This window comes from Mesobacillus thioparans (genome assembly GCF_965138835.1).
Taxonomy (GTDB): domain Bacteria; phylum Bacillota; class Bacilli; order Bacillales; family Cytobacillaceae; genus Mesobacillus; species Mesobacillus thioparans.
On the sequence record NZ_CBCSFH010000021.1, the window covers coordinates 1 to 57,671 of the forward strand.

Here is a 57,671-nt window from a genome sequence, read left to right on the forward strand (position 1 = left end):
AATGAAGATCCGCTCGACTTGCATGTATTAGGCACGCCGCCAGCGTTCGTCCTGAGCCAGGATCAAACTCTCCAAAAAAGAGTTATGAGTTAGCTCATAAAGTTAAAACGTTGGCTCATGTTCTATATAATAGAAGCATGATAATATTGTTTGTTGACGCTTGTTTGTTTAGTTTTCAAAGAACAATTCATTAATCTGTCGCCCAGAAGCGACTTTATTAATATAACATTTCCTTGCTGTATAAGTCAATAACTTTTTTCAAAAACTATTGAATCGAAGTTGTTGTTTCGTTACTGACTTTGAAGATTATATCAGTCATATTATGATAAAGCAATACCTTTTGAGCAGTTTCTTACATATAACCAAATATTCGATTCATAATGAACTTCCACAGGCATTTCATACCTAACTTCATAGAGTGAAATATTATTGGTTAGAAAAAGAAAAGCTGGCACACAAGGCCAGCTTAATGGATGATTTCCTCGATATGCAAGTACCTGTTTTTCTCCAGGGCGAGAATCTGATCTGACTCCAGCAATTTCACCAGCGGCCTTGCTGGGTTCTTTTCCTCGACAAAAATGATTTCTGCAGACTGGCCATCCGACAGGCGGATTTTTGTGCCTACGGAATAATTCATTATTGCAGAGCTTAATGCTTTCAAAGCCGTTATATCAAACTCCCCGAATAATTCTTCATTGATCATTTCAAGCACTTTAAATGGTGAGTGCTTTGGTTTGTAGATCCTTTCAGAAGTCATCGCGTGGAAGGAATCGGCCACAGCGAGGATTTTTGCAAAAGGATGGATCCTGTTTGACTTTTCGCCGAATGGGTAGCCGCTTCCGTCCATTCTTTCATGATGATGAAGGATGGCAATCTTCGTGGCATCCTTCAGCAACGAGCTGTTCCTGACCATCTGATAGCTATATGTAGGATGTTTTTTGATTTCCTCGAATTCCTCAACCGTTAAAGTCGTGTTTTTATTGAGAATACCTGGACTGATTTTCGCCATGCCGCAATCTGAAAGACATCCGGCAAGCGCAATCTGGGTCACTTCTCCTTTGCTGTAATTTATTTTTTTAGCAATGAAGGCACTGATGATCGCTACAGCCAATGGATGATCATAGAGATATTCAGTCTTGGTAGAATAATGGTGCAGATTGAATATATCTGAAGAACTCAGGTCTGTTTGCTCAATTAGCGGGACAATGATTGACCTGAGTTTAGCAACATCGATCTGCATTCCTGATTGCCAGGAAATAAATTCTTTCTTGAACTCCTGCTTGGCCTGTAAAAACAAGTCGACAAATGTGCACTCGATAGTGTTGGAATTCAATGAAGGCGTCTTGTCTTTGCCAGTCACAGGTGCAGTGCAAGGGAGACCATTCACCATCGTTTTCTCTACTTCTACATCCTTGACCAGAAAAATTTTGAGTATATCAATCAGATGCTCTGATAAGACTGTTTTCTTGCTCATGATGGGTCTATTCGTTTTGCTTAGAACATCTTCAGTAAGGATACAGCCCTCTTTTAGGTTGTCTACTTGTACGCGCAAGGCTACCCACTCCGGAATTTAAATTTTCTTACAATTATTTTACTTTATTTTACCAAAAAAGAGGAGCACATTTTTGTGTTCCTCTTAAAAAGTTTATTCTTCTTCTGATTCATTTGGTGTTTCAACTGTATCGGCTGATTCTGCTTCTTCACTGCCAACCTCTTCTGGGTCGACGATTGCTTCCGCATTCTCATCCTCTTCCAGGTCTTCGGGCTTATCTTCTTCCTTGTCGACTTTCGCAACAGTCGCAACATACTCATTTTCAGCTTTGTTGAGACTGATGAGTTTAACACCTTGTGTATTACGACCAGTCATGGAGATCGAGCTTACCGGAATACGGATCAGGACACCACCGGTTGTGATCAGCATCAAATCTTCATCACCTGTCACGACCTTCATCGTGACAAGGTCACCATTTTTATCGGTGATATTGCATGTCTTGATTCCTTTACCGCCGCGACCTTGCCTTCTGTACTCTTCGGAAGGTGTCCTCTTGCCGTAACCGTTCTTGGTGACCACAAGGATTTCAGCGCTTTCCTCAAGAACTTCCATGCCGACAACTTCATCACCTTCGGAAAGGGTGATCCCTTTTACCCCGGTTGCTGTCCGGCCCATAGAACGCACATCTGTTTCAGGGAAGCGGATCAATAAACCATCTTTCGTGCCGATGATCATTTCTTTGCTGCCGTCTGTCAGGCGTACGGAAATCAATTCATCACCTTCGCGCAGGTTCAGGGCAATCAAACCGTTATTCCGGATATTCGCAAAGGAAGAAAGCGGTGAACGCTTCGAGATTCCTTCTTTTGTTGTGAAGAACAGGAACCAGTCATCCACGAATTCCGAAACAGGAATGATGGCGTTGACCCATTCACCCTTCTCGATTTCCAACAGGTTGATGATCGGGATTCCTTTCGCTGTCCGGCTGAACTCCGGTATTTCGTAACCCTTCGAACGATACACCTTACCTTTATTTGTAAAGAATAGGATTGTATCGTGGGTGGATGTCGTAATCAAGTGTTCAACGAAATCATCTTCATTCGTACCCATTCCCTGGATTCCGCGGCCTCCGCGTCGCTGTGCCCTATATGTCGATACAGGCAGGCGTTTGACGTAGCCGTTATGGGTAAGGGTGATGACAATATTTTCACGAGGGATCAAATCCTCGTCCTCGATCATTTCGAGACCGCCTGAGACAATCTCCGTGCGGCGCTCATCATTGAAGCGCTCTTTGATTTCAGTAAGCTCTTCACGAATGATTTCAAGTACCTTTTCATTGTCTGCGAGGATCGCCTTCAATTCTGCGATCAGCTGCATAAGGTTTTGGAACTCTTCTTCGATCTTTTCGCGTTCCAAGCCTGTAAGCCTCTGCAGACGCATATCAAGAATGGCCTGTGCCTGCTTTTCGGACAGATTGAACTGTGTCATCAATCCTTCTCTGGCAATATCCGTCGTGCGCGAGCTTCTGATCAGGCTGATGACCGCATCAAGGTTATCAAGCGCAATTCGCAACCCTTCGAGAATGTGGGCACGTGCTTCTGCCTTCCGGAGTTCAAACTCTGTGCGTCGTCGGATGACGACTACCTGGTGATCAAGATAGTATGTCAGACATTGCTTCAGGTTCAGAACCTTCGGCTGTCCATCGACTAAAGCAAGAAGGTTGATACCAAAGCTTGTTTGCAAGGCAGTTTGTTTATAAAGGTTATTCAAAAGGACATTGGCATTCGCATCCTTGCGAACCTCAATCACGATCCTCATACCCTTACGGTCAGATTCATCACGCAAGTCTGTGATGCCGTCAAGCCTCTTGTCGCGGACTAATTCAGCGATTTTTTCAATCAGCTTGGCTTTATTGACCTGGTATGGAAGTTCCCTGACGATAATGACTTCCTTGCCATTTGATTTCTGTTCAATTTCAACCTTCGCACGCAGGGTAATCGAACCGCGGCCAGTCTCATAAGCTTTGCGGATGCCACTGCGGCCCAAAATCAATCCCGCTGTTGGGAAGTCAGGTCCTGTGATGATTTCCATCAATTCCATGATGGTCATGTCAGGATCCTTACTGATGGCCAATACGCCGTCTATGACCTCACCCAGCTGATGCGGCGGGATGTTGGTCGCCATGCCGACCGCAATGCCGGAAGTACCGTTGACAAGCAGGTTCGGAAACCTTGAAGGCATGACAATCGGTTCTCTTTCAGAACCGTCATAGTTGTCCTGATAGTCAATTGTATCTTTATTGATGTCGCGCAAAAGTTCCATAGAAATTTTCGACATACGCGCTTCTGTGTAACGCATCGCCGCTGCAGCGTCGCCATCGACAGAACCGAAGTTTCCGTGTCCATCGACCAGCATATAGCGATAGTTGAAGTCCTGCGCCATACGGACCATTGTGTCGTATACAGCAGAGTCACCATGCGGGTGGTACTTACCGATTACTTCACCGACGATCCTCGCCGATTTTTTATAAGCTTTATCTGAATGCATGCCGAGATCATGCATCGCATATAGAATCCTTCTATGTACGGGCTTCAAGCCGTCACGGACATCCGGGAGCGCACGAGCAACAATTACACTCATGGCATAATCCAGGAAGGATGAACGCATTTCCTGGCTAATATTAATCTCTTTCACACGAGAGTTTGGTGTCTCAGACATTTAAGAGAAACCTCCTTTAGTTGAGGCTTTTTTCGTAAACTTTGTTGCTTTCTCGCCCAAGTGAAAACCGGCTACCCGGGTTTCTACGGTAATCTAGCATATCCGAATCAGAAGCAACTTTGGAGTGAGCTCCGAAAGCTTAAAAAATGCGGATAAGTGTATATGTACGAAAGGCAACAATCAATGCGAAAACAGCCAATTGGAAGAGCATAGGCGCCTGTGTCCGGGCGCGAATGCCAGTCACTAATCTAGTAATCAAATTACATATCATCAATCCATAAGACAGGGGGTCATCACCCCGGTTCATTGCAGCCTTTTCAAGAAAAATCAGGATAGAGGCCATAACTTCTATCCTGGAAAGAACAGTGCTTTGCAGAAAGAGTCCTTACTATATGTCCAGGTTCTTTACATAAAGCGCGTTTTGCTCGATGAAATTGCGTCGTGGCTCAACCTTGTCACCCATGAGGATTTCGAAGGTTTCATCCGACTCGATTGCGTCCTCGAGATTTACCTGGAGCAATGTTCTTGTCTCAGGGTCCATTGTCGTCTCCCAAAGTTGCTCTGGATTCATCTCACCAAGACCCTTGTAACGCTGGATGCCTGGTTTTGGCTGCTGCGGAAGCTCAGCAAGGATCTGTTCGAGCTGCTTATCGTTGTAAGCATATTCGATTTTTTTGCCCTGCTGGATTTTATATAATGGCGGCTGGGCAATATAAATATATCCAGCTTCAAGGATTTTTCTCATATATCTGTAGAAGAACGTCAATAATAAAGTTCGGATATGGGCGCCATCGACATCGGCATCAGTCATGATGACAATTTTTTGATAACGTGCCTTGGAAAGGTCAAAGTCCTCGCCGATCCCTGTGCCGATTGCTGTTATGATCGCTCTTACTTCGTTGTTCGATAAAATTTTATCCAGACGTGACTTTTCAACGTTCAGGATTTTACCTCTAAGCGGCAGGATCGCCTGGAAGTGGCGGTCACGGCCCTGCTTTGCGGAACCACCCGCAGAGTCACCCTCAACGACATAAATTTCACTGATTGCCGGATCCTTTGAAGAGCAGTCAGCAAGCTTCCCTGGCAGACTGGAGATTTCTAGAGCACTCTTCCTCCGTGTCAGCTCACGCGCTTTTTTAGCCGCGAGTCTGGCTCTGGCAGCCATTAGGCCTTTGTCGACAACTTTCCTTGCGACATTCGGGTTTTCAAGCATGAATTTTTCGAAGTGGTCGGAAAACAGTGTGTCTGTTACCGTACGGACCTCAGAATTCCCAAGCTTTGTTTTCGTCTGGCCTTCGAACTGCGGATCAGGGTGCTTGATCGACACAATTGCAGTCAAGCCTTCACGAACGTCATCTCCGGAAAGATTGGAGTCATTATCCTTGAAGATGCCATGCTTACGTGCATAGTCATTGATGACACGAGTCAAAGCTGTCTTAAAGCCTGATTCATGCGTTCCACCCTCATACGTGTGGATATTATTCGCAAAAGAATAGATGTTGCCAGTGTAGCTGTCGTTATATTGGAGGGCGACCTCGACAGTGATTCCTTCTTTTTCACCCTCAATATAGATTGGCTCATCATGGAGTACTTCCCGCGTGCGGTTTAAATGCTCAACATACGATTTAATTCCGCCTTCGTAGTAATACTCATTCTTTTTGCCTTCGACGCGCTTATCCTCAATCGTGATCTTGATTGCCCTGTTCAGGAAGGCAAGCTCACGGAGGCGGTTCGCGAGTGTATCGTAATCATATTCCAATGTCTCTGTGAAAATTTCCGGGTCAGGCTTGAAGTGGACCGTCGTTCCCGTGGAGTCAGATTCATCAATGACCTTCAGAGGGTCACCGACTGCGCCTCGTTCGAATTTCTGGTAATGGACTTTGCCATCACGATGGACAAATACTTCCAGATAAGTGGACAATGCATTGACAACCGATGCACCAACACCGTGGAGTCCTCCGGAAACCTTATAGCCTCCGCCGCCGAACTTTCCGCCGGCGTGAAGAACCGTCATGATAACCTCAACCGCAGGCCGCCCCATTTTTTCGTGGATACCGACTGGGATTCCCCGGCCATTATCCTTGACAGTAATACTGTTATCTTCTTCGATAATGACGTTTATTTCATCACAGAAGCCAGCAAGAGCTTCGTCTATACTATTATCAACGATTTCCCATACAAGATGGTGCAAGCCTTTTCCACTCGTTGATCCGATATACATCCCTGGACGTTTGCGTACCGCTTCCAGGCCTTCAAGCACTTGTATCTGGTTTTCATCATACGCTTGTCCCTGCATGGATTGTTGTTCCTCCATTGCCATATCGATCACCTACACTTTCAATTTCACTCATCTTTTTCAAAAACAGTTCTATAACATAAAACAGCAGATTTACTGGATGTTTCCAAGCAGGCATTTCCGCAAACATCGTTGTATTTCGACATTTTTTGCGGACAAGCCAATCTATTAAAACTCCTGAACGGATAATTTTTGTGAGCGTTTCTTCAATGTCCCTGATGCCAGGGGGGAATAATATATATGATTGCCTGTTACGACGATAGATTTGACCGATCCTTTGGCCAAATGGATAATCTCCCTGTCCTGACGCGCAATGAATTCTTCCATGAAAGGAGAAGAACTGGCGCTTTCAATGTCCAGGATTGCTATGATATCTCTCGTCCTGACAAGGACCTCTTCACCAACATGCAAATACATAGAGTCCACCTCATTGGATTCTTGACATTTCGCCGGTCTTCACGCTATATGTGGCTGCTTCTCTTAATGTCTGATGGTCGATTCCATCCACACTGGTGGTAGTGACGAAGGTTTGAACTTTTCCCTGGATGGTATTCAATAAATGGGATTGACGATAATCATCCAGCTCAGACAGAACATCATCAAGCAGCAGGATGGGATACTCGCCAATCTCTGCATTGATCAGTTCGATTTCGGCCAGCTTCACTGATAGTGCGGTCGTCCGCTGCTGCCCCTGTGATCCGAATGTCTGGACATCACGGCCATTCACGAAAAATTGCAGATCATCCCGGTGCGGACCGAACATCGTCGTTCCCCGGTCAATCTCTCTTGTCTTTATTTTAGCAAATTTTTCTTCATACACTGCTATCATTTTCGACAAATCATCACCTTCTGATACCTCTGCAGAGGGTTTGTAGATGATTTTCAGGTCTTCAAGACCTCTTGATATTCCCTGATGGATAGGCAATGCCCATTTTTCAAGCAATCTCAGGAATTCGAACCGCTTCAGGATGATCCTTGCGGCTGCCTGGATGAATTGTTCCGTCAGGATATCGAGCATCGTATGGTCTGTCGATTTTTTGATTTGCAGCTGCTTGAGGTAATGATTCCGCTGCTGGAGGATTTTATTGTACTGGCTGATATCATGCAAATAGACTGCCGATACCTGTCCTATTTCCATATCGACAAATCGTCTTCTTACCTGAGGGCTCCCTTTTACAAGGTTCAGGTCCTCTGGTGCAAACATGACGACATTCATGTTGCCAACATACTGGCTTAGCTTGCGCTGTTCCAGATGGTTGACTTTTGCCTTTTTGCCTTTTTTGGAAATGACAAGCTGCATCGGCAGTGATCCGTTGTTTTTTTTAATCCGTCCCTCTATTTTAGCATATTCCTCGTCCCAGCGAATTAAATCTTTATCATTCGAGGTACGGTGGGATTTTGCCATCGCAAGCACGTAGATGGATTCCATGACATTTGTTTTCCCCTGGGCATTTTCCCCAAGGATGACATTCACCTTATTTTCAAATGTCGCCTCGAGCCCCTGGTAGTTCCGGTAATTCCTTAATTGCAGTTCCTCAATATACATGAACAGTTCATCCTCTGGATTATTGCATTATGACGAACTCACCAAATCCAGGTATTGAAACCTGGTCTCCGGAACGAAGCTTTCTTCCTCTTCGCTGATCTTGTTCACCATTGATAAAAACATCGTGTTCACTTAAAAACCACTTTGCCATTCCGCCGGATTGAATCACATCGGCTAATTTAAGGAACTGGCCAAGCGTGATATATTCCGTATCGATTTTAATTTCTTCATTCACGATTCCTCACCCTTTTCTTCCAAAAGGACTTAATACTTTATTTTACTAAATATTTTCCATAGAAACAAATTTTCTTATTAGAAAAGCGAAGCGCCTCGGTCAGACCCGACAAGCGTTGGAGGTCCGACCAGTGAAGTCGCTCTTTGACTTGATTGGTCGGATCCCAATTAAAAAGTATAGCCGACTGTTCAGAAACGCAGAAACTGGAGACTCCGACAAAGAAGCGCTTTTTGCTTCTGCCGGCGGAGTTGAAGTTTCGGAGTTTCTAGGAGGCGACACTAGACATGCGTCTCGAGGGTCTAGGCGCTGGAGCTAGACAACTCTGAAATCGCTTTTCCCTTGTCCTATTATAAAAAAAGCCACCAGCAATAAAACTGGTGGCGTTATGGAATTAGTAAGTTCTCACCGGCAGGATCAGCTGCAGGATGGAATCATCATGCAGTGGACGGATGACGAATGGTCTCATCGCGCCAGTGAAGCTGATCTGGATTTCTGTTCCCTCTAGTGCTTTTAGCGCGTCCATCATGTATTTTGCGCTGAAAGAGATTTTCAGTTCTTCACCATCGATAGACTGGCTCTGGATTTCTTCGACAACAGTACCGATTTCTGGTGTGTTGGAAGAAACTTCGATCGCGCCGCCTTCGATTGTGGAAAACTTAACGACGTTATTTCGTCCCTCTCTTGCAAGCAATGAAGCACGGTCGATGGCATGAAGGAATTCTTTTGTATTCACGACAACATCCGTTTTGCTTTCAGTCGGAATCAGTCTTCCTGTGTCAGGATAGTTTCCTTCAAGCAATCTTGAGAAGAATAACAAATGCTTGGCTTTGAATAGCACCTGGTTTTCGGTAATGACGATATCCACTGAATCCGAGCTGTCATCGAGGATTTTGCTCAACTCTGTCAAACTTTTGCCCGGAATGACTACGTTGTAGTTCTCGGTACTGTCAGCTTCGAGCTTTGCTTTTCGCAATGCTAGTCTGTGGCTGTCTGTTGCAATACAGATCAGTTCATTGTTTTCGACCTTCCAGTTGACACCTGTCAAGATCGGGCGTGTTTCTGAGGTGGACACTGAAAAGACAGTCTGGCGGATCAGGCCTTTTAATAAGTCTGTTGGGATCTTGAATACATGCTCCTCAGAAATTTGCGGAAGATGCGGATATTCTTCTGCATCAAGGCCGTTAAGGTTGAATTCCGATTTACCTGAACGGATGATCGTCTGCAAATTTTGCTGGACTTCGATTTCTACTGTGTCTGTAGGAAGCTTTTTAACGATTTCACTAAAGAAACGCGCCTGAAGAACAATGGATCCTGACTGCTTGATTTCAACGATTTCATCCCCTGCTTCTTCTTTAGGAATGAAAGATTCAATGGAAATGTCGGAATCGCTGCCTGTAAGAGTTACTCCCTCTTCATTCGCGACAATCTTGATTCCAGTCAAAATAGGGATTGTTGTTCTGCTTGTTACTGCCTTCATCACGTCTTGGACGCTCTGCAGCAAGTGATCGCGCTGGATAATAAATCTCATTTTTTAAGCCTCCGTTTTGGAATATTTTTTACCCTAATGCATATCTTAATATGTTTTAAAAAAGTAATAGAAGTACTAGTAGGGCCTGTGGATTTGTGGATAAGTGGTTTGATCAAAGGAAACACAGCCTATCCACATGTGGACAGACTGTGCGCAACCAATGGAGAGTTATTCACATTATCCTAAACCCTTAATTGTTCATTTATGTCTTTTAACTGCTTTTGCAGACTTGTATCGGTTGAGATCATCTTGGAAATTTTCTCGTGGGCATGGATGACTGTTGTATGGTCACGTCCTCCAAATTCTTCCCCGATCTTCGGAAGCGAGAAATCTGTCAGCTCCCTTGATAAGTACATGGCGATTTGCCTCGGGAAAGCAACGGATTTTGTCCGTTTCTTCGCTTTGAAATCCTCGAGTTTTATATTGAAATGCTGTCCTACAACCCTTTGGATATCAAGGATCGTGATGACCTTAGGCTTCGAGCTCGGAATGATGTCCTTCAAGGCCTCGGCTGCCAGGTCCGCATTGATATCCTTATTGATGAGGGAGGAATAGGCGACAACGCGGATCAAGGCTCCCTCAAGTTCACGGATGTTGGAGTCAATCTGGTTCGCGATATAAAGCATGACTTCATTCGGGATATCCAGTCCCTCCGCTTTCGCCTTTTTGCGCAGGATCGCAATCCTTGTTTCCAGGTCAGGCGGCGTGATATCAGTGATCAAGCCCCATTCGAAACGGGATCTCAGCCTGTCTTCAAGAGTCGGTATTTCCTTTGGCGGACGGTCACTGGAGATGACAATCTGCTTGCTTTCTTCATGCAAAGTATTGAATGTATGGAAAAATTCCTCTTGCGTTTGTTCTTTCCCCGCCAGGAATTGAATATCATCAATAAGCAGGACATCGACATTTCGATATTTATTGCGGAAGTCGCCTGCTTTGTTATCCCTGATGGAATTGATGAATTCGTTCGTGAATTTTTCGGAAGACAAATAAACCACTTTCGCATTTGGATTATGATCCTGGACATAGTGCCCGATTGCATGCATCAAGTGGGTTTTTCCAAGTCCTACGCCCCCATAGATGAATAAAGGGTTATAGGCTTTCGCCGGCGCTTCAGCTACAGCAAGTGACGCTGCATGGGCGAAACGGTTGCCTGAACCAATGACGAACGTGTCGAATGTGTACTTCGGGTTCAGCATGCTGACAGGCAAATCCGGTATGTCTTCTTCCTTCTTGACCCTTCTTGGCGGCAAGGGAATATCAAGATCTTCTTGATTCTGGTTCTGGGGAATGATGAATTTAACAGCAAGCTCCTCACCAGTAATTTCATACAAAATGCCGCTGATCAGCTGTGAATACCGTTCTTCCAGCCAATCCCGGGCAAACTCGTTCGGCGCTGTGATTGTAAGGACATCACCCTGGAGCGTATGTGCTTTCGTAGATTTAAGCCATGTATCGAAACTTGGCTTGCTGATCTTTTTCTCGATTTTAGCGAGAGCATTATTCCAGAGATCTGCAATATTCTCCAACAATTTTCCCTCCTTTTCTTTTCAGTTTTATCTCTATATCTGGCTGCATGTGTACACTCATTTTCACATTCAGCCGTTTGGCCAACAGTATCAGGTCTGTCAGAAAAGCATAAATCAAAGGTTATACACGCTGTACAACCCCTCAACTAATAAATATACGAAACTATTAATGTGGAAAAATATATAATAAGGAAGAAAAGAAGCTTTTCGACAATATCCACTTTCTGTGGACAAACTTTTACAACAGCCCTGAATAACCTATCCACAGCTTATCCACAATTTGTGGATAAGTATATTTCCGTCATCGAATTATTAAGAGTGAAAACACAAATATAATATCAGATAATCTAGCATGGTGCAACGCTTTTTCATACATTATCCACAATCCACTGTCTCTGTGGAGAATAATTGTCCACAGGCACCTGACTTGTGTAAAAGCTGTCAAAAGGGGGTGTGGATAATAAAAATGGTGTCGATTTTTGTCCACAGGTCCCTGGAAACAGGATAAATAATTAAAATAAAAGATATTAAATAACATTTCTTTTTGAGCTTAAAAGTATTCTTTTGCCGGCAAAAATTTAAACTGAGTAATAAAGATCAGGCTGTTCAAAAAATAATTCTTCTTTTACATGAAGTGTGCCAGGTGGAAAATTAATCGGGGATTTCATAGGAGCTTGGCCGAGGAATTCGTTTTTGTACTATATGGTAATAAGCTTCTTTTCCGAATAGGCACTTGACAATTTATGCTGCCCCTCTTTATAATTACAAAGACTGTCTGTAACAGCTATTCCTCAGGGAGGTGTAACATATATGAAACGCACTTATCAACCAAATAAACGTAAACACAGCAAAGTTCACGGATTCCGTGCCCGCATGAGCAGTGCAAATGGCCGTAAGGTTCTTGCTCGCCGTCGTCGCAAAGGAAGAAAAGTATTATCAGCTTAGGCCACTGAAATGTCAGTGGTCTTTTTTCTCTTTGGGCAATACTATTTTTGGGTTGGGCTTACTGAGATATTGGCTTTAGGGATTTAAATTTGGATATACTTTTTTAATAGGCTGTGTAAATGTATCATTTTTTCTGAAATCCTGTTGATTGTAGTGAAAGGCGCGAAGACTCCTGCGGAAATGCTAACGCATTTTCATCGTGCGTGGACGGATTCGAGGAAGCTTCTCAATGTCCTGCGGGCTCAACGCCAGCCCCGCGGAAAGCGAAGCGCCTGGAACGAAAATCAACAGTCTGATTTACACAGCCTCTAAATCCTTTTAGCCTTTCCATCAAAGTTCGCATAACAGGATCCATAGAGAATTGAAGGTGTTATTAATGAAAAAAGACTACAGAGTGAAAAAAAATAAAGAATTCCAAGAAGCTTTTAAAAAAGGAAGATCTGTCGCCAACCGGCAGTTTGTCGTCTATATCCTGAAAAAGCCGGAGCAGGAAAATTTCCGCATCGGCCTTTCGGTCAGCAAAAAAATCGGCAATGCCGTCATGCGCAACCAGATCAAACGCTATGTCCGGCAATCCTTCCATGAATTCCAGGACCGCGTCCAAAATGGCAACGATTATATCATCATTGCCAGAAAACCGACTGCCGAAATGGACATGCATGAGATCAAGAAAAGCCTTGAGCATGTTTTGAAGGTCGGAAAGGTTTTGAAGAAGCCGAAACATGGAGATAATGATTGAGGCAAAAATATTTGCCGAATTGCATTTTTTAAAAGCGCTTCCCTATAAAAGATGTTAAAATATTTTTGATTGCATTATGCTGACAAGGCGGAATGTACATAAACTTTGGGACAACCTTTTGAAAATATATGAACGTATCGGGAAGTTAGGAGGAAATGAAGCTTGAAAAAAAGAATATTATTGATAGTAGGCTTGCTGCTAGTTGTGTCATTGCTGACAGGCTGTACGGAGTATAACCAGCCGATTACTCCAGATAGTAAGGGTTTCTGGAACGAATACATTGTCTATCCGTTGTCGCTGCTGATCATTAAGGTGGCTGAATTGCTGGGGGGCAGCTTCGGTTTTTCGATTATCGTGGTTACTTTGATAATCCGTTTTGCGATTTTACCGCTAATGATCAAGCAAACGAAAAGCTCGAAAGCGATGCAGGCATTGCAGCCAGAGATGCAGAAGCTTAAGGAAAAATACAGCTCAAAAGATCAAAAGACCCAGCAGAAGCTGCAGCAGGAAACGATGGCACTTTTCCAGCAGCATGGTGTCAATCCGCTTGCAGGATGTTTCCCACTGATCGTCCAGATGCCGATCCTTATCGGTTTCTACCATGCGATTTCAAGAACAAGGGAAATTGCCGAGCACAACTTCATGTGGTTCGACCTTGGGTCACCGGATCCGTTTTATATTCTGCCGGTTGTTGCAGGTATAACTACTTTCATTCAGCAAAAAATGATGATGGCTGGCCAGGAAGGCAATCCGCAAATGGCGATGATGCTTTGGCTGATGCCGATCATGATCGTTGTATTCGCGATCAACTTCCCAGCAGCACTTTCATTGTACTGGGTAGTAGGTAACTTATTCATGATTGGTCAAACGTACTTTATTAAAGGGCCGGATCTTAAAAAAGCTAAGGCTGCCGGCAATGCGGGAGGAGCAAAAAAGTGAAACAGGTAACTGCTACAGGACAAAATGTCGACGAAGCAGTAGAATCCGCTTTAGCTCAATTAAAGACAACCAAAGACCGCACAGAGATTGATGTAATTGATGAAGGCAAAAAGGGGATTTTCGGACTTTTCGGCACACGCCCGGCTGTCGTCAAAGTGACAGTCAAAATCGATGCTGTTGAAGAAGCCGTAAATTATTTGAAATCGGTTGGCGAGAAGATGGGTGCATCCATTGACGTCGATGTGAAAAGGGCAGGAAAAACGGTCCTTTTTACGATGTCAGGTGAAAAAATCGCTTTGCTGATCGGAAAAAGAGGCCAAACACTCAATTCGCTGCAATTTTTAACGCAGCTCGTGGTGAACCGATATTCTGACCAGTACGCCACTGTTGTACTTGATGCGGAGGATTACCGCCAGCGCCGGAACGATACACTCGTCCAGCTGGCAGAACGCCTGGCACAAAAAGCAGTGAGGACCGGACAAACCGTCGCGCTTGAACCGATGCCTTCGTATGAACGTAAAGTGATTCATACTGCATTGATGTCAAACAAAAAAATCAAAACTTTTTCAGATGGCACCGAGCCGCACAGGCATATTGTCATCGCACCGTCTAAGTAATGAATTGCAACCCGAACCTGATCAGGTTCGGGTTTTTTTGTGTTTTTTTTGGAAAAATGAACCTGATCAGCGGAATTTTAGCAAGATCAGCGAGTTTAGAGCAACTTTTTGATCTGCCAAATAGGTTTATTGGCGATTTTGACCCTTTTTTTGGCGAAAATTTAATCTTTTTGGCGAAAATCAGTTTTTATTGGCGACTTGGAAATTATCGAAGCTTTTTACCAGTTTTTGAATGGAGGAAAACCGAAAAGAAATCTTTTAAGAAGTTTTTCCACAGTGCGAAATTTCCTCTGCTGGTTTTATTGTTATTCACATGTGGATAAGTTAAAATTAAAAGAGTTTATTTTTTCTGTTGTGGATAATTTAGCGACCGGGAAGATTCCTTTCTTTTTTTCGCTAAACTGATGTGGTATTCTAGTAATTTGTAGAAAACAAAATTCAATCATTTTATATACATTAATTTTTTTTCAAAAAGTGGGGTGAAGCATGTGGAATTTGATACGATTGCGGCGATTTCTACGCCGATGGGTGAGGGTGCGATCGCGATTGTCCGTCTGAGCGGGGATCAGGCTTTCGAAATAGCAGACCGATTGTTCAGAGGGGTTGGCAGCAAGAAGCTAAATGAGGTGGCTTCGCATACGATTCATTATGGCCATCTGATCGAGCCGAAAACTGGACAAGTCGCTGAAGAAGTGATGGTCTCTGTGATGAGGGGGCCGAAAACGTTCACGAAAGAGGATGTAGTCGAAATCAACTGCCATGGGGGTCTTGTTTCTGTAAACCGTGTGCTCCAGCTTGTACTGAATCAGGGTGCGAGACTGGCGGAGCCGGGGGAATTTACAAAACGGGCTTTTTTAAATGGACGGATCGACCTTTCCCAGGCAGAGGCAGTCATCGACTTGATCAGGGCGAAGACGGATCGGGCGATGAATATGGCACTTGGCCAGATGGAAGGACGCCTTTCAAGACTGATTCAGAAACTGCGGCAGGAAATTCTTGAAATTCTCGCTCATGTTGAAGTGAATATTGATTATCCGGAGTATGATGATGTCGAGGAAATGACGCATCATATGCTTTTGGAAAAAGCGAACTATGTTAAGGCAGAGCTGGAAAAGCTTTTGCAAACCTCCCAGCAGGGAAAAATCCTCCGGGAAGGGCTTTCCACTGTCATTGTCGGACGGCCGAATGTAGGGAAATCCTCATTATTGAATAGCCTTGTCCATGAGAATAAAGCGATCGTGACGGATATTCCAGGGACGACACGTGATGTCATCGAAGAGTATGTCAATGTCCGCGGCGTGCCATTACGGCTTCTTGATACTGCAGGGATCCGCGAGACGGAGGATATCGTCGAACGGATCGGTGTCGAGCGTTCCCGTCAGGTCCTGAAGGAAGCGGATTTGATCTTGCTCGTTCTGAACTATTCGGATGAGCTTTCGGAAGAGGATCGGAACATTTTCAAGGCGGTCGAAGGCATGGACGTCATCGTCATCGTCAACAAAACCGATCTTCCGCAGAAGATTGATTTGGATGAAGTGAAGCAGCTTGCGAAGGAATATTCGCTCGTGACGACCTCGTTGCTGGAAGACCAGGGGGTGGACCAGCTTGAAGAAGCGATTTCAAGTCTGTTCTTCTCAGGAGCGATTGAGTCAGGTGACCTCACTTATGTATCCAACAGCCGCCATATTGCATTGCTCAACCAGGCTGCCAATTCAATAGAAGAAGCGGTCAGCGGTGTTGAAATGGGGACACCTATCGATATCGTCCAGATTGATTTGACCCGGGCATGGGAACTGCTTGGCGAAATCATCGGTGAAAGTGTCCATGAAAGCCTGATTGACCAGTTGTTCTCTCAGTTCTGTCTAGGCAAGTAAACTAATAAAGAAATTATTTTACGAAAATATTCTTTACTGTACATTACTGTGAACCAAAAAAATGGATCATAGAACTATTGGACTATAAATTTTTTCAGTGGATCGTTATTAAAGCAGTATAAAAAGGAGGCAGCAGGATGGGTTATGAAGCCGGGAATTTTGATGTGGTTGTAGTGGGTGCCGGCCATGCGGGTGTTGAGGCAGCTCTTGCTCCGGCGCGGATGGGTGCAAAAACAGCAATGATTACCATCAACCTTGATATGATTGCGTTCATGCCGTGCAATCCGTCAATCGGCGGACCTGCAAAGGGAATTGTTGTGCGCGAAATTGACGCTCTTGGCGGCGAAATGGGACGCAATATTGATAAAACCTACATCCAGATGAGGATGCTCAATACCGGCAAGGGACCTGCAGTACGTGCATTACGGGCCCAGGCCGATAAATTTGATTATCAGAATGAAATGAAGAAGACGCTTGAAAACCAGAAAAACCTCACATTGATACAGGGCATGGTGGAGCGCCTGATTGTTGAAGATGGTGAATGTAAAGGTGTCATTACACAGACTGGAGCCGTTTACCGTGCGAAAACAGTGGTCATCACGACGGGGACGTATATGCGCGGGGAAATCATCCTTGGTGAATTGAAATATTCAAGTGGCCCGAACAACCAGCAGCCATCGATCAAGCTTTCGGAGCATCTTGAAGAGCTTGGCTTTGACCTTGTCCGTTTCAAGACAGGCACGCCGCCGCGGGTTCACAGTGATACAATTGATTATTCTAAAACAGAAATCCAGCCTGGTGATGATGTCCACCGTGCCTTTTCCTATGAAACGACGAAGTACATCACCGACCAGCTTCCTTGCTGGCTGACATATACGAATGAGCGCACACACCAGCTGATTGATGACAATTTGCACCGCTCACCAATGTATTCTGGAATGATTAAGGGGACTGGGCCGCGCTATTGCCCATCCATCGAGGATAAGGTCGTCCGTTTCAATGATAAGCCGCGCCACCAGATTTTCCTTGAGCCGGAAGGACGGAACACTCAGGAAGTGTATGTGCAGGGACTATCAACCAGCTTGCCGGAAGAAGTCCAGCACAAGATCCTTCAGACGATCCCAGGCCTTGAAAAAGTCCAGATGATGCGTGCAGGCTATGCGATTGAGTATGATGCAGTCGTGCCTACGCAGCTGTGGCCAACATTGGAAACGAAATTGGTCAAAAATCTTTATACTGCTGGCCAGATCAATGGCACATCAGGTTATGAAGAGGCTGCCGGACAGGGAATCATGGCCGGTATCAATGCGGGAAGAAGGGCTTTGGAGAAGGAAGAAGTCATCCTCAGCCGTGCCGACGCCTATATTGGCGTGTTGATTGATGACCTTGTGACAAAGGGAACGAATGAACCTTACCGCCTGCTGACATCGAGAGCGGAATACCGTCTGCTTCTGCGCCACGACAATGCAGATCTGCGCTTGACCGAAAAAGGAAACGAAATCGGTCTGATCAAAGAAGAACGCTACCAGAAGTTCCTGGCGAAAAAAGAGGCAATCGAAGCGGAGAAGAAACGACTTCAGTCGATCATCATCAAACCATCAGCCGAGGTCCAGGAATTGATCCGTTCGCTCGGCGGCAGTGAGCTGAAGGATGGAATCCGTGCTTCAGACCTTCTGAAGCGTCCGGAAGTTTCATATGAGCACATCAAGCAGCTCGTGCCTGCCGATGGAGAGCTCGAGTTCGAAATAGAAGAACAAACAGAAATCCAAATTAAATATGAGGGATATATCGAAAAATCGCTTCAGCAGGTTGACAGGCTGAAAAAGATGGAAGATAAGAAAATCCCGGAAAATATTGATTATGAGGCGATCTCAGGACTGGCGACAGAAGCACGTCAAAAACTGAAAGAGGTCCAGCCATTGACATTGGCGCAGGCATCGAGAATCTCAGGGGTGAACCCTGCGGATATTTCCATCCTGCTCGTCTATCTGGAGCAAGGACGCATTGCCAAGATCAAGTAGTAACCATCAGAAAGGGTTGGCTTATGAATACAGATCAATTTAAAGCGTTGCTCGCTGAAAAGGGGATTGAGCTTTCCCAGAGGCAAATGGAGCAATATGAAACCTATTACGAAATGCTCGTCGAGTGGAATGAAAAAATGAATTTAACTGCGATTACGGAAAAGCCGGATGTGTACTTGAAGCATTTTTATGATTCCGTTTCAGCCGCTTTCTATTTTGATTTCAATAAGCCGCTCGATTTATGCGATGTTGGTGCAGGTGCCGGCTTCCCGAGCATTCCGATTAAAATTGCTTTTCCGGAAATCAGGGTCACGATCGTGGACTCCCTGAACAAGCGTATCACGTTTCTTGAACAGCTTTCCAAGCAACTAGGTCTCGAGGGGACAACCTTCATCCATGACCGTGCCGAAACTTTCGGTCAAAACCCTGCATATCGTGAAAAATATGAAGTGGTGATGGCGAGGGCTGTTGCAAGAATGTCTGTACTTAGCGAACTATGTCTTCCTCTTGCGAAAGTAGGCGGGACATTCGTCGCCATGAAGGGCAATCAGGCTGGAGAAGAACTCCAGGCTGGCGAAAAAGCGATCTCCGTTCTTGGAGGGAAACTTGAATCTTCGCATTCTTTCACTTTACCGGTGGAAGAGAGTGAGCGAAATATTTTAATCATAAAAAAACAAAAGCCAACACCTAAGAAGTACCCGAGAAAACCAGGGACTCCGAATAAAACGCCAATAGAATAACAATGCTGTTCCTGATCGTGCATCTCGGACGCCGGTCAGGAGCGCAGAGTTTATCGAAATACAGATATCAAACGTGCTTGCTTGCGTTTTTTGTCCTATTTTGAAAAATAGTTTTAGTTTATAATAGAGTCTATAGGCAGGAACTTGTCATTTTTATAGAGAATATGTAATAGGGAGTTCATAAAGGTGGTGTAGGGTGATGAAGCCTTCTTTTTCGCGCTTTTTTGGCCTTGGGGAAAAGGAAAAAGAGCGGAACCAAGTGGAAGAACCGAACCAAATGGAAGAACAGACGGTTGAGGATATTGATAACATAGAAAACGAAGAAATAAAAAAAATTCCAATTGACCATATTATTCCAAACAGATACCAGCCAAGAACTGTTTTTGATGATGAAAAGATTGAGGAATTGGCCCGTACCATTCACATACATGGAGTAATCCAGCCTATCGTCGTACGGGAATATGACCAGGATCGATTCGAAATCATTGCCGGGGAACGCCGCTGGCGGGCAATGAAAAAGCTTGAGTGGGAAGAAGTTCCGGCAATCGTTAAAAACCTGTCTGATTCCGAAACGGCGTCTGTGGCTTTGATTGAGAACCTTCAAAGGGAAGAACTGTCTCCGATCGAAGAGGCAATGGCTTATGGAAAACTTCTGGAAATTCATAATCTTACACAGGAAGCACTGGCCCAAAGGCTTGGGAAAGGCCAATCGACAGTTGCAAACAAATTGAGATTGCTGAAGCTACCACAGGAAGTCCAGGAAGCACTTTTAAATAAATTGATCACCGAGCGTCATGCGCGTTCGCTGATTCCGCTGAAAAATCCTGAATTACAGGTACAGGTACTAGCTGAGGTCATCGAGAAATCCCTCAATGTCAAGCAGACGGAAGAACGTGTCGTCAGGCTCCTGAGCCAAGGGGAAGAAAAGCCAAAGCCGAAACGCAAAGCCTTCAGCAAGGATATGAGGATTGCCGTCAATACAATCCGCCAATCGCTGACAATGGTTTCTGACAGCGGCATCAATCTTGACTCGGAAGAAGAAGAATTTGAGGAATTCTACCAATTCACGATCCGAATTCCTAAAAAGAAATAAATTCTTGTGAAGTGGGGGACAAGCTGTCTCCTGCTTTTTTATTTTTCCGGATTGTTATAAATCACAAATTCAGCTCCAAAATTACTGTCATTGTACAGTCTCCCATTCATTCCCTGTTTTACTATTTTCACAGTGGTATTACTTTTTCATAAAAATTCTATCAACTGTCAGAATTCATGATAAAATAGAATACATGATTGCTTTTTTCGGCCTGGTGCTGGAAAAAGCCTTATTTTACGTATGTGCTTGGAAAAGCTGAATAGAATTTTTACGGGTTTGAAAGAAGGTGACAATGTGGGAAAAATCATCGCGATTGCGAATCAAAAAGGTGGAGTCGGCAAGACGACGACATCGGTGAATCTCGGTGCGTGCTTGGCATACATAGGGAAAAAAGTGCTGCTTGTCGATACAGATCCTCAGGGAAATGCGACCAGCGGGGTAGGCATAGAAAAAGCGGATGTTGAGCAGTGCATTTATGATGTGCTGGTTGACGATGTGGCAGCAGGTAAGGTGATCCATCCTACCGCGGTCGAGAATCTTTATGCGATTCCGGCGACCATCCAGCTGGCTGGAGCGGAAATTGAGCTTGTGCCTACGATTTCGAGGGAGGTTCGCCTGAAACGGGCTCTCGAGGAAGTGAAAGACCGATTTGATTATATTATCATAGACTGTCCGCCATCACTTGGACTATTGACCCTGAATGCATTGACCGCTTCCGATGCGGTCATTATCCCGGTTCAATGCGAGTATTATGCTCTTGAAGGATTGAGCCAGCTTCTGAATACGGTTCGCCTTGTGCAGAAGCATTTGAACCAGGATCTAAAGATTGAAGGTGTCTTGCTGACGATGCTCGATGCACGTACGAATCTCGGTCTTCAAGTAATTGAGGAAGTGAAGAAGTACTTCCAAGACAAGGTTTACAAGACGATCATTCCGAGGAACGTCCGTCTGAGTGAAGCTCCCAGCCATGGAGAGCCAATTATCATTTATGATCCGAAATCCCGCGGAGCAGAGGTTTATTTAGATCTTGCAAAGGAAGTGGTTGCAAATGGCTAAAGGCTTAGGTAAGGGATTGAATGCTTTCTTCAACATGGAAGCGGAAAAGGAAGAAAAGGTCCAGGAAATAAGCATCAAGGAAATGAGACCAAATCCTTATCAACCTCGAAAAGTTTTCGAACCAGATGCAATCGAGGAATTGAAGCTTTCGATTCAGGAGCATGGAATTCTGCAGCCGATCATTGTCCGGAAAACGATAAAAGGCTATGAAATTGTCGTAGGGGAAAGACGGTACCGTGCTGCGAAAGAAGCCGGACTGGAAACTGTCCCGGCAGTCGTCCGTGAACTGAATGAACAGCAAATGATGGAGCTTGCGGTGCTCGAAAACCTTCAACGTGAAGATTTGAATCCAATCGAAGAGGGAATTGCCTATCAAACTTTGATCGAAAAGCTGAAGCTCACCCAGGAAGAGTTGGCGAAAAGGCTGGGCAAAAGCCGGCCGCATCTGGCAAACCACATCCGTTTGCTGTCGCTGCCGCCAAAAATCCAGCAGCTTATTTCAGACGGGAAAATCTCAATGGGACACGGCCGGGCGCTTCTTGGCTTAAGGAAGAAGGACAAGCTTCCTGCCCTTGTCGATAAGATCCTTAAAGAGGGCATGAACGTGCGCCAGCTTGAGCAGCTGATCCAGGAGATGAACGAGGTCGTTCCACGTGAAACAAAAAAGGATAAGGTGACCAAGGACGTGTTCATCCGCGAGCGGGAAACTTCGCTGCGTGAACGCTTCGGCACTACGGTTAACATCAAACAAACCAAAAATAAAGGAAAAATCGAAATTGAATTTTTCTCGAAAGATGATCTGGAACGGATCCTTGAACTACTAGACAAACAAAATTCCTAAGCTATCATTGTGATGGCTTCTTTTTTTACACTGGCTTTCCGTATGTTCTGTTGCTTTCCCTCCTAAAATACGGAGCAGGATTGTAACAGGTTCTGTGAGATAAGCCTTACATAACTAAACTGAAAATGGGTGAACGATATGTTTTTACTTGGCACCTTGGTGAATGGTCTATTGATCATCATCGGGACCTTATTGGGCAGGCTGCTGACGAAAATACCTGAAAATATGAAGGCCACTGTCATGCATGGCATCGGGCTTGCCGTTATGGTGCTGGGCCTGCAGATGGGTTTTAAGAGCGCAAATTTCCTGATCGTCATCTTAAGTCTGGTGATCGGTGCAGTGCTTGGGGAAGCGTGGAAGCTCGAGGATAGGCTGAATGCGGTCGGGGACTGGCTTGAAAGAAGGATTGGATCAAAAGGAGAAGGCGGCATCTCCCAGGGGTTCGTGACGGCGACGTTGATTTTTGTCATCGGGGCGATGGCGATTATCGGGGCACTCGATAGCGGGATCCGCGGCGACCATGACGTCTTATATACAAAAGCGATCATTGACGGTTTCACAGCACTCATCCTGACCACTACACTTGGGATCGGGGTTCTTTTTTCCGCGATCCCCGTCATGCTCTATCAGGGAACCATTGCGCTATTTGCAACGCAAATCGATAAACTGATTCCGCAGGCATTGATGGACAGCTTCATCCTTGAGCTGACTGCAACAGGCGGGGTCATGATTTTTGCCATCGGCTTGAACATGATTGGCTTGACTAAAATCAGGGTAGCGAACCTTTTGCCTGGTATACTGGTGACTGCTGTACTCGTTACGATTTCGCATTATTTGGTCGGAGTTTAAGGCGCCGCCGCCAAACTCGATTGAATGTCATGCTCTTAAACGCGGACGATTGCCATTTTGGCATAAAAATTACGCCGGGAGGTCATTACCCGGCGTTTTGCACATCATATTCTCATTCAGCAACTGTAGGCTGTTCGGCTTCAAGATCCCAATTCAGCTTTGGCCAATCCTGTTTTTTGGATCGTTGCTGGCTGCTCTCGAAAATGCCGTTCGCAATCGTTTTGGCCATTTTTAACACGAGATTCAATCTGGTGTTCTGTAAAACGAAGAACTCCATGAACCCGCTCACATTGACAATCCCGGTAATATGCATATCCCCGACTTCCGGCAGTTCCTTGTTCACACCGGCGCCTGGCTTGACAGGCCCATTGGCTACCTGGATCGAGCCGACACTTTTCAGACGGCCAAGACATGCGTCTATGCCGATGATGAATGGATTAAAGTGTTTTTGCTTGATTTCCGTCAGTTTTGCATCCATATTGACAGCATGGATCGGATCATCGAGCGTCCCGTACACATGGTAAGGAGCGATATCCTTTTCTTCCAGCAGCGTCCCGATCAGCGGACCCAATGAATCACCGGTGGAGCGGTCAGTTCCAATGCAGACAAAAACAATTGGCCTGGCGCTGAAACTAGGAAGAAGGTCCAGGATTTCAGAAGCCAGCTTTTCGGCTGCCAGCTCATCCTCATGATTGATTTTTGCCACACTGTTTTTCCGCTCGAAAAAATGGTTTTTGAGATTCATTGGATCAACTCCTTAGATTTCGTACTATCAGTATACGGACTTTATTTGTAATCTATACATACCTGTAAACAGAAAGATTTAAACAAGGTCTTTTGGAGCAGTGAATCTTTTATAGGGGAATAAGGTCTGATTTATTTCAGCATAGTTTTTTGAGGTTATGGGCCCTTTTAAATAGCTTTGATGTTATATTAATATAATGAAAAGAGGAGCCGGCAACCTTTTTTAAATGGTTGTTATGCCATTGGAGAAACAGTGTTCTTTAACTACATTATAAAACTTGTTAAAATGAATGTGTTTGTATGAAATTTTCTACTTTGTTACATAACGTTTGATAGATGGATGAATTTTGGGGGCAGGTGAAAAAATGACGAAAACAGAAGAGAGTTTGACTAGAACACAAGCGTTCTTTAATACAATGGGCAGGAAGCTGATGGATGAGAATCTCTGGTTTGCGATCGGGGAAAGTGTTTTAAAGATTATTGCTATTCTGATCATTACCGGCCTGCTGATTAGGGTCGGGAAAATTGCCATTCGCAACTTCTTCAAGGTCAGGACGAGGGGACCGCTGCGAATAACAGAGCGACGGGAAGCCACTTTGATGAAGCTGCTTGAAAATGTGCTTACCTATGTCGTTTACTTTATTGCCATCATGATGATTCTTTCAGCCCTGACTATCAATGTCCAGGCGATGCTTGCCGGTGCCGGGATTGTCGGTTTGGCAGTCGGTTTCGGTGCGCAAAGTCTCGTGAAAGACATCATCACCGGTTTCTTCATTATTTTCGAAGACCAGTTCTCGGTGGGCGATTATGTAAGAATCGGCCAATTTGAAGGAACGGTGGAGGAAATTGGGCTGCGGACGACGAAGATTAAAAGCTTTACAGGGGAAATTAATATTTTGCCTAATGGAAGCATCGTAGAGGTCACCAACTTCTCGCTTTATAACAGTGTTTCGGTTCTCGATATCGGAATCGCTTATGAAGGGGATATTGTCTACGCTGAAAAAGTACTGCAGGAGTATTTGGAGACGACAACAGAAAAGTACCCTGAACTGGTGAAAACACCAGAGCTTCTAGGCGTCCAGCAATTTGGCGCCTCAGAGGTAGTGCTGCGGATCGTCGCAGAAACTTTGCCTATGAAGCACTGGTATATCGGAAGACAGCTGCGCAAGGACATCAAGTTACTTCTCGACCAGCACGGAATTGAAATTCCATTCCCGCGGATGGTCATGTACTCACGCCAGGAAGGCGGAGAGCAGAAAGAATTCGGTAACTAAACAAGGAGGTTTTGAAATTGGAGCACGAGTTTCAACTGAATGATGTTGTTGAAATGAAAAAACCACATCCTTGCGGCACCAACAAGTGGAGAATCATCCGTCTTGGCATGGATATCCGAATCAAATGTGAAGGCTGCGAGCACAGTGTCTTGATTCCACGAAAAGAGTTCACGCGAAAAGTGAAGAAGGTTTTATTGAAGCAGGGAGAATAATCCTGCTTCTTTTTTTATCGTTATTGTATTATCCTTATTATTAAAATTAATGAACGATATAGAGAAGCAGTGGGGAGATGAGGAAATGGCAACAGTACATCATTCAGCCTGTCCGTTGAATTGCTGGGACAGCTGCGGGTTCCTTGTTACCGTGGAGGATGGAAAAGTAACAAAGGTTGAAGGCAATCCCGAGCATCCTATCACCCAGGGGAAAATTTGCGGCCGCGGCAGGATGCTTGAGAATAGGGCGAACTCAGAAGATCGATTGCTGTATCCTCTGAAAAAAGTCGAAGGCAGATTCCAGCAGATTTCCTGGGAGCAGGCGTTAGATGAAATTGCTGAAAAACTGGCCTATTATAAGGGGAATTTCGGTACGACTTCCGTTTTGCACAGCCATGATTACGCCAACAGTGGCTTGCTTTCCAATCTCGACAGCCGCTTTTTCAATCTTTATGGCGGTGTGACTGAATTGACAGGTTCAATCTGCTGGGGATCCGGGATTGAAGCACAAAACTGGGATTTCGGTGATGCCTACAGTCATGCACCTGAGGATTTGAAAAACAGCAAACATGTCGTCATCTGGGGCAGGAATGTTGCCCGGACGAATATGCATCTTTTTCAGAACCTCCAGGCTGTGAAAAAGAATGGCACGAAAATCTATGTGATTGACCCAATTTATAATGCAACTGCCAAGCTGGCGAATGAATATATTTCCATCAAGCCTGGCTTTGATGGGCTATTAGCGGCGGGCATCATGAAAGAATTGCTTCGGATGGGGCTGCAGGACGATGAGTTTTTAACAAATCAGTCTGTAGGATTCGAGGACTTAAAGGCCTTGCTGGATAGTGTGACGTTAGACTATATCAGTGAAGTGACAGAAGTACCGATGGAAGTCATCACCCATCTTGCCGGGGTGTATGCTGACCGCCCAGTTTCCACAATCATGGGTCTGGGAATGCAGCGCTATGAAAATGGCGGCAACACTATCAGGCTGCTTGACGCACTTGTGGCTGTAAGTGGCAATATCGGGATTGCGGGCGGCGGAGCCAATTACGCCAACAAACAGGTAGGGCAGAGCTTTGACTATCAGAATATGATGATGCCTGAACGGAAAAAGTCATTGCGCACGTTCACGATGATGAGGCAGGCCGAGGAGATGCTCAGCGCAGTCGATCCAGAAATCAAAATGGGAATCGTCACCTGCGGCAACCCGCTGACACAGGTTCCTGATACAAATCGCGTTCGGGAGGCTTTCGAATCGCTCGAAACTCTCGTCGTCATTGACCAGTTCATGACGGATACAGCTGAACTTGCTGATTATGTTTTGCCAGCCGCCACTGTTTTTGAAGTGGAGGATGTATACTACTCGTCAATGTACCATCATTATGTGAACCATGGTCCAAAGCTGGTAGAACCGCCGGGCGAGGCCAAGCCAGACGCCTGGATCTGGGGAGAGCTGGCGAATCGGTTAGGCTTTGGCGACGATTTTGATTTTTCAAGAGAAGAATTCTTGGGAATGGGTCTGGCATCATTGACAGCAAAGGGCATTACCTTGGATAAAATACGTGTGGAAAAGTTTGCGGAACTACCAGTCGATAGGATTCCATGGGCAGACAGGAAATTCAAAACGCCAAGCGGCAAGTATGAATTCACAGCTTCAGCAGTTGCTGACGGCCGGGTCAAACTGTCGCTGCCAACAGAGACAAAATGGACGAATCCCGAACTGGCGGAAAAATATCCATATACCTTGCTGACGATCCACCCCCTGCGTTCCAACCATTCACAGCACTTCCACCTGTTCCAGCCAGAGCCATATGTGAAAGTGGAAATCGCCGAAAGCGTGGCAGCCGAAAAAGGCTTGAAGGACCAGGACTATGTGCGGGTATGGAATGACAGAGGAGAAGTGAAAGGGACCGTTTCGATCTTTAAAATGGCCCACCCGGGAACCGTGAATATAGATGAAGGCATCAGCGCCCGGTTCGGAGGCTCAGTAAACCAACTGACACCCAGCCGGGAATCGGACAACGGCCTCGGCAGCACCCTTTATGATTGCCTGGTGAACATAGAAAAAGTGGAAAAAGAATGAGGGATGTAGTGCCGCACTTGAATTGAGAGTGCGGTATTTCTTTTGGATGACTAGGGCGAAAAGATACCCTTATGCAAAGCATTCCACGTTCATAAGGGCATCATTGGAGCCGAGAGATACCCTTATGCAAGCAAATCCCTCTCCATAAGGTCACCATTTCGGCAGAAAGATACCCTTATGCAAGCAAATTCGCCTCTATAAGGGCATCATTAAAGCCGAGAGATACCCTTATGCAAGCAAATTCGCCTCTATAAGGTCATCATTGGAGCAGAAAGATACCCTTATGCAAGCAAATTCGCCTCTATAAGGNCATCATTAAAGCGGANAGATACCCTTATGCAAGCAAATTCGCCTCTATAAGGTCATCATTAAAGCGGAAAGATACCCTTATGTAAGCAAATCCTCCTNTATAAGGGCACCATTAAAGCGGAAAGATACCCTTATGTAAGCAAATCCTCCTCTATAAGGGCACCATTCGAGCGGAAAGATACCCTTATACAAGCAAACATCCCTTCATAAAGTAACTATTCCACCAGAAAGAGGCAATTTCCCCTCCACAAAGGCACTAAGAAGCTTACCTCCTTTTACAAGCTTGTCTTTTCCCCCTGTAATCTCTATAATTGTGAGAGGAAAAAATTGTTTAGGTGATTCTTGCTTGAATAGATACATTTTTAAAATAGAGGAGTGACATGGATGGCTTTAACAGCAGGTATTGTTGGACTTCCTAACGTCGGGAAGTCGACATTGTTTAATGCGATCACACAGGCTGGTGCTGAATCAGCCAACTATCCGTTCTGTACGATTGACCCGAATGTCGGAATCGTTGAGGTTCCTGACCATCGTTTAACTAAATTGACTGAGCTTGTCCAGCCGAAGAAGACGGTGCCGACTGCTTTTGAATTCACCGACATCGCCGGTATCGTTAAAGGTGCGAGCAAGGGTGAAGGGCTTGGAAACAAATTCCTTTCCCATATCCGCCAGGTAGATGCAATCTGTCAGGTTGTCCGCTGTTTTGCGGATGACAATATTACTCACGTGGCAGGTAAAGTAGACCCTATATCGGATATTGAGGTCATTAACCTGGAATTGATTCTCGCTGACATGGAATCTGTGGAGAAAAGAATCAGCCGTGTTGAGAAATTGGCTAAGCAAAAGGATAAGGAAGCTTCTATTGAATTTCCGATCTTGGCTCGTCTTCGTGATGCATTCGAAGCTGAACAGCCGGCTCGTGCAGTAGAATTCACTGAAGAAGAACTGAAAATCGTCAAGCAGCTTCACTTATTGACAATCAAGCCAATGCTTTACGTTGCCAACGTTGGCGAAGAGGATGTCGCAGACCCTAGCAGCAATGAGTATGTCCAGAAGGTTCGCGAGTTCGCAGAAAAGGACAATGCGGAAGTCATTGTCATCAGTGCGAAAATCGAGGAAGAAATCGCTGAGCTTGAAGGTGAAGAAAAGGAAATGTTCCTTGAGGAGCTGGGAATTGAAGAATCTGGTTTGGACCAGTTGATCCGTGCGGCATACAGCCTGCTTGGACTGGCTACCTACTTCACAGCCGGCGTCCAGGAAGTACGCGCGTGGACATTCCGCCACGGCATGAAAGCACCTCAATGTGCCGGTGTCATCCACTCCGACTTCGAGCGAGGGTTCATCCGGGCAGAAACAGTCCACTACGATGACCTTCTTGCAGCAGGATCAATGACAGCTGCCAAGGAAGCCGGAAAAGTCCGCCTTGAAGGTAAAGAATACGAAGTGAAAGACGGCGACATCATCCACTTCCGTTTTAATGTATAATCAAAAGTCAGCCTTGCCGAGATGCAGGGCTGATTTTTTATTCAGCTAGGCTCTTTTCTCAAACTTTGTCGCTATTGCCTACAAAATAGGATTGATAACTTAAGATTATTCACACAATTGACGCTTATTAGGAGAAAAGAGCTTGCAAACTTAGTACCCACATACATAATGGATATTATCACGTTAAATTCGGCTTTAGGATTTTAACAACAACCTTTACGAAAACAGAATTCAGTTAAAATAGCTTGGACAAAAATGCGAACATATGTTAGTGTTTTATTATAGAATTATATAACACAGAAACAGCAAAAGTAGTTTCAATTCATATTGCGTTGCTTTTGGGTGGGTTCTGTGATATAATTTCATCTTGTGAGTAATTAAACAATTACTCCTTGCCCTGTAATGGGGCCGTTTAGACCAAAAGGAGGTGACAGTGATGAGAAAGTACGAAATTATGTACATCATCCGCCCAAACATTGAAGAGGAAGCTAAAAAGGCTCTTACAGAGCGTTTCAGCACAATCCTTACAGACAACGGTGCGGAAGTTGCAGAAGCTAAGGAATGGGGCAAACGCCGCCTAGCTTATGAAATCAATGATTTCCGTGATGGCTACTACCAGCTTGTTAAGGTAAACGCTACTCCGGCAGCAGTTGAGGAATTCTCTCGTCTTGCTAAGATCAGCGAAGATATCATTCGCCACATCGTAATTAAAGAAGAAGAATAATAACTGATATAAATATAAACTTTCAGCGGAAGGTGTTTCACATGGAACATCCATGCTGGGGGGAAGGAGTTGATTCTGATGATGAATCGTGTCGTTCTTGTCGGCCGTTTGACCAAGGATCCTGAATTACGTTTCACACCAAATGGAGTTGCAGTTGCTACTTTCACGCTTGCGGTAAATCGTTCATTTACCAACCAGCAGGGGGAAAGAGAAGCGGACTTCATTAACTGTGTGGTATGGCGCCGTCCAGCTGAAAATGTTGCTAACTTCTTGAAGAAGGGAAGCCTTGCAGGTGTAGACGGACGTGTCCAGACTCGCAGCTACGAAGGACAAGATGGTAAGCGTGTATACGTTACAGAAGTTCTTGCTGAGAGTGTTCAGTTCCTTGAGCCAAAAGGGCAGTCTCCAGACAGAGGGGATAGCGGTTATTCCCGTCAAAATGATCAAGGTTCCCCATTCGGGAATCAAAATCAAAATCAGAATCAACGCCAGAACCAAGGTTATACAAAAGTAGATGAAGATCCATTTGCAGGTGGCGGCCAAATCGACATTTCAGATGATGATCTTCCATTCTAATATATAACTCGGACATGAACTTTAATAAACAAGGAGGGAAATGACCATGGCAATGGGTGGACGCAGAGGCGGACGTGCAAAACGCCGTAAGGTTTGCTACTTCACAGCAAACGGAATTACTAAAATTGATTATAAAGATGTTGATCTTCTTAAAAAATTCATCTCTGAGCGCGGTAAAATTTTACCACGTCGTGTAACTGGAACTAGCGCTAAATATCAGCGTAAATTGACAGTTGCAATCAAACGTTCTCGTCAAATGGCATTACTGCCATACGTTTCAGGCGAATAATGATCGGCTTTTAAAAGGCAGCGGGGTATCCCGCTGCCTTTTATATTAATTACGGCGGTTTGGTTGCTTGTCGGTAATTTACAGGATAAAATAGTTCTTATCGGTTAATTTAGATTTGGTCAGCCTGTGACCTGTGAAATGGAGATCTTTTATGGCTGACCCAAGGTGCTTACGCTTTTCGATGAGGTGAAATATGAAAAATACATACAAGCTGACAGAGGGTGCCATCCTGTTAGCGATTTTTGCTGTTATGTTGTTAATTACTTTGTATATTCCGGGATTGGGATTGATCGTGAATTTCTTTCTTTCTTTGCCATTCCTGATGTTTGGGGCTAAGCATGATTGGAAAAGCACGGCTGTTTTTACACTGGCAGCTGTTTTGCTGTCGATGATTCTTGGTTCGTTCCTGGCGATACCTCTGGCGTTGGCTTTTGGAACGACAGGAGCAGTCATGGGGTATATGGTGAGGGAAGGAAAGAGCAGGTTTGCTGTTTATATTGCAGGTTCTGTCGTGTTCCTTGTGAATTTAGTGGCACAATATGCTTTGTCGATCGTTCTCTTTAACATCAACTTCATTGATGAAATGGTGACGGTGTTCCGTTCCTCTGTTGATCAGGCGATTAACATGCTTGAGCAAATCGGCCAGACACCTGACGAGAAGCTGATCAAACAGTTTGAAACAATGGTCGATATGATTGAAGTGCTTGTGCCAAGTATGTTCGTCATGTCTTCCTTTTTCATTGTGTTCCTGCTGCAGCTTGCTTCATTTCCGTTCATGAAACGGTTCGGCATCAAGGTGCCAGTATGGCCTCCGTTCAGGGAATTGAATCTTCCAAAAAGTATTCTATGGTATTATCTAATCACGATGATCGTCGCACTGGTGATGCAGCCTGAGCAAGGAACATACTGGTTCTGGGTGATTTCCAACCTGACATTCATCCTGCAGATGCTGATGGTCCTCCAGGGGGTTTCGTTCGTTTTTTATTTCTCATATATAAAAGGGTACTCAAAAGCTGTCCCCATCATCGTACTAGTCCTGATGTTCCTCCTGCCATTTATTCTTTATATTGTGAGGATATTAGGTATAATTGATTTAGGATTTGATTTAAGAAAACGTCTAGGAGAGAAGAAGTAATCAGAAACTAACGCTTTAGGAGCTGAGCACATGCCTTCTTATTTAGAGAGGCGGCAAATACGTTATCCATTGTATGGATTGATGGCCGTAACACTGGTGCTAATTGGATTTCTGTCTTTCTATAACTGGCTTATAGGGGCTGCAGGGTTCATTCTCACTGGCCTGTTGATATACTTGATTTTTCAAGTGAACCATAAAATAAAGGAAGAAACAGAAGAATATATTTCCACGCTTTCTTACCGTGTAAAAAAGGTCGGGGAAGAAGCATTGATGGAAATGCCGATCGGGATCATGCTGATCAATGATGACTATTATATTGAGTGGACGAATCCCTTCATTGCGTCCTGTTTCAATGAGGACTCACTCGTTGGAAAATCATTATATGATGTAGCCGATGCTGTCATTCCATTGATCAAGCAAGAGGTAGAAACGGAAATCATCGCGCTTCATGATCGAAAATTCAGGGTCATCCACAAATCTGATGAACGGCTGCTGTACTTTTTCGATGTGACCGAGCAGGCAGAAATTGAAAAGATGTACCATAATGAGCGGACGGTCATTTCAATCATTTATCTTGATAATTATGAAGAACTAACCCAGGGAATGGATGACCAGAATAAAAGCAGCATGAATAGTCTTGTGACGTCGATTTTGAATAAATGGGCGACCAATAATGGTGTATTCCTCAAGAGGGTTTCCTCTGAACGCTTCATCGCGGTATTCAATGAGCATATTCTCCGGCTGCTGGAAAAAGGAAAATTCTCCATCCTGGATGAGGTAAGGGAAACGACATCCAAGCAAAATGTCCCTTTGACCTTGAGTATAGGTGTCGGCACCGGGTACTCCTCGCTTCCCGAACTTGGAACACAGGCACAGTCAAGTTTGGACCTTGCTTTAGGGCGTGGCGGTGACCAGGTGGCAATCAAACAGCCTAATGGGAAAGTGAAGTTTTATGGAGGCAAGACCAATCCTGTTGAAAAGCGCACAAGAGTAAGGGCGCGAGTCATTTCCCACGCACTGAAGGAACTCGTCATTGAAAGTGACAAGGTGCTGATCATGGGCCACAAGAACCCGGATATGGACGCAATTGGTTCTGCAATTGGAATCCTTAAAGTCGCACAACTGAACAAGCGCGAAGGCTTCATTATCTATAATAAAAATGAGATTGATACAGGTGTCCAGCGCCTGATGGAGGAGATTAAGCAAAACGAGGATCTCTACTCTCGTTTTATTACACCGGAACAGGCCTATGAAATCGCCTCCGATGACACTTTGCTAGTTGTTGTCGATACCCATAAGCCATCACTGGTGATTGATGAAAAGCTGCTGAACAAGATTGAGAATGTCATCGTCATCGATCACCATCGCAGGGGTGAGGAATTCATCAAAAATCCGCTGCTTGTCTATATGGAGCCTTATGCTTCCTCGACGGCAGAGCTCGTCACGGAATTGCTTGAATACCAGCCTAAGAATGGCAAAATCCAGATGCTTGAAGCGACAGCTTTATTGGCGGGGATAATCGTCGATACGAAAAGCTTCACCTTAAGGACAGGAGCGCGGACATTCGATGCTGCTTCCTACCTGCGCAGTCATGGAGCGGATACCGTATTGGTCCAGAAGTTTTTAAAAGAAGATATCAATACGTATATCAAAAGGGCAAGACTCATTGAAAATGTTTATTTTTACCGTGATGGCATTGTGATTGCCAAGGGCGCGGATGATATACATTGTGACCATGTCCTGATTGCCCAGGCAGCAGATACATTACTGACGATGGATGGCGTGTCGGCATCATTCGTCATTTCCCGGAGATCCGAGGATACGATCGGCATCAGCGCCAGATCGTTAGGTGAAGTGAATGTCCAGGTTATCATGGAACATCTCGATGGTGGCGGGCATTTGACCAATGCCGCGACACAAATGTATGATCTTTCTACAGATGAGGCAGAAACATCTTTACAAAATGCGATAGATGAATATTTAGAAGGGGGACAAAAAGAATGAAAGTAATCTTTTTGAAGGACGTTAAAGGAAAAGGCAAAAAAGGCGAAATCAAAAATGTGGCAGATGGCTATGCCCATAACTTCCTGATCAAGCAGGGACTTGCTGTAGAAGCCAATCAGGCCGCTATGAGTTCCCTTAGTGCACAACAGAAAAAAGAAGAGAAAATGGTCCAGCAAGAGCTGGAGGAAGCAGAAGCATTGAAGGAAAAGCTGGAAAAAGTTACAGTTGAACTATCCGCAAAGTCTGGTGAAGACGGCCGCCTTTTCGGTTCAATCACAAGCAAGCAGATTGCCGATGAACTGCAAAAAGCGCATAAAATCAAGCTTGACAAGCGCAAAATCGAGATGCAGGATGCCATCCGCACGCTGGGATACACTAAAGTTCCTGTAAAGCTTCATAAAGAAGTCCAGGCAACATTGAATGTCCATGTAAAAGAAGGAAAATAATTTACAGTTCCATATACTCATAAACATGATAAAATAATATAGTTACAAAAATAGGTGATCGGTGCTGCTGATCACTTTTTTCAATTACAGTAATTTTGTAAGGGGGCTGGCAGATGAGTGAATTATTCGCGGATCGACTTCCGCCGCAAAATATGGAAGCGGAACAAGCCGTAATTGGTGCAATATTTTTAGAGCCATCAGCTTTAACTCTTGCTTCAGAAATCCTTTTACCGGATGATTTTTACCGTGTTGCACACCAGAAAATATTCAGCGTCATGCTGGATTTGAATGATAAAGGGAAAGCGATCGACCTCGTGACCGTCACGGAAAACCTGGCATCTTCCAAGCTGATTGAGGATGTTGGAGGGGTCAGCTATCTAAGTGAATTGGCTGCGTCCGTTCCGACTGCAGCAAACATAGAGTATTATGCTAGAATCGTAGAAGAAAAATCGCTGCTTAGAAGGCTCATCCGTACAGCTTCAGGCATTGCCGAAGATGGCTATATGCGTGAAGACGAAGTAGAAGCCTTGCTGGCTGAAGCAGAAAAGAACATTATGGAGGTTGCCCAGCGCAAAGGCGGCGGGGCCTTTCACAACATAAAAGATGTCCTTGTCAGGACTTATGATAATATCGAGGAAATGCATAACCGTCAAGGGGATATCACCGGGCTCGAGACTGGTTTTACCGAGCTTGATCGTATAACTGCTGGCTTCCAGCGAAATGACTTGATCATCGTGGGTGCCCGTCCTTCCGTAGGTAAGACGGCTTTTGCCTTGAATATTGCTCAGAACGTCGCGAAGAAGACAGGAGAAAACGTTGCAATCTTCAGTTTGGAGATGGGGGCAGAACAACTCGTCATGCGTGTTCTTTGTGCTGAAGGAAACATTGATGCCCAGAGACTGCGTACCGGTTCTTTGACCGATGAGGACTGGGGAAAGCTTACGATGGCGATGGGCAGCCTGTCCAATACAGGTATTTTCATCGATGATACGCCAGGTGTGAAAATCACAGACATCCGCTCAAAATGCCGCCGTCTAAAGCAGGAACATGGCCTTGGCATGATCATGATTGACTATTTGCAGCTGATTCTTGGCAGCGGACGTGCCGGCGAAAACCGTCAGCAGGAAGTTTCCGAGATTTCACGTTCCCTGAAGCAGTTGGCGCGTGAACTGCAAGTGCCAGTCATCGCCCTGTCACAGCTGTCCCGTGGTGTAGAACAACGTCAGGACAAGCGTCCAATGATGTCTGATATTCGTGAATCCGGTTCGATCGAGCAGGATGCCGATATTGTCGCGTTCCTATACCGTGATGACTACTATGACAAGGAGTCCGAAGACAAGAACATCATCGAAATCATCATTGCCAAGCAGCGTAACGGCCCGGTAGGAACCGTAAAGCTCGCCTTTGTAAAAGAATACAATAAATTCGTCAACATCGAGAACCGATATGATGAATCGTACGCTCCACCGGGGGCATAATGAGAATTGACCAGTTTGGTTGATTCTCTTTTTTTTTGCAGTTGATCTACGATTGAAAGTCTTTTACGAACAAAACAATTGTTATATAAATTTAATGTTCGTGTTTTGTTGACTTATCTACGTGATTACTGGTAAACTTTATATGTTTCAAACGGAAAAATTACCGTATACCTTTGGAGGTGCTTTTTACATGTCATCCGTAGTAGTAGTTGGAACTCAATGGGGAGACGAAGGAAAAGGGAAGATCACAGACTTCCTTTCAGAAAATGCCGAAGTGATTGCCCGATACCAGGGGGGAAACAACGCAGGCCATACAATCAAGTTTAATGGTGAAACATATAAACTGCATTTGATTCCATCAGGGATTTTTTATAAAGAGAAAACCAGTGTCATCGGGAACGGAATGGTTGTCGATCCTAAAGCGCTTGTGAAGGAACTTGCCTATCTTCACGATAAAAACGTGACCACTGACAATCTGCGTATCAGCAACCGTGCCCATGTCATCCTGCCATATCATCTGAAGCTGGATGAAGTCGAAGAAGCAAGCAAGGGTGCCAATAAGATCGGTACCACAAAAAAGGGAATCGGCCCAGCCTACATGGACAAGGCTGCCCGTACAGGTATCCGGATTGCAGACCTACTGGATCGTGAAGTTTTCGAAGAAAAGCTTACCCGTAACCTTGAAGAAAAAAATCGCCTGCTTGAACGTATCTATGAAACTGAAGGATTCAAACTTGAGGATATTCTCGATGAGTATTATGAATATGGCCAGCAAATAAAGCATTATGTTGTCGACACATCCGTCGTGTTGAATGATGCATTGGACGAAGGCCGCCGAGTGCTGTTCGAAGGCGCACAGGGAGTCATGCTTGATATCGACCAGGGTACATATCCATTCGTTACATCTTCCAACCCAGTCGCTGGCGGTGTGACAATCGGGTCTGGAGTAGGGCCAACGAAAATCACTCATATTGTTGGTGTTTCAAAAGCATATACGACTCGCGTTGGTGACGGTCCGTTCCCGACTGAACTGGACAATGAAATTGGCAACCAGATTCGTGAAGTAGGACGTGAATACGGGACAACAACAGGCCGTCCGCGCCGCGTTGGCTGGTTCGACAGCGTCGTCGTCCGCCACGCTCGCCGAGTCAGTGGAATCACGGATCTATCCCTGAACTCCATCGATGTTCTGACTGGGATCGAAACGCTTAAAATTTGTGTGGCCTATCGCTATAAAGGCGAACTGATCGAAGAGTTCCCGGCAAGCCTGAAGGCACTCGCTGAATGCGAACCAGTCTACGAAGAACTGCCAGGCTGGACCGAAGACATCACAGGCGTGAAATCACTCGATGAACTGCCGGAAAATGCAAGACACTATCTAGAGCGCATTTCACAGCTGACAGGTATTCCATTATCCATCTTCTCAGTAGGCCCTGACCGCACCCAGACAAACGTCGTGCGCAGCCCTTGGAGATCATAAATAATTTCTAGCAAGCCCCTGATCATCCAGATCGGGGGCTTGTTTTATATTTACGATTAATTATGTAATTTACGAGACTGAAACATGGCAAGTGAAAAGAATTACGCAAGATTAAAGAGGGAAATCGAAGGATAAAAGAAAAAAGCAAAAAAGTTTTAAAAAAATATATACAAAAGACAAATTGCTATGGTAATATAAACAACGTTGTCACTAATTCGACAAAAAACGATAAACTTTATTCCGAGCCATTAGCTCAGTCAGTTGCTCGCATCAGTGAGTTTGCTTCAGCGGCAACTTGCGAGAAAGGTCGAAGATCTTTTGAGCACATTTTCAAAGAAAAACCAAATGTAGGGGATTTTTAATACGAGCCATTAGCTCAGTCGGTAGAGCATCTGACTTTTAATCAGAGGGTCGAAGGTTCGAGTCCTTCATGGCTCACCAAGTTTTTTTTGCGACAGCGAAAATAAACTTCCTTATCTTCGCGCCAGCGAAAAAGGATCAACTTTAATATGGCCCCTTGGTCAAGCGGTTAAGACACCGCCCTTTCACGGCGGTAACACGGGTTCGAATCCCGTAGGGGTCACTTTATTACATATTTAAATGAATATCATCATGGCTCAGTAGCTCAGTCAGTTGCTTGCTTCACCGAATAAGCATCTCTGGCAACTTGCGAGAAAAACCGAAAGGTTTTTTGAGCATAGTAATCAAGCTATCTGAATCCAGCGGCAACCTGCGAGAAAGACCGAGAGGTCATTCGAGCAAAGGACCTAAATCAACACAAAGTTTAGGGAACATTATATTATCTTGGCTCAGTAGCTCAGTCGGTAGAGCAAAGGACTGAAAATCCTTGTGTCGGCGGTTCGATTCCGTCCTGAGCCATTAAAAAAGGGAGCGTGTCTAATGACATGCTCTCTTTTTTTTGTAACATTTTTGTAATAAAGGTGGTAATCTTCCTATTTTTAGCATGTTTGTATTGTATTACGCTTGAAGTGTCAGAAACATTCATCCAAAAGTAGGAGAATACCCTGATATTACTAGGTTTTCGGCTTATTTTCCATTTGGGATATAGGAAAATATAACGATATAAAATGCCATTTATCTGACAAAAAACGTAATAAAATGTCAGCTATTATACATTTTTGTTACATAATGAAGACTAGTCTTCATAGCGATACATTATATGGTAAAGTATAAAGGTACAATTATCAGATAATAGTTATATAGAACTAGACTAATAGTGTTTGACCGTTGTAGGAGGATCAGGATGAATAATTTAAAATATAGGCTGTCCAATCTTGCCGGCAAAACATCTAGAGAGATGAAGCCAGCAATAAAAAAGTCAATCATGGCTGCGGTTACTGTAGCTGCATTGTCTTTTGGTGCGGGAAGTGCGGCACATGCGGCAGAATCTAAATTAACAACAACGACTGTATATTATGTGTATGTAAATGATAAATTTGTAGGCACTGTTGCCGATAAAACGCAGGTAGAGAAACTGGTAGAAGCTGAGTTAGCATCAGCCAAGAAGGATTATGCCGAACTTGATGTCGATCTAGGGGTGGATGTATCTTATATTCCTGAACAAGTGTTCAGTTCTGCCACAGACTCCAATACAAGTGAGGTACTGGCTGAACTTAAGAACGAGATCAATGTCCAGGCAGAGGCTTCAGCTCTTGTCATCGATAACAAACCTGTTGCTTATTTAAAAGACAAGGAAGCTGCCGATGAAGTACTGAAAACATTGATGCTTCAATACATTACTGAAGAAGAGTTGGATGAAGTGGAGAATAGAAAAAACTCTCCTAATCTACCATTACCCGAAGTGAAAGAAAATGAAACTCGTTTATTAGACGCCAACTTCACTGTGGAAGTTTCACAATCAGAAGAAAAAGTTTCTCCTGAGAAGGTACTTTCTGTCAAGGAAGCTGTCGAGCTTCTTAAAAAGGGTACGCTTGAAGAACAGAAGTATCAGGTTAAAGAAGGAGATGTTTTGGGAAGCATTGCAAGTGATCACAATCTGAAGCTTGCCCAATTGCTTTCCATAAATGAAGGTTTGGATGATAATTCCATCCTGAAGCCTGGCCAAGAGCTGAATGTAACGGTCTTGAAGCCTTTAGTGGAAGTGGTTGTCAACCGTCAAGTATATTCTAAGGAAGAAGTGCCTTTCGAAAAAGAAGTCATTGAAGATTCTACTATGCCTAAGGGCGACACTAAGAAGAAGCAGGAAGGCAAGGTTGGTATGAAGGGTATGACCTACACACTGACTGAACAAAATGGCAGGGTAACCAAGAAGGAAGTCATTAAAGAATCTGTTCTTGAGGAGCCTGTCAAAGAAATTATCGTCAAAGGAACTAAGGTGATGCCTTCCCGTGGAGACGGAACTTTTGCATGGCCGACGAATGGCGGATACATCTCAAGCCGCCAGGGTTACCGCTGGAGCAGGATGCATAAAGGGATCGATATCGCAAGGCCAAGCGATTACACAATCAAGGCCGCTGATAATGGAACAGTAGTCTATGCCGGTAATAAGGGCGATGGCTATGGCAATAAAATCATTGTCGACCACAATAACGGCTACCGCACCATGTATGCTCACCTTGCATCTATCTCAGTAAGCGTGGGCCAGACAGTTTCCCGTGGTTCACAAATCGGTGTAATGGGGAGAACCGGAAATTCAACTGGCATTCATCTTCATTTTGAAGTTTATCAAAATGGCAAGATCATTGATCCGTTGTCTAAAGTAAATAGATAAATAAAACTTATAAGGAAGGTCTCTAGCCAAACTAGAGACTTTTTTTATTACAGGTCGCTCTTTGTTATAGTAATGGTATAAGCCAGTTATTTTATTGTTATGGGCAGGATTGGTACAATTGGGAAGAGAAGAATAGAAGTTGTATAACAGAAAAATTCAGTTTTTCTCTGATTTACAGTAAAATAGATAAGATAGCATTTTTAAAAAGAGAAGATTATTCATATACGAAATATAATATGTTTTTTAAAAGGAGAATTGGTATGGAGAAGAAAATCCTGGTTGTAGATGATGAGAAACCAATTGCAGATATCCTGCAGTTCAATCTGAAAAAAGAGGGTTATGATGTTTACTGTGCATATGATGGAAATCAGGCGGTAGAGATGGTTGAGGAAGTACAACCTGACTTAATCTTGCTTGATATCATGCTGCCTTTGCGTGATGGCATGGAAGTCTGCCGCGAAGTTCGCAAGAAGTACGAAATGCCAATCATCATGTTGACGGCCAAGGATTCTGAGATCGATAAAGTTCTCGGCCTTGAGCTTGGAGCCGATGACTATGTGACGAAGCCGTTCAGCACGAGGGAATTGATAGCAAGGGTAAAAGCAAATCTCCGCCGCCATCAAGCGAACGCAGTCAAAGAGGATGAGCAAGAGGAGACAAATGAAATTAGCGTTGGTTCTTTGACCATCCATCCTGATGCTTACGTTGTATCTAAACGAGGCGAAACAATTGAATTGACACATCGTGAATTCGAACTGCTCCATTATCTTGCCAAGCATATTGGACAAGTCATGACGAGGGAGCATCTCCTTCAAACGGTTTGGGGCTATGACTATTATGGTGATGTTCGTACCGTTGACGTTACTGTAAGACGTCTTCGTGAAAAAATCGAGGATAATCCGAGTCATCCAACATGGATCGTGACAAGACGAGGAGTAGGCTATTATTTAAGAAACTCTGAGCAGGAGTAAGAACAGGGATGAAAAAAGTAGGTTTTTTTCGCTCCATACATCTTAAATTCGTGCTTATATATGTCTTGCTTATACTGGTAGCCATGCAAATCATCGGGGTTTATTTTGTGCGCAAACTTGAGACGACCCTGATGACCAATTACCAGGAATCTGTTAAATCCCGGGTGGACCTGCTGGTGTATGATATCCAGGAAGAGATGGTCAAGGAACGCGGGAAGGAAGATCCCACGAAAGAAGAAGCAATCAGGAAAATATTAGGTGATTATAATAAAGCCAATGATATTTCTGAAATCCGGGTAATTGACGGCAGCAGTTTCAAAATACTTGGTACATCAAGTCTTAGCAATCAGGGGCTGGTTGGCCAAAGGACTCCTGACGTCAAAATCAAGCGTTCAATTATTTTTGAAGCAGATGAAGATGTCATCCAGCTGGATCGGAAATCGAATAAAAGAGTCTGGGTGCTATCCACTCCTATCATGCATAACAGTGAAGCGATAGGGGCTGTCTACCTTGTAGCCAAGATTGATGATATTTTTAAGCAGATGAATGATATCAATAAAATTCTTGCTACTGGAACAGCGATTGCCCTGATTTTCACGGCCATTTTGGGGATTTTATTGGCACAGACGATCACTAGGCCTATTTCCGATATGCGTAAACAGGCACTGGCAATGACACGCGGTAATTTTTCCAGGAAGGTTAAAGTGTATGGCTATGATGAAATAGGTCAGCTCGCGATTACTTTTAACAATCTGACGAAAAAACTGCAGGAGGCACAGGCCACAACAGAAGGCGAGAAAAGGAAGCTGAGCTCCGTTATTTCCTATATGACGGATGGCGTCATTTCAACGGACCGCAAAGGGCGGATCATTCTGATCAATGATCCTGCTGAGCAAATGCTGGGTGTTTCACGTGAAACAGTCCTTTCACAGCCATTGGTTTCCGTACTCGGACTGGATGAAAATTATAGCTTTGAAGATTTGCTTCAGGAAAAAGACTCTATCATACTTGATTACAGTACGAAACGTAAGCCATTTATCCTTCGCGCGAATTTTTCAGTCATCCAGAAGGAAAGCGGCTTTGTAAATGGTTTGATTGCGGTTCTTTATGATGTTACCGAGCAGGAAAAAATCGATATGGAAAGACGGGAATTCGTTGCGAATGTATCCCATGAATTGCGGACTCCGCTGACGACGATGCGCAGTTATCTGGAGGCACTTGCAGATGGAGCATGGCGTGATGAAGAGATTGCCCCTAACTTCCTGGAAACCACCAGAGGAGAGACAGAGCGAATGATCCGCCTGGTGAATGACTTACTGCAGTTATCCAAGCTGGACAGTGTGGATTACCGTCTTTCTAAAGAGTGGGTCGACTTCCCGGTATTCTTTAACCGAATCATTGACCGTTTCGAAATGACAAAGGAACAGAATGTATCATTTGTTAGGGAAATACCAAGCGAAGCCATTTTTGTAGAGATAGATGAAGACAAAATCACCCAGGTGCTGGACAATATCATTTCCAATGCAATGAAATATTCACCAGAAGGCGGGACCATTACATTCAAGGTGAAAGAGCTGGATGATCAGATTGTCGCAAGCATCTCAGATGAAGGTGTCGGCATTCCTAAGGATAATCTTGATAAGATTTTTGATCGATTCTACCGAGTCGATAAGGCAAGGACACGGAAACTCGGCGGGACCGGACTTGGACTGGCGATTGCCAAGGAAATGGTCAATGCCCATGGGGGAAGAATATGGGCAGACAGTGTGGAAGGGAAAGGGACAACGGTTCAATTCACTCTTCCTTATGACCGAAGTGCAGAGGATGATTGGTCATGACATATGAAAATATAAAATCTGTTATTTTAACATTTCTTGTCGCTCTGAGCGGTTTTTTAACCTGGAATATTTGGACATACCAGCCGGATTATGAAATTGTAAACAACCAAAAGACCTTTGAAGATATTAATTTTGCCACCCAGAAGGAACTCAAGAAAATCGTCAAGCCACATCAGATCATTTATCATGTGGGTGACAAGCAGTTTGGTTCTGTGGACAATGCTTATATCGATGGGATCATTGGAGTCATTGCAAAATGGAAGTACTTCGATGTCAAAAAGTATCCTGGGCGGGTCAGTGAATTCAACGAGAAAATCGTTCAGGGGGAGAACACCGAAATTATTTTTCCTGATGAGGTTCCAATTGAACTCTATAAAAGAGTATTGAATATCAATGAAAAGGATATCCCGAAATTTGATTTCGACCGGATTATCATCAATTCCGAAACACAGCAAAAGCAGGAAGGCATTGTCTACTTTTATTCGCAAAAAAACCAGGTCGTCTATGTAAGCAATGTCAGTCCATCCTATATCAATGATTTCACTGCCAAATTCTATGATTCTGCCAAAAGGCTGACACCATATTTCCTTTATACGGTATCCGATATCAAGAAGATTTATCTGCCAGCTGAAAAAGTTGAAATGGTCATGCATACCTATTATCAAAACCCTTTGGATTCAGATCAGTTCAAAGAAGCACTGTTCACGGATCCAAGCTTTGTACAGCGAAGCGTGGTGGATGGCATTGAGGAGTATACCGATGATGCCAGCAAAATGATCGTGGATACACAAACAAACATGATTAACTATGTGAACCCTGTCCGGAGCGGCGATTCGGTCATCGGCACGAATAATGTTTTACAGAAAAGTATCGAGTTCGTCAATGAGCATGGCGGCTGGACGGAAATGTACCGTTACGTGTATAAGGACGATTTTAACCAGAATGTCCTTTTCCGTCTGTACAGCAAGGAAGGATATCCTGTGTTCAATCAGTCCGGCATGTCGGAGATTTACCAGCAGTGGAGGCAATCGGAAATCAGCCGTTATTTACGTCCTGGATTCCATCTGGAACTCCCTTTGAACCCGGAAGTCGTAACGAAAACACTGCCATCCGGTTATCAGGCACTTGATTATCTACAGCGGAAAAAAGATTTCAAACCATCTTTGCTGCAGAATATGATGCCGGGTTATTATATGTCGCAGGGACCGGAGAATTCGGTGATCCTGCTTGAGCCAGGCTGGTTCTATCTGTATGACCAGGAATGGCGGCAGCTCATATGGGAGGAGGAATTGAATAATGGATTGGAGTAGGATTAAGACAATCTTTATTCTGACGTTCCTCGTCCTCGATATTTACCTTGTATATCAGTTCATGAATACGAGGGATGCAGCACAGTATGAAATTCCGAGGGAAGCGCCGCTTGAGGAAAAACTGAAGAATGATGATATCAGCTATGGTGAACTCCCTGAGGCGAAAAATAAAGAACAATATCTTAGTGTACGGGCCAAAGTATTCACCACCGAGGAAACAGAGAAGGTGAAGGGACAGTCCATCAGTCTAGGGGATGGTACATCAATTGAAGCCAAGCTCGAAAAGCCGCTGAAATTGACGAGCAAATTCCAGCCTGCTGAACTGTCTGCCTTTATAAAAGCGAATATTTTTGCCGGCGAGCAATATAAGTTCTGGAGCAAAAATGATGAGGCCGGAACGATTACGTATTACCAGGAGTATGACAATAAAACGTTTTACTATAACAGCAATGCAAAATTGACTTTCTATTTTAATGAAGATCTTGAAGTGACTTCGTACAAGCAGACGTATTTGGAAATCATTGATGAACTTTCGGATGCAGAGGACTTACTGCCGCCGCTGAGGGCGCTGGAAACCCTTTATAAAAAAGGTTTGCTTAAGCCAAAAAGCAAAATTACCGATATTGAACTGGGATATTCAACACTGGTATCCCTGACGTCTTCCCATGTGGTGACGCCTACGTGGAGAGTCGAAGTAAACGGCAAGGAAAACCTTTTTGTGCATGCATTTGAAGGCCGGGTCATCCCGTTGACAGACGGAGAAAATATAACAACGGAGTGAAGAGATATGAGTTTGCATTTTAGTGTTCTCGCAAGCGGGAGTACGGGAAATGCGATCTATGTGGAGACGGAGGGCCAATCCTTTTTGGTGGATGCCGGATTGAGCGGCAAACAGATGGAGGCTTTATTCAAGCAAATCGGCCGTGATATGAAAGACCTCTCTGGAATATTAGTGACGCATGAACATAGCGATCATATAAAAGGCATAGGAATCGTTGCCCGTAAATATAAACTGCCAATCTATGCGAATGAAAAGACGTGGAAAGCGATGGATGGGCTGATTGGGGAAGTTCCGCTCGACCAGAAGTTTTCCTTTGACATGGAAACGGTAAAGTCATTTGGCGGCCTGGATATTGAATCCTTTGGCGTTTCGCATGACGCAGCGGAACCAATGTTTTACGTGTTCCATAAAGAAGGTAAGAAATTGGTGCTGATTACCGATACAGGCTATGTCAGCGACAGGATGAAAGGGATTATCAGAAACGCTGATGCCTACGTATTTGAAAGCAATCATGATGTACAGATGCTGAGAATGGGCCGTTATCCATGGAGCGTAAAGCGCCGCATCCTGAGTGATTACGGACATGTTTGTAATGAAGATGCTGCGGTCGCGATGAGCGAAGTCGCAGGAGATCATACCAAACGGATTTATCTTGCCCATTTGAGCAAGGATAACAATATGAAGGACCTTGCAAGGATGTCGGTCGCACAAACGTTGGAGGGTAAGGGAATCATTGTAGGGGAACAGTTTGATTTGATTGATACTGACCCGAAGACTCCGACGCCTTTGACAGCCATTTAAAGCGTTTATGGAAATAGATTTATAGGTAAAGGAGTAAAGGCATGAAACAACGTCTTTACTCCTTTTTCACTGCTTGAGAAGGCTTTTGATTTAGAAATTCTCGTGCCTGGTAGTATAATTATCTGTATAAATACGATTGTATCTATGGGTCAATGAAAGGGTTGGTGGACATTGGGGTATTACGATGAGCAGGATTATCAAGGCCGGTACAAACCGCAAAAAAGCAGGAAAAGCGGCTTTTTCTGGGCCAGCCTGGCAGGCGCAGTCATTGGGGCATTATTGGTGATTTTCTCGATTCCCCTGTTATCGAACTTGGATGTGCTGCCATATAAGATTGAACCGAAAAACCAAACAGCAGTAACAGATGAAGAGCCATCTGAAGAAGGCCAGGAAGACAGTACCGCGAAAAAAAATCTTTCGATTGATGTTTATTCCCAGATAACCGAGGCTGTCGACAAGGCCGGTGATGCAGTGGTCGGCATCTCGAATATCCAGGAAAGCACGAACTTCTGGGGACAAACTCAGGAATCAGGCGGCACAGGGTCCGGGGTCGTATATAAAAAGGATGGAGACAAAGCCTATATTGTCACGAACCATCATGTTGTAGCGGAGGCTTCTTCGCTCGAAGTGAGTCTCAGTGATGGGACAAAACTACCGGCAAAACTTTTAGGCAGTGATATCTGGACGGACCTCGCTGTTCTGGAAGTACCGGCGGACCAAATCAAAGTGATCGCTGAGTTCGGGAATTCCGACAAACTGAAGCCAGGTGAACCGGTCATCGCCATCGGGAATCCACTGGGCCTTACTTTTTCAGGATCCGTTACCCAGGGAATTATCTCAGGACTGGAGCGTGCGATTCCGGTCGATGTCAACCAGGACGGTACGCCTGACTGGCAGGCTGAAGTCCTGCAGACAGATGCGGCCATCAATCCTGGCAATAGTGGCGGAGCCCTGGTCAATATCGAGGGGCAGGTCATCGGCATCAATTCGATGAAAATTGCCCAAAATGCTGTTGAAGGAATTGGATTATCCATTCCCATCAATTATGCAGCTCCCATCATTGAAGACCTGGAGAAGACAGGTGAAGTGAAAAGACCATTCATGGGCGTCGAATTGGCTTCTGTTAATGAAATTTCATCCTACCACCAGGGAAATACATTGAAGTTACCTAAGGAAATCAATTATGGTGTCGCGATCAGAGGCGTTGAACCGAACTCTCCGGCAGACAAGGCAGGCCTGAAGGAATATGATGTCATTGTCGACATGGATGGCGAGGAAATTCGCGATGTAGTCGATTTGCGAAAGCACCTGTATAACAAAAAGAAGGTCGGCGACGAGATGCAAGTCAAGTACTACCGAAATGGCCAGCTGGAAGAAACAACAATGACGCTGGGCGGAGAAACTTTATAGACTGTTTGTATAAAAACAGGAGGCGAAAGCTTCCTGTTTTTTGTGTTAAAATGGTCCTTGTGGATAAATTTAAAAGAGAGAATAAGCAAATGATAAGGATATAAAAAGAAGCTGAAAGGATGAGGAATATGAAGTATTGCTGCGCTGAACATGTAGAACTGGCACTGGATGAAGCGGTGGATGAGTTTGAAGTAGCACCTCAATTAACAAAATTAGAGGCTGTTGATAAGTCGGAGTTTGTCTGTGGATACTGTGGACAACCCGCTGTATATATTGTGGCGAACGAATGATCGCCTACTAAATGTGGATATCGATGTGAATATGTGGATAACTATTGTGGATAGATTGTTTGTAAACTGTTTGTAATCTGTTTGTAAAGTGGGGATGCCTGTGAATATCTCAATCGTAACGGTTGGCAAATTGAAAGAAAAGTACCTAAAACAAGGGATAGAAGAATATCTTAAACGACTCGGAAGCTATGCAAAAGTAGAAGTTTTCGAAGTACCAGATGAAAAAGCACCAGAGGAATTGAGCGATACCGAAATGGCCCAGGTCAAGCAAAAAGAAGGAGACCGAATCCTCTCTAAAATTGGCCAGGATACCTATGTCATTGCCCTGGCCATTAACGGCAAGCTGAAATCGTCCGAAGAACTTGCAGACACCCTCGATAAACTCGCCACCTACGGAAAAAGTAAAATTGCCTTCGTTATCGGCGGATCGCTGGGACTGAGCGAGGAAGTTTTGAAGAGGGCAGATGAGCAGCTGTCCTTTTCAAAAATGACTTTCCCTCATCAGCTAATGCGATTGATCCTCGTTGAGCAGGTTTATCGCGCTTTCAGGATAAACAGGAATGAACCGTATCACAAGTAAATGAGGTTTTAGTCGTAATACCTTGTGGGCTTAATATGATTAACTTGCAAAATGGCTGTATACAAGATTGAATAAAATAAAAAACTTTTGAATAGGATGACAAGATGAAAAAAGATGTCACTTTTAAGGTAAAGGGCAAGTTTGCAAATAAATATAAAAGCGGTTATCCGCTCATATCAAAGGAAGCTATCCTTAATTTGAACGAAGTTACTAAAGAAGGAACCATTATCCGTCTCGTTGATGAAAAGAACCGGTTCATCGCAAAAGGTTATTTTGGCAAACAAAACAAAGGTTACGGGTGGGTTCTCAGTCGAAACGAGAATGAGCAGATCGACCAAAAATTTTTTGTAAATAAATTGAGAGATGCGATCAGCTATCGAGAGCCATTTTTTAATAGTCTGGATACCAATGCCTTCAGAATCGTAAATGGTGAAGGTGATGGTTTAGGCGGATTAACGATTGAGTATTTTGATGGCTACTATTTAATCAATTGGTATAGCAAAGGTATTTACAACTTTCGGGAGTATATTATCAATGCTCTGAAAGAATTAACTGAGTTTAAAGCCATTTATCAAAAGAAAAGATTTGATGTCAGCGGGAACTATATTGAAGAAGATGATTTCGTAGCGGGAGAAAGAGGAACTTTTCCGCTTATCGTAAAAGAAAATGGAATAAACTTCGCTGTTTACTTAAATGAAAGTGCGATGGTTGGAGTATTTTTAGATCAAAGGGATGTCCGAAAAAGAATCCGCGATGCTTATGCGAAAGGAAAAAACGTACTAAACACCTTTTCCTATACAGGTGCGTTTTCAGTATTTGCTGCCGTAGGAGGCGCAGTTAAGACGACAAGTGTGGATTTAGCCAATCGAAGCTTAAGCAAGACCGTTGAGCAGTTCAGTTTAAACGGAATAGATAGTGACTCACAGGATATCATTGTTGAAGACGTATTCCATTACTTTAAGTATGCGGTAAAAAAGCAGCTGGTGTATGATATGGTTATCCTGGACCCACCAAGCTTCGCAAGGTCAAAAAGAACAATATTCAGCGCTGAAAAGGACTACAAAGATCTTTTAAAGGAAGCTATTTCCATAACAAAAGATGATGGGATTATCGTTGCATCCACCAATTCCAGCTCTTTTAATATGAAAAAATTTAAAACTTTTATTGATCAGGCATTTAGAGAATCAAACAGGAAATATCAGCTAGTTGAGGAATTTTCCCTTCCGAAAGACTTTAAAATAATAAAAGAATTCCCTGAGGGCAACTATCTTAAGGTTGTGTTTATAAAGAATTTGCCATAGAAAAGGGGAATGATATCAATCCAGTAAAGCATAGGAATGGCAGTTTGAAAATAATCTCATATAGATACATCACGGTGAACCGTACCATAAATAAAGGTAAACTATTAAGGGACTCAAGCATGTCCCTTTTATATTTACCGTATGAAATGGAGCTTGATGACCAGACATCTAGCTGTTGTTCAAGGTCTGGATAAATCTTTTGCAGCATTTCGTAGCTGTCTGCCATAGCCTCGATAGTGAAATCAAAGAAAAGGTTAATCTTCGTAATATGGCGACCTATACCACGTGGGGCTTCAAGAGTTACCTGGATGTCTTTGATGATAGAGCGGAGCAGTATCTTTTGTTCTTCTGGCTCAACCCGTGAGAGTAAAACCTGAAAGTCCCCTAATAGTCGTTGTACTGAATCATAGTCAACAGGTGAAGTATCGGCTTCTGTTATTTCCGTATTTAACGCTTCCAGGCGTTCTTCTAGCTGCTTTTTTTGTTCCTGGGAAGAAACTAGCTTTGGTTTAACAATTTCTTTTGGCAGTTCCTCGTCAAGTAGTGCATTCATTAGTTTATCTATATGGCCTGTGATTTTGTTAACTTTAGACTTTAGCAGTTTTATTTCCTCTTGAATTGGCTCCATTGTATGACTTCTCTGTTTATTGGTTTCTGCAATAATTTCCTTTAATGCCGATGGTTGAGAGGCAATACGTGAAAGCTCCTCAAATACATGTTGTTCGGCTTTGTCTGCACGAATGGAATTCGGTCGACATGCTTTTTTTCCTTTGTTATGATACTGACCACAAGTATAGTAACGATAGGTCTGTCCTGCAGCACCCTTCGAACGACTCGGAACCATTCCATGGCCGCATACAGGGCATTTTAAGAGTCCACTAAGAATATATGGCACTTGGGAGCGGGACGGCTTTACCGACCTTTTTTGACGGATATTCTGTACTTTATCCCATTGTTCTTGACTAATAATTGGTTCATGCTCACCATCTGCAAGAATAAAGGTCTCGTTCTTACCTCTGCGACGTTTTTCATTCCAATCCTCAACTTGATTGAAGCGTATTTTACCAATGTACATTGGATTATCTAATATTTGTTTAATAGCATTAGTAGAGAAAAGTCTATCTCGTTTTGATTTGAATCCTTTTTCATTTATTCGATGTGTAATTGCTTTTAATCCTAGTCCTTGTTCAGCGAAATTAAAAACTTCTTTCACTATGATAGCTTCAGCATCATTTATGACTAAATGTTTATTAACACTATCGTATCCTAGGCAAAGTCCCCCGTTAAATTTCCCTTGTTTTGCTCTTTCTGTCATCCCCATTTTGACACGGCCAACAATGGTGTTACGTTCTAATTCAGCAAACGAGCTTATCATTTGAAATACCATTTTACCCATTGGAGTTGTCGTATCAAAGTTTTCATTTAAACTCATCAATTGAACATTATTACGTTCCAGTTCATCGCTAATTTCCAAAGCATCTTTTAGTTTTCTTGAAACACGGTCTAATTTATATACCAGAACAATATCAAATTTTCTATGACGCGCATCAGCTAATAGTTTCTTCATTTCTGGACGGCCAGCGATGCTTTTACCACTTACGCCCTCATCTATATACTCATTAATAACTTCCATATTCAACAGTTCTGCTTGTCTATGTAGTTCGGATAACTGGGCTTTAATACTAAAGCCTTCAGTTGCTTGTTCTTCAGTACTAACACGAGCATAGATTACTGCCTTTTTAGTGTTCATTCTTTTCCCTCCGTTTCTATGTGTGTTTTACAATCGTTGCATTTAACACGGTTAATTGCTTGAGAAACCGCAGTTATAAATATTTGTTTGTTATGCTTATCATTTTGTGATTCGATAGGTAAGCTTTTAAGTTCATTATAAAAAGGTTTTGTTTTCTGCCATATGTTCAAAATTTACACATCCTTTTAAAAACTTACTTCCTTATGAAATTAACTCTTTAATATATCTGTTTATTTCTTCATTAACTTTAAGACTTCCTTTTAATTCACAAGCGATACTGATAGGCTCTAAGAGTCTTTGTAGGAAGGTATATACTGTTCCTTGATTTGAGGATGCTGAAATTGCTGTAAGTAGATTAATTTTTTCTTCAACAGAAAACTGATTTGAATCATTAAACAAAGCTGTAGCAATTTTAAAAGCAGCATCACTGATTTTACTTTCGTCTGTTCCAAGTGGTTGCATCGGTAAATTAGATTTGACCCACTCTTCATACGGAATCCGAATATTATTTTCATGACATGTTTTAACTAAGTCCATTAGAGACTGTCTTAACTGTGCCTGATACGTTTCGATGATGATATCTTTAATATCCAATTCTAGTGCCTTAGCTAATTTTAATGATGCTTCAAATGAAGGAGGATGTTTTTCCTTCTCTATATCGGATATGTGTGCGTGCGAAATACCGGTTTTTTCTGATAGTTGACGGAGACTAAGTCCCAAATCTGAACGTTTTCTCTTAACTTTTTGCGAAAATGTCATTGTTAATCACCTCAATTATATTATAAGTGTAAGATTTATTATTTACAACTTTTACTCTTTATAATATTATATTATTTAGGTAGTGTAAGATTTTTAATTAACAATATTTATTGATTGCTATAACATAAGGTATTAGCTGCAATTTATATTAAGCTGTGTACAAGATGTCTAGTTTAATCAGGTTTGGAACAAGCTTGTACATTAGGTACTAGCTAAGGTCGGTGTGATATGGTTGCCACTCCTCTAACCGCATACCAATAGAGACCTTGAGGAGTAAACTTATATATTAAGTTAATATAATGCTCCTCTGGTTTTACCAGCTTAGGGGAAGTTGCATTGAAATTATCAAAGGCTTGGAACACTAAGGTGCAACGATTGCCGTCGTCTGTTGCTATAACGTATTCCTATTTGTTTGAACAACACAATGAGATAGGAGATTGCCCGATTGATGGAATCGAGCTATTGACAGATTCATCTTTAGCGGCAGGATTTTATGAAATTAAATCTCTCTTTACAAAACAATATATTAAAGCAAACGAGAAGCAGCCATATAAGGTCAGTTATTCTTTAGGTTGTATAACAGTTATGCTTGAATCAATATTTCCATGTGTCCCTCCAGTCAAAATAAAGATTAATCCGTCCAAAGGAGGGCTTTCTCCAAAACAGTTGTATGAATGGTGTCGATTTTTAGTAACTGATGTGCAACGAATATTTGTAAAAAAGGTAGATACAAAGTTAGATTTCTTTGGTCTTGACCCATATGAGTGTATGAATAAAATATGGTGGTGTTCCGATTTTAGAAAGATAGATGAAGAGTATTTTGAAAAAGGTACTCTGTATCTGGGAAGCACTCATAGCAAAATAAGGATACGTATATATGACAAAGGGAAAGAACAGGGGAAAAGCATCGTTTGGACAAGGATAGAGACTACCAGGTCTTATGATAAAAAAGAACAAATGACTCTAGGTACTTTTTTGAATAGAGTAACAGAATTGAAGTTATTTGAAGAGGTTATCCTAGTGAATGCTGCAGCAAAAGATATAAATGATATCCTAAGGCAATATAATGTACAGGCAATTAACAATGGTAAGTATTCAATGATAGCGACATTAAAACAGTTAGATGTTCGTAAAAGAAACCGTGTAATACGTGCATTGGATAAAATAGGTTTCGTTAATTCCTTGCTGCTACAATATCAAGATGCCATATTAAAATGGAGAAAGCAGGACAACGAATCTTTTTTATAATAGGTGTTACAAAACGAATATTTTCATGGATTATATATATAGATGCTAAGGCTATAAAATAAAAGTAAGTAAATAAAAAGTGGACAAAATCAGGTTAAACGTAGATGTAAAGGGGAGCTATCAATAAATATTAACGATACAACCAATTAGATGGTAATGACAATTCTACTACTTTTTATGAATCTACCTGATAGTAAAATGTAGTAATAAAATCCCTTTTAGTTCATATAATGTATTATCGAAAGCTAGGAGGGGTTATTTTTATGTTAAAGGTTGGACAAACTGTTAGGCATAAAAAGGAAGGTTATAAGGGGAAAATCGATATTATATATGATTCCAACGATTATGAAAGTAATAAGGTACATAAAGATATTTGCGTGGTTACAATTCCAGGAGAAATTCCTAAGCATGTCCATTCTAGTGAATTAATGCACGATGGAAGGACTCCAAGATGTCATAGTAAGATATGCAGAAAACGTCTTGATGAGACAATGGAGCTATGTAAGAGATGCGGTTGGATATTATGTCCATCATGTTCGTCATGTGGTTGTAACTATTAATGGATTATTTCAATTGTAATGGGTACTGGTAATTATAAAAGGATAGGGACCAACAAATAGTCAGTCCCTATTTTAACCTTTTTGAATTTTATAGGTATCCTTTTTCTTTTAAACTAACATATTTTTCATGTCCAATTATTAGGTGGTCAAGTATTTCGATGCCCACAACCTTACCAACTTCGGCAAGACGTTTGGTAACCTCTATATCTTCTCGACTTGGCTCAGGTTGCCCACTTGGATGATTATGAGCCACAATGGCACTGGCACAACTGCGACGAATTAAACATTTGAACGTCTCGCGGGGATGCACAATCGAAGCGTTTAACGAGCCGACAAAGACAGTCTCACGAAATAATACCTCATTTTTCGTATTAAGGCCTAAGCAAACAAACTCTTCTCTATTTAGGTACTGCATGTCCTTTAAATAGCGATAACCATCCTCAGGGCTTCTAATTGCAAAGCGAGTTTCCATTGGTGTCGGATTCATACGTGCAAGTTTTAATGCTGACATAATTTGTTGGGCTTTAACCTTGCCAATCCCTTTAATTTGCATGAGTTCTTCTTCTGTTACTTCTAGTAATTCCTGAATGGACGGAAAGCGGCTGAAAATCTCATTTACGACATATCCATCTTCTTTTTCTCTGATTGTAGCAGCAAGTAAAAATTTAAATGTGTATTTATCAAATGTATTCATAGAATATTCCTCCAGTTTTTTTGAAATAAAAAAGGAGAGACAAAAGTCCCTCCAATTGATTGAAATAGATTTATTCTGTATGATGTTTGTAAGGTGATTATTGATGAGTTCGTAAATTGAGCTCATCTTTTTTTATGCATTAAAAGAGCCCTTAGAATGCTTTTGCATTAAAAGAGCTTCACGGGTTTAACTTATGACTAATATTCATTTGATTCACCTCCTTAGGGCTGTTCATTAAGTAGCAACAAGTCTTGTATGAAAGATGATGCTTGTCGTTTTGTTAGCAATGTACTGTGCTCAACGTTGTATTGCATCTTCATCAGCTCCCTTGCAACCTCTGGAAGCATGTTAATTTCTTTAACTGTTCTAAAAATCATCTTCAATTGCTTCTCAGTGACTGGTTCATCACCTCCTTTGGTGTGAGTTTGCTTTGGAAAGTCCTCAATATCTTGTGTAAAAATCCCACTAGCTCTTGTTGCTGACAGTACTGCATCAATTAATGCCCGTTTCTTTGCCATCTTTAGAAGTGTATTGATTACGCTGAATGAGTCTTGGTTAATATAAGCTTTCTCTTTGTTGTTACATGTTCCGATTCCTTCAGCCTCCATCAGACCTGTTTGTTTACTAATAAGAGTGACCTTTACCTCGTATGCAAATATCCCTTTCTCCCAGTTCTCAATGCGATTTATGATGCTTACTTGTTTGGAGAAACCAAATATGTCACATAACTTTTCTGCCCCACAGGTTTAAGTAATGTTGGCTTATCAAAGCCCTCAATCCGCCCATAGTCAATCCCTTCTGCCATGAATTCTTTTACAAATTGTTCTAGCATGTTGATTCTATCTCTCGCTTCTTGTAATGAGATTGCTAGACTAGGAACAATTGCGACCTGCTCATTTTTCCCTGACATTGGAATCACATTACGAAGTTTTTCTATTGTGTCCTTCACAATTGCTTCACTCCTTATTAATCAAAATCCTCGTATGTTACTGCTTCTTTCAAAAAATGAGACTGGAATTTCCAGTTCGTCAGTACGACAGTGGTATTTAAACCTTTCAAGTGTCTTTTCAAGCTCTTCTAAACTTTGGATAGTACATTTAATACCAAAGCACCATACTCCCTTGATATGAGCTTCATTTACTGGCATTGAAGCCAAGAAACCTGACCATTCACCTCTTTCAGTAATGACATTTTCCACTGTGTCCTTGTGTAGTTGCCTCATTCTTTTCACCTCCTTTGTTTCTGGATGCCTCTCACCATCCTAGTCCTCCCTGTAATACAAAAAAGACCTAATCCATATTGGAATAGGCCCATTAAAAAGGGGTGGGGCACCGAACGGGAACAAAAACCATTATAGATATGCCTAGTACCCCAAGAAATTTTATATTATTTTTTCCAGTATATAGGTGAATATGGCAATTTTCGCGAAGCGTGGGTATGCAAAAACTGCAGCTATTACTTTATCATCATATTTTAAACACTAGTTTTTAGTTATTGAAATTGCTAAGTACAGGCTGCAACCCTATATGGTATCATGGAGGAAATACCATAATATGGAGGTCGTTATGTCTGTTCCAGATAATCAAATGGTACTTAAAAAATCAGAGAGAAATATAATTGCACATTATCAAATATTAAAAGAAAGCAAATAATGTATGAGGGTCTAAGCGAAGGAAAAAGATTAGTCCTTTGCACACCATCTTCTAAGTTACACCCACAAGGAAAGGGTTGGTTTGACTTAACCACAATACAGGTGGACCTTCTAGATGATTCAGATATAGCAATTCTTGCCGTTCGGTTACAAGGAAATAAAATCTACTATTTAGATTTTAAGAAACTTAGGAAGCTTATGACTTCAAATATAATACTTGATAATTCAAGGGAAGGTAATCACTGGAAATTATATGTTTGGGAGAATTATATAAAGGTACAAAGTAATGAAAAAGAATTCCATGTTCAACCTGAAATTTTAGATTAAAATGTTTTTAAAAGTCTTGAAACCATAGAAGTTTAGTGTTGATAGAGTTGTCTTAAGGGGGGAGTTTAATGGAAGATATAAATTTAAAAATGGTTGATAATGGGTTAGATTTCATCTTGAAATCCCTTGATACTATTGATAAATCTGATGAAGATTTAAAGTATTCACTTCTTAATTTACATGCGGGAATTCAATTAATGTTAAAAGAGATACTTTATCAGAAAGATTGGTCACTTATCTTTCAAAAGATAGAGGATGCCGATATAGATAAGTTAAGAAACGGGGATTTTAGTAGCGTTAACTATAAAATGTTAGTCAAAAGGCTAAAAGATGAATGTAATTTAGAACTCGATAAGAAATTGAGCGATAAATTGAATTGGCTTAAAAAAGAAAGAAATAAAGCGGAGCATTATCAATTTGTAGTTTCCTCTGATGTACTTAAATCTAATATTGTACAGCTATTAACGTTTCTAATACCGTTCCTAAAGACAGATATGATTGAGAAGGGGTATTTCGGCTCTGATGATGATAGGTTTTCCAAAATTAAAGAGTATTTACATACATTTGATGCCTATGTAAATGAACGACTAAAATTAATTGAAGATGAGGTAGATGAGATTGATGTTCCTTTGCAATGTCCAGCATGTTCTCAAGAGACTGTAGACTTTATTGACCAGACAGATGCATTCTGTCATTTCTGTGATGAACAAATCGCAAATTTTGCAGATGAATACATTTACCATTTTGTAGATAGATACAGTTCTATAAAAGATGGTGGAGAAGACCCGTTAATGGAGTGTCCTAGTTGTGATTATGAAACTTTCATATGCCTTGATGGGTATCAGTATGTATGTCTATCTTGTGGGGTAAAACCGACTCAAGATGATTTAACAACTTGCTCAGGACCAGTATGTGCAGAAAAGATTGTATACAGAAGGCAAAGTAGTGAGGACGAATACGAACCTAGTTTTTGTGAACTTTGTCTGGATTATTTTAAAAATGCTTAATGTGGGGCGAATTAATATGACCGATAAATTAAAACATTACTTACCAGAAGATGTTCCCGACAACCTATTCACTCAAAACAAGTTAAACAGAATGGGGTTAGTACAAACCTCAGAACATGTAGCGTTGGTATCATACCCTGAGCAAAAGCGTGAGTATAAATTATTTGATATTAACAATACGAGGAAGCGTAAGAAACAGCAGGGTTTTTCTTTAGTTGAGAAGGATTTAACTGTGGAACAGGTTCTAGAGGAACGTAAGCGAGAACTTGAAGTGAGGAAAGGTCAGTTAGGGTAGGGGAGGTTTACAATGGTTCAAAAGTATAATAGGGAAGATATATTGAAGG

At 42.9% G+C, this 57,671-nt stretch carries 54 protein-coding genes, 3 tRNA genes and 1 rRNA gene (1 of these 58 running past the window's edge); 42 read left to right on the top strand and 16 right to left on the bottom strand.

Going from position 1 to position 57,671, the window contains the following annotated elements:
* The 9 genes from ACNAZ4_RS22170 to dnaA all read right to left on the bottom strand — a co-directional run.
* Window positions 1–78 (bottom strand): 16S ribosomal RNA (locus ACNAZ4_RS22170); the annotation flags it as partial.
* A gap of 388 nt (window positions 79–466) precedes the next feature.
* On the bottom strand, window positions 467–1,552 hold the full coding sequence (locus ACNAZ4_RS22175) for an HD-GYP domain-containing protein (RefSeq protein WP_415818195.1): 1,086 nt from the start codon (window positions 1,550–1,552) through the stop codon (window positions 467–469).
* 93 nt (window positions 1,553–1,645) lie between these two features.
* The gene (gene gyrA / locus ACNAZ4_RS22180; RefSeq protein WP_415818197.1) at window positions 1,646–4,207 is read right to left on the bottom strand and encodes a DNA gyrase subunit A; all 2,562 of its coding nucleotides are present in this window, start codon (window positions 4,205–4,207) and stop codon (window positions 1,646–1,648) included.
* Window positions 4,208–4,595: 388 nt separating this feature from the next.
* Window positions 4,596–6,527 (bottom strand): DNA topoisomerase (ATP-hydrolyzing) subunit B, encoded by a 1,932-nt coding sequence (gene gyrB, locus ACNAZ4_RS22185; protein WP_415818199.1) that lies wholly within the window; start codon window positions 6,525–6,527, stop codon window positions 4,596–4,598.
* A 144-nt stretch (window positions 6,528–6,671) separates the two neighbouring features.
* Window positions 6,672–6,920 (bottom strand): extracellular matrix regulator RemB, encoded by a 249-nt coding sequence (remB, locus tag ACNAZ4_RS22190; RefSeq protein ID WP_415818201.1) that lies wholly within the window; start codon window positions 6,918–6,920, stop codon window positions 6,672–6,674.
* A gap of 10 nt (window positions 6,921–6,930) precedes the next feature.
* Window positions 6,931–8,049 carry a DNA replication/repair protein RecF gene (gene recF, locus ACNAZ4_RS22195; RefSeq protein ID WP_415818203.1) on the bottom strand — a complete coding sequence of 373 codons (1,119 nt, stop codon included), beginning with the start codon at window positions 8,047–8,049 and terminating at the stop codon, window positions 6,931–6,933.
* Window positions 8,050–8,068: 19 nt separating this feature from the next.
* Complete coding sequence (yaaA, locus tag ACNAZ4_RS22200) at window positions 8,069–8,284, bottom strand: S4 domain-containing protein YaaA (RefSeq protein ID WP_214705313.1); 216 nt, start codon at window positions 8,282–8,284, stop codon at window positions 8,069–8,071.
* 391 nt (window positions 8,285–8,675) lie between these two features.
* A complete protein-coding gene (dnaN, locus tag ACNAZ4_RS22205) occupies window positions 8,676–9,812 on the bottom strand; it encodes a DNA polymerase III subunit beta (protein ID WP_415818206.1) in 1,137 nt (378 codons plus the stop codon).
* Window positions 9,813–9,994: 182 nt separating this feature from the next.
* Window positions 9,995–11,341 carry a chromosomal replication initiator protein DnaA gene (gene dnaA / locus ACNAZ4_RS22210; RefSeq protein ID WP_415818208.1) on the bottom strand — a complete coding sequence of 449 codons (1,347 nt, stop codon included), beginning with the start codon at window positions 11,339–11,341 and terminating at the stop codon, window positions 9,995–9,997.
* 810 nt (window positions 11,342–12,151) lie between these two features.
* On the opposite strand from dnaA, the gene rpmH reads away from it, so the two are divergent.
* From rpmH to ACNAZ4_RS22265, 11 genes are all read left to right on the top strand, one after another.
* Window positions 12,152–12,286 carry a 50S ribosomal protein L34 gene (gene rpmH / locus ACNAZ4_RS22215; RefSeq protein WP_013059930.1) on the top strand — a complete coding sequence of 45 codons (135 nt, stop codon included), beginning with the start codon at window positions 12,152–12,154 and terminating at the stop codon, window positions 12,284–12,286.
* A 376-nt stretch (window positions 12,287–12,662) separates the two neighbouring features.
* The gene (gene rnpA / locus ACNAZ4_RS22220; RefSeq protein WP_415818210.1) at window positions 12,663–13,025 is read left to right on the top strand and encodes a ribonuclease P protein component; all 363 of its coding nucleotides are present in this window, start codon (window positions 12,663–12,665) and stop codon (window positions 13,023–13,025) included.
* 162 nt (window positions 13,026–13,187) lie between these two features.
* Window positions 13,188–13,964, top strand: a complete 777-nt coding sequence (gene spoIIIJ, locus ACNAZ4_RS22225; protein WP_415818212.1) for a YidC family membrane integrase SpoIIIJ — start codon at window positions 13,188–13,190, stop codon at window positions 13,962–13,964.
* Window positions 13,961–14,581 (top strand): RNA-binding cell elongation regulator Jag/EloR, encoded by a 621-nt coding sequence (gene jag, locus ACNAZ4_RS22230; RefSeq protein WP_415818214.1) that lies wholly within the window; start codon window positions 13,961–13,963, stop codon window positions 14,579–14,581. Before spoIIIJ ends, jag begins: the two co-directional genes overlap by 4 nt.
* 488 nt (window positions 14,582–15,069) lie before the next feature.
* Window positions 15,070–16,455 (top strand): tRNA uridine-5-carboxymethylaminomethyl(34) synthesis GTPase MnmE, encoded by a 1,386-nt coding sequence (mnmE, locus tag ACNAZ4_RS22235; protein WP_415818216.1) that lies wholly within the window; start codon window positions 15,070–15,072, stop codon window positions 16,453–16,455.
* A gap of 137 nt (window positions 16,456–16,592) precedes the next feature.
* A complete protein-coding gene (gene mnmG, locus ACNAZ4_RS22240) occupies window positions 16,593–18,476 on the top strand; it encodes a tRNA uridine-5-carboxymethylaminomethyl(34) synthesis enzyme MnmG (RefSeq protein ID WP_415818218.1) in 1,884 nt (627 codons plus the stop codon).
* A 23-nt stretch (window positions 18,477–18,499) separates the two neighbouring features.
* Window positions 18,500–19,216 (top strand): 16S rRNA (guanine(527)-N(7))-methyltransferase RsmG, encoded by a 717-nt coding sequence (rsmG, locus tag ACNAZ4_RS22245; protein ID WP_415818219.1) that lies wholly within the window; start codon window positions 18,500–18,502, stop codon window positions 19,214–19,216.
* 199 nt (window positions 19,217–19,415) lie between these two features.
* Entirely contained in the window at window positions 19,416–20,309 is an 894-nt protein-coding gene (noc, locus tag ACNAZ4_RS22250) for a nucleoid occlusion protein (RefSeq protein WP_415818294.1), read from the top strand.
* A gap of 294 nt (window positions 20,310–20,603) precedes the next feature.
* Window positions 20,604–21,365, top strand: coding sequence for a ParA family protein (locus ACNAZ4_RS22255; RefSeq protein ID WP_415818221.1), 762 nt, complete (start codon window positions 20,604–20,606; stop codon window positions 21,363–21,365).
* Window positions 21,358–22,206, top strand: coding sequence for a ParB/RepB/Spo0J family partition protein (locus ACNAZ4_RS22260; RefSeq protein WP_415818223.1), 849 nt, complete (start codon window positions 21,358–21,360; stop codon window positions 22,204–22,206). Before ACNAZ4_RS22255 ends, ACNAZ4_RS22260 begins: the two co-directional genes overlap by 8 nt.
* Window positions 22,207–22,344: 138 nt before the next feature.
* Window positions 22,345–23,055, top strand: coding sequence for a DUF554 domain-containing protein (locus tag ACNAZ4_RS22265; protein WP_415818225.1), 711 nt, complete (start codon window positions 22,345–22,347; stop codon window positions 23,053–23,055).
* Between the two features lie 112 nt (window positions 23,056–23,167).
* On the opposite strand, the gene yyaC is transcribed toward ACNAZ4_RS22265, so the two are convergent.
* The gene (yyaC, locus tag ACNAZ4_RS22270) at window positions 23,168–23,800 is read right to left on the bottom strand and encodes a spore protease YyaC (RefSeq protein WP_415818227.1); all 633 of its coding nucleotides are present in this window, start codon (window positions 23,798–23,800) and stop codon (window positions 23,168–23,170) included.
* Between the two features lie 364 nt (window positions 23,801–24,164).
* Here yyaC and ACNAZ4_RS22275 point away from each other — a divergent pair, with 364 nt between their 5' ends.
* The 25 genes from ACNAZ4_RS22275 to ACNAZ4_RS22395 all read left to right on the top strand — a co-directional run bounded on the left by ACNAZ4_RS22275 (window position 24,165) and on the right by ACNAZ4_RS22395 (window position 49,331).
* Window positions 24,165–25,073, top strand: a complete 909-nt coding sequence (locus ACNAZ4_RS22275) for a mechanosensitive ion channel family protein (RefSeq protein WP_415818229.1) — start codon at window positions 24,165–24,167, stop codon at window positions 25,071–25,073.
* Between the two features lie 17 nt (window positions 25,074–25,090).
* Window positions 25,091–25,285 carry a DUF951 domain-containing protein gene (locus tag ACNAZ4_RS22280; protein ID WP_415818231.1) on the top strand — a complete coding sequence of 65 codons (195 nt, stop codon included), beginning with the start codon at window positions 25,091–25,093 and terminating at the stop codon, window positions 25,283–25,285.
* An 85-nt stretch (window positions 25,286–25,370) separates the two neighbouring features.
* Window positions 25,371–27,371: a molybdopterin-dependent oxidoreductase gene (locus ACNAZ4_RS22285; protein WP_415818233.1), complete on the top strand. Its 2,001-nt coding sequence runs from the start codon at window positions 25,371–25,373 to the stop codon at window positions 27,369–27,371.
* Between the two features lie 693 nt (window positions 27,372–28,064).
* Window positions 28,065–29,165, top strand: a complete 1,101-nt coding sequence (gene ychF / locus ACNAZ4_RS22290) for a redox-regulated ATPase YchF (RefSeq protein ID WP_415818235.1) — start codon at window positions 28,065–28,067, stop codon at window positions 29,163–29,165.
* 436 nt (window positions 29,166–29,601) lie between these two features.
* Complete coding sequence (rpsF, locus tag ACNAZ4_RS22295) at window positions 29,602–29,889, top strand: 30S ribosomal protein S6 (RefSeq protein WP_214705297.1); 288 nt, start codon at window positions 29,602–29,604, stop codon at window positions 29,887–29,889.
* A gap of 78 nt (window positions 29,890–29,967) precedes the next feature.
* Window positions 29,968–30,465 (top strand): single-stranded DNA-binding protein, encoded by a 498-nt coding sequence (gene ssb / locus ACNAZ4_RS22300; RefSeq protein WP_415818237.1) that lies wholly within the window; start codon window positions 29,968–29,970, stop codon window positions 30,463–30,465.
* Window positions 30,466–30,517: 52 nt separating this feature from the next.
* Window positions 30,518–30,754: a 30S ribosomal protein S18 gene (rpsR, locus tag ACNAZ4_RS22305; RefSeq protein WP_079507585.1), complete on the top strand. Its 237-nt coding sequence runs from the start codon at window positions 30,518–30,520 to the stop codon at window positions 30,752–30,754.
* 193 nt (window positions 30,755–30,947) lie between these two features.
* Window positions 30,948–31,889, top strand: coding sequence for a YybS family protein (locus ACNAZ4_RS22310; protein ID WP_415818239.1), 942 nt, complete (start codon window positions 30,948–30,950; stop codon window positions 31,887–31,889).
* 30 nt (window positions 31,890–31,919) lie between these two features.
* Window positions 31,920–33,893 carry a DHH family phosphoesterase gene (locus ACNAZ4_RS22315; RefSeq protein WP_415818241.1) on the top strand — a complete coding sequence of 658 codons (1,974 nt, stop codon included), beginning with the start codon at window positions 31,920–31,922 and terminating at the stop codon, window positions 33,891–33,893.
* Window positions 33,890–34,339 carry a 50S ribosomal protein L9 gene (gene rplI / locus ACNAZ4_RS22320; protein ID WP_415818243.1) on the top strand — a complete coding sequence of 150 codons (450 nt, stop codon included), beginning with the start codon at window positions 33,890–33,892 and terminating at the stop codon, window positions 34,337–34,339. The genes ACNAZ4_RS22315 and rplI overlap by 4 nt, the downstream gene beginning before the upstream one ends.
* Before the next feature lie 113 nt (window positions 34,340–34,452).
* Window positions 34,453–35,817 carry a replicative DNA helicase gene (gene dnaB / locus ACNAZ4_RS22325; protein WP_415818245.1) on the top strand — a complete coding sequence of 455 codons (1,365 nt, stop codon included), beginning with the start codon at window positions 34,453–34,455 and terminating at the stop codon, window positions 35,815–35,817.
* A 190-nt stretch (window positions 35,818–36,007) separates the two neighbouring features.
* Window positions 36,008–37,297, top strand: a complete 1,290-nt coding sequence (locus ACNAZ4_RS22330; RefSeq protein WP_415818247.1) for an adenylosuccinate synthase — start codon at window positions 36,008–36,010, stop codon at window positions 37,295–37,297.
* Between the two features lie 365 nt (window positions 37,298–37,662).
* Window positions 37,663–37,738: transfer RNA gene (locus tag ACNAZ4_RS22335), tRNA-Lys, on the top strand.
* Window positions 37,739–37,808: 70 nt separating this feature from the next.
* A tRNA-Glu gene (locus tag ACNAZ4_RS22340) sits at window positions 37,809–37,880 on the top strand.
* A 223-nt stretch (window positions 37,881–38,103) separates the two neighbouring features.
* Window positions 38,104–38,176, top strand: a tRNA-Phe gene (locus ACNAZ4_RS22345).
* 385 nt (window positions 38,177–38,561) lie between these two features.
* Window positions 38,562–40,049, top strand: a complete 1,488-nt coding sequence (locus ACNAZ4_RS22350; protein ID WP_415818249.1) for a peptidoglycan DD-metalloendopeptidase family protein — start codon at window positions 38,562–38,564, stop codon at window positions 40,047–40,049.
* Window positions 40,050–40,309: 260 nt separating this feature from the next.
* Entirely contained in the window at window positions 40,310–41,020 is a 711-nt protein-coding gene (gene yycF, locus ACNAZ4_RS22355; RefSeq protein ID WP_415818251.1) for a response regulator YycF, read from the top strand.
* Between the two features lie 8 nt (window positions 41,021–41,028).
* Complete coding sequence (walK, locus tag ACNAZ4_RS22360) at window positions 41,029–42,858, top strand: cell wall metabolism sensor histidine kinase WalK (protein WP_415818253.1); 1,830 nt, start codon at window positions 41,029–41,031, stop codon at window positions 42,856–42,858.
* The gene (locus tag ACNAZ4_RS22365; RefSeq protein ID WP_415818255.1) at window positions 42,855–44,168 is read left to right on the top strand and encodes a YycH family regulatory protein; all 1,314 of its coding nucleotides are present in this window, start codon (window positions 42,855–42,857) and stop codon (window positions 44,166–44,168) included. Before walK ends, ACNAZ4_RS22365 begins: the two co-directional genes overlap by 4 nt.
* A complete protein-coding gene (locus tag ACNAZ4_RS22370) occupies window positions 44,155–44,949 on the top strand; it encodes a two-component system regulatory protein YycI (RefSeq protein WP_415818257.1) in 795 nt (264 codons plus the stop codon). Before ACNAZ4_RS22365 ends, ACNAZ4_RS22370 begins: the two co-directional genes overlap by 14 nt.
* A gap of 6 nt (window positions 44,950–44,955) precedes the next feature.
* A complete protein-coding gene (locus ACNAZ4_RS22375; protein ID WP_415818259.1) occupies window positions 44,956–45,750 on the top strand; it encodes an MBL fold metallo-hydrolase in 795 nt (264 codons plus the stop codon).
* A 171-nt stretch (window positions 45,751–45,921) separates the two neighbouring features.
* Window positions 45,922–47,160: a S1C family serine protease gene (locus ACNAZ4_RS22380; RefSeq protein WP_415818261.1), complete on the top strand. Its 1,239-nt coding sequence runs from the start codon at window positions 45,922–45,924 to the stop codon at window positions 47,158–47,160.
* 128 nt (window positions 47,161–47,288) lie between these two features.
* Window positions 47,289–47,450: a CxxH/CxxC protein gene (locus ACNAZ4_RS22385; protein WP_214705283.1), complete on the top strand. Its 162-nt coding sequence runs from the start codon at window positions 47,289–47,291 to the stop codon at window positions 47,448–47,450.
* 100 nt (window positions 47,451–47,550) lie between these two features.
* On the top strand, window positions 47,551–48,030 hold the full coding sequence (rlmH, locus tag ACNAZ4_RS22390) for a 23S rRNA (pseudouridine(1915)-N(3))-methyltransferase RlmH (RefSeq protein WP_415818264.1): 480 nt from the start codon (window positions 47,551–47,553) through the stop codon (window positions 48,028–48,030).
* A gap of 104 nt (window positions 48,031–48,134) precedes the next feature.
* Complete coding sequence (locus tag ACNAZ4_RS22395) at window positions 48,135–49,331, top strand: class I SAM-dependent rRNA methyltransferase (RefSeq protein ID WP_415818266.1); 1,197 nt, start codon at window positions 48,135–48,137, stop codon at window positions 49,329–49,331.
* Here ACNAZ4_RS22395 and ACNAZ4_RS22400 read toward each other — a convergent pair.
* Together ACNAZ4_RS22400 and ACNAZ4_RS22405 are read right to left on the bottom strand one after the other, a co-directional pair.
* A complete protein-coding gene (locus tag ACNAZ4_RS22400) occupies window positions 49,312–51,081 on the bottom strand; it encodes a recombinase family protein (protein ID WP_415818268.1) in 1,770 nt (589 codons plus the stop codon). The genes ACNAZ4_RS22395 and ACNAZ4_RS22400 overlap by 20 nt on opposite strands.
* A 201-nt stretch (window positions 51,082–51,282) precedes the next feature.
* The gene (locus ACNAZ4_RS22405; RefSeq protein ID WP_415818270.1) at window positions 51,283–51,840 is read right to left on the bottom strand and encodes a helix-turn-helix domain-containing protein; all 558 of its coding nucleotides are present in this window, start codon (window positions 51,838–51,840) and stop codon (window positions 51,283–51,285) included.
* 336 nt (window positions 51,841–52,176) lie between these two features.
* Between ACNAZ4_RS22405 and ACNAZ4_RS22410 the strand changes: the two genes are divergently transcribed.
* Window positions 52,177–53,088 (top strand): hypothetical protein, encoded by a 912-nt coding sequence (locus ACNAZ4_RS22410; protein WP_415818272.1) that lies wholly within the window; start codon window positions 52,177–52,179, stop codon window positions 53,086–53,088.
* 263 nt (window positions 53,089–53,351) lie between these two features.
* On the top strand, window positions 53,352–53,648 hold the full coding sequence (locus ACNAZ4_RS22415; protein ID WP_415818274.1) for a hypothetical protein: 297 nt from the start codon (window positions 53,352–53,354) through the stop codon (window positions 53,646–53,648).
* Window positions 53,649–53,736: 88 nt separating this feature from the next.
* On the opposite strand, the gene radC is transcribed toward ACNAZ4_RS22415, so the two are convergent.
* From radC to ACNAZ4_RS22435, 4 genes are all read right to left on the bottom strand, one after another.
* Complete coding sequence (gene radC, locus ACNAZ4_RS22420; RefSeq protein ID WP_415818276.1) at window positions 53,737–54,342, bottom strand: RadC family protein; 606 nt, start codon at window positions 54,340–54,342, stop codon at window positions 53,737–53,739.
* 221 nt (window positions 54,343–54,563) lie between these two features.
* Complete coding sequence (locus tag ACNAZ4_RS22425; RefSeq protein WP_415818278.1) at window positions 54,564–54,950, bottom strand: hypothetical protein; 387 nt, start codon at window positions 54,948–54,950, stop codon at window positions 54,564–54,566.
* Window positions 54,951–55,036: 86 nt separating this feature from the next.
* Window positions 55,037–55,291 carry a hypothetical protein gene (locus ACNAZ4_RS22430; protein WP_415818280.1) on the bottom strand — a complete coding sequence of 85 codons (255 nt, stop codon included), beginning with the start codon at window positions 55,289–55,291 and terminating at the stop codon, window positions 55,037–55,039.
* 21 nt (window positions 55,292–55,312) lie between these two features.
* Complete coding sequence (locus ACNAZ4_RS22435; protein ID WP_415818282.1) at window positions 55,313–55,564, bottom strand: hypothetical protein; 252 nt, start codon at window positions 55,562–55,564, stop codon at window positions 55,313–55,315.
* A gap of 429 nt (window positions 55,565–55,993) precedes the next feature.
* Here ACNAZ4_RS22435 and ACNAZ4_RS22440 point away from each other — a divergent pair, with 429 nt between their 5' ends.
* The 4 genes from ACNAZ4_RS22440 to ACNAZ4_RS22455 all read left to right on the top strand — a co-directional run.
* Window positions 55,994–56,320 (top strand): hypothetical protein, encoded by a 327-nt coding sequence (locus ACNAZ4_RS22440; protein ID WP_415818284.1) that lies wholly within the window; start codon window positions 55,994–55,996, stop codon window positions 56,318–56,320.
* A 68-nt stretch (window positions 56,321–56,388) separates the two neighbouring features.
* Window positions 56,389–57,327 (top strand): hypothetical protein, encoded by a 939-nt coding sequence (locus ACNAZ4_RS22445; RefSeq protein WP_415818286.1) that lies wholly within the window; start codon window positions 56,389–56,391, stop codon window positions 57,325–57,327.
* 16 nt (window positions 57,328–57,343) lie between these two features.
* Entirely contained in the window at window positions 57,344–57,622 is a 279-nt protein-coding gene (locus tag ACNAZ4_RS22450; RefSeq protein ID WP_415818288.1) for a hypothetical protein, read from the top strand.
* A gap of 12 nt (window positions 57,623–57,634) precedes the next feature.
* Window positions 57,635–57,671, top strand: partial view of a hypothetical protein gene (locus ACNAZ4_RS22455; RefSeq protein WP_415818290.1) — the start only. 566 nt of this gene lie beyond the right edge of the window; the window shows 37 of its 603 coding nt (coding positions 1–37); the start codon lies at window positions 57,635–57,637; its stop codon lies off the right edge, out of view.

Excerpts from the sequence above, each read along its gene's own strand:
- ACNAZ4_RS22435 (WP_415818282.1), bottom strand. The coding sequence starts at position 55,564 with ATGAGGCAACTACACAAGGACACAGTGGAAAATGTCATTACTGAAAGA.
- ACNAZ4_RS22310 (WP_415818239.1), top strand. The coding sequence starts at position 30,948 with ATGAAAAATACATACAAGCTGACAGAGGGTGCCATCCTGTTAGCGATT.
- rpmH (WP_013059930.1), top strand. The coding sequence starts at position 12,152 with ATGAAACGCACTTATCAACCAAATAAACGTAAACACAGCAAAGTTCAC.
- rplI (WP_415818243.1), top strand. The coding sequence starts at position 33,890 with ATGAAAGTAATCTTTTTGAAGGACGTTAAAGGAAAAGGCAAAAAAGGC.
- dnaN (WP_415818206.1), bottom strand. The coding sequence starts at position 9,812 with ATGAGATTTATTATCCAGCGCGATCACTTGCTGCAGAGCGTCCAAGAC.
- ACNAZ4_RS22275 (WP_415818229.1), top strand. The coding sequence starts at position 24,165 with ATGACGAAAACAGAAGAGAGTTTGACTAGAACACAAGCGTTCTTTAAT.
- rpsR (WP_079507585.1), top strand. The coding sequence starts at position 30,518 with ATGGGTGGACGCAGAGGCGGACGTGCAAAACGCCGTAAGGTTTGCTAC.
- ACNAZ4_RS22365 (WP_415818255.1), top strand. The coding sequence starts at position 42,855 with ATGACATATGAAAATATAAAATCTGTTATTTTAACATTTCTTGTCGCT.
- ACNAZ4_RS22445 (WP_415818286.1), top strand. The coding sequence starts at position 56,389 with ATGGAAGATATAAATTTAAAAATGGTTGATAATGGGTTAGATTTCATC.
- ACNAZ4_RS22395 (WP_415818266.1), top strand. The coding sequence starts at position 48,135 with ATGAAAAAAGATGTCACTTTTAAGGTAAAGGGCAAGTTTGCAAATAAA.
- ACNAZ4_RS22265 (WP_415818225.1), top strand. The coding sequence starts at position 22,345 with ATGTTTTTACTTGGCACCTTGGTGAATGGTCTATTGATCATCATCGGG.
- rsmG (WP_415818219.1), top strand. The coding sequence starts at position 18,500 with ATGAATACAGATCAATTTAAAGCGTTGCTCGCTGAAAAGGGGATTGAG.
- ACNAZ4_RS22400 (WP_415818268.1), bottom strand. The coding sequence starts at position 51,081 with ATGAACACTAAAAAGGCAGTAATCTATGCTCGTGTTAGTACTGAAGAA.
- ACNAZ4_RS22415 (WP_415818274.1), top strand. The coding sequence starts at position 53,352 with ATGTTAAAGGTTGGACAAACTGTTAGGCATAAAAAGGAAGGTTATAAG.
- rnpA (WP_415818210.1), top strand. The coding sequence starts at position 12,663 with ATGAAAAAAGACTACAGAGTGAAAAAAAATAAAGAATTCCAAGAAGCT.
- ACNAZ4_RS22315 (WP_415818241.1), top strand. The coding sequence starts at position 31,920 with ATGCCTTCTTATTTAGAGAGGCGGCAAATACGTTATCCATTGTATGGA.
- recF (WP_415818203.1), bottom strand. The coding sequence starts at position 8,049 with ATGTATATTGAGGAACTGCAATTAAGGAATTACCGGAACTACCAGGGG.
- yyaC (WP_415818227.1), bottom strand. The coding sequence starts at position 23,800 with ATGAATCTCAAAAACCATTTTTTCGAGCGGAAAAACAGTGTGGCAAAA.
- ACNAZ4_RS22440 (WP_415818284.1), top strand. The coding sequence starts at position 55,994 with ATGTATGAGGGTCTAAGCGAAGGAAAAAGATTAGTCCTTTGCACACCA.
- remB (WP_415818201.1), bottom strand. The coding sequence starts at position 6,920 with ATGTATTTGCATGTTGGTGAAGAGGTCCTTGTCAGGACGAGAGATATC.
- mnmG (WP_415818218.1), top strand. The coding sequence starts at position 16,593 with ATGGGTTATGAAGCCGGGAATTTTGATGTGGTTGTAGTGGGTGCCGGC.
- dnaB (WP_415818245.1), top strand. The coding sequence starts at position 34,453 with ATGAGTGAATTATTCGCGGATCGACTTCCGCCGCAAAATATGGAAGCG.
- ACNAZ4_RS22425 (WP_415818278.1), bottom strand. The coding sequence starts at position 54,950 with ATGGAGGCTGAAGGAATCGGAACATGTAACAACAAAGAGAAAGCTTAT.
- rpsF (WP_214705297.1), top strand. The coding sequence starts at position 29,602 with ATGAGAAAGTACGAAATTATGTACATCATCCGCCCAAACATTGAAGAG.
- noc (WP_415818294.1), top strand. The coding sequence starts at position 19,416 with ATGAAGCCTTCTTTTTCGCGCTTTTTTGGCCTTGGGGAAAAGGAAAAA.
- ACNAZ4_RS22450 (WP_415818288.1), top strand. The coding sequence starts at position 57,344 with ATGACCGATAAATTAAAACATTACTTACCAGAAGATGTTCCCGACAAC.
- ACNAZ4_RS22350 (WP_415818249.1), top strand. The coding sequence starts at position 38,562 with ATGAATAATTTAAAATATAGGCTGTCCAATCTTGCCGGCAAAACATCT.
- ACNAZ4_RS22405 (WP_415818270.1), bottom strand. The coding sequence starts at position 51,840 with ATGACATTTTCGCAAAAAGTTAAGAGAAAACGTTCAGATTTGGGACTT.
- ACNAZ4_RS22330 (WP_415818247.1), top strand. The coding sequence starts at position 36,008 with ATGTCATCCGTAGTAGTAGTTGGAACTCAATGGGGAGACGAAGGAAAA.
- walK (WP_415818253.1), top strand. The coding sequence starts at position 41,029 with ATGAAAAAAGTAGGTTTTTTTCGCTCCATACATCTTAAATTCGTGCTT.
- ACNAZ4_RS22375 (WP_415818259.1), top strand. The coding sequence starts at position 44,956 with ATGAGTTTGCATTTTAGTGTTCTCGCAAGCGGGAGTACGGGAAATGCG.
- gyrA (WP_415818197.1), bottom strand. The coding sequence starts at position 4,207 with ATGTCTGAGACACCAAACTCTCGTGTGAAAGAGATTAATATTAGCCAG.
- ssb (WP_415818237.1), top strand. The coding sequence starts at position 29,968 with ATGATGAATCGTGTCGTTCTTGTCGGCCGTTTGACCAAGGATCCTGAA.
- ychF (WP_415818235.1), top strand. The coding sequence starts at position 28,065 with ATGGCTTTAACAGCAGGTATTGTTGGACTTCCTAACGTCGGGAAGTCG.
- ACNAZ4_RS22385 (WP_214705283.1), top strand. The coding sequence starts at position 47,289 with ATGAAGTATTGCTGCGCTGAACATGTAGAACTGGCACTGGATGAAGCG.
- ACNAZ4_RS22370 (WP_415818257.1), top strand. The coding sequence starts at position 44,155 with ATGGATTGGAGTAGGATTAAGACAATCTTTATTCTGACGTTCCTCGTC.
- ACNAZ4_RS22285 (WP_415818233.1), top strand. The coding sequence starts at position 25,371 with ATGGCAACAGTACATCATTCAGCCTGTCCGTTGAATTGCTGGGACAGC.
- radC (WP_415818276.1), bottom strand. The coding sequence starts at position 54,342 with ATGAATACATTTGATAAATACACATTTAAATTTTTACTTGCTGCTACA.
- yycF (WP_415818251.1), top strand. The coding sequence starts at position 40,310 with ATGGAGAAGAAAATCCTGGTTGTAGATGATGAGAAACCAATTGCAGAT.
- ACNAZ4_RS22260 (WP_415818223.1), top strand. The coding sequence starts at position 21,358 with ATGGCTAAAGGCTTAGGTAAGGGATTGAATGCTTTCTTCAACATGGAA.
- gyrB (WP_415818199.1), bottom strand. The coding sequence starts at position 6,527 with ATGGCAATGGAGGAACAACAATCCATGCAGGGACAAGCGTATGATGAA.